The following is a 57,671-nucleotide window of genomic DNA, read 5'->3' on the forward strand; positions in this document are numbered from 1 at the left end:
AAGATGAAGGTACTTATGTTGCCGAAACAATTGCAGGTCAGAAACCACATATCAATTATAATTTAATCCCTGGTGTGGTTTACACCTGGCCAGAGGTTGCTTCTGTTGGTTTAACCGAAGAGCAGTTAAAAGAAAAAGGAGTTAAATATAAAGCAGGTTCATTCCCTTTCAAAGCCAGCGGACGTGCAAAAGCAAGTATGGATACAGATGGTTTCATTAAAGTTTTGGCCGATGCCGCTACTGATGAAGTTTTAGGTGTACATATGATTGGCCCACGCGCTGCAGACATGATTGCCGAAGCCGTTATTGCTATGGAATTCCGTGCATCTGCAGAAGATATTGCACGTACCTGCCATGCACACCCAACTTATACTGAAGCCTTAAAAGAAGCGGCACTTGCTGCAACTGATAACAGAGCGATACATATTTAATTGATCGATGTTACTGTCGATTAATTAAAGTTAAATATTTGGGCATGCCCCAAGCTGCGCAAGGGTCGGGCTATACGTTTCAATCTTTTGTTGTGCTTTCAGCTAACCACAAAAGGATTTACACTGCTATCCCTCATGCAAAAATCTAAAGCCGATAAGAAATTGTCGGCTTTTTTAATTTTAGAGTTGTCAACTTTCTAGCAAACTGGTTATTAAAGTTGACAACTCTTTAACAATGACATTTCTTTTCTTGAAACCTCCAATTGAGTGAAGATCTGCATTGTTTGCCCACAAGACTTTATTTTATTCTCTTTATATTTTCTTAATAAAATGATAACAATTAGCGCCTAAAAAATAGCGTTGTATGCGGCTATTTTTGCGGTTCAGATATTAAAAAACCATGAACTGTAAAAAACTATTTGGCGCAATCCTGATTGCTTCATTGGCATTTACTGCCTGCAAAAAAGATCCAACTGATGATCCGATTGTAGATCCTCCGGTGGAAGCCATCGTTCCTGAAAAAATCGACAGCTTTAAAGAAACCGCTTCTATTGATTTAGGTGGAGAATTTGCTTCAGAAATTTCTGCTTACGATCCCTTAACAAAAAGACTATTTGTAGTAAGCAATGATGGGGCTACCAAAGTTGACGTAGTTGATATGAGCAAATACCCAACCCTTACCAAATTGCAAACTTTAACCTTTGCCGGTAATGCGGGCATTAACAGCGTAGCAGTTAATAATGGTTTACTGGCAATCGCCTTAAATGGTGCAGATCCACAGGGAAATGGCGATGTAGTGGTATTAAAAACATCAACTTTAGCAGAAGTAAAAAAAATCACAGTAGGTGCCATGCCCGATATGGTCACTTTTAGCCCTGATGGAAACTATATTTTATCAGCTAACGAAGGCGAACCGAATGATGCTTATACTGTTGATCCAAAAGGAACCATTTCAATCATCAATATCAAAGACAATTATTCGGTTAAAACATTGGATTTTTCGGCTTTCGAATCACAAAAAGCAACACTGCTTGCAGGTGGTTTCAGAATTTATGGCTTAAATGCAAGTTTTACGCAGGATATCGAACCCGAATACATTGCCGTAAGTGCTGATTCTAAAAAAGCATATGTAACCCTACAGGAAAATAATGGTGTTGCCGAAGTAGACATCGTTGCAGGAAGCATCACCAAAATTAATCCATTGGGTACTAGAGACATCAGTTTGGCCGAAAATGCTTTTGATGTAAGCGATAAAGACAATAAAAAAGTTTTAGGTACCTGGCCCATCAAGGCTTTCTATCTTCCAGATGCCATTTCATATTTCAGCACAGGTGGTAATGCTTATTTAGCCCTGGCTAATGAGGGAGATACCAGAGCCTGGAAAGGTTATGATGAGGAAGTTCGTGTAAAAAGCTTAACGCTTGATGCTGCTAAATTTCCAAATGCAGCTACCCTTAAATTAGACGAAAACCTGGGAAGGTTAACCGTAAGCAAAGCCTTTGGCGATATAGATGGCGACGGCGATTACGATGACTTATATGCAACCGGCGGAAGAAGTTTAAGCATCATCAATGCCAACACAGGTGCCCTGGTGGCCAATATTGGTAAAGATTTAGAGCAAAGGGTAATTGATGCAGGTAAATACGACGACGATCGTTCTGACAATAAAGGTGTAGAAGTAGAGGGCGTTACTGTTGCGCAGGTTAACGGACTAACCTTAGCCTTTATTGGGATGGAACGTGTAGATATGATTGCGGTTTATGATGTATCTACCCCAGCGACACCAAAATTTGTTCAGCTTTTCTCAACAGGTGATGCGCCTGAAGGTTTACTGCTTGTTAAACCAAAAGATAGCCCGAATGGGAGAAGTTTGTTAATTGTGTCAAACGAGGCAGATGGTACTGTTCGGTTCTATCAGCCCGATAAAATATAGTCGCGCTATCCTTTATTAATTATTATGTTTTAACCCCGGTTTTATATCGGGGTTTTTTGTTTTTTCTCTTGTCGTCATTTCGACTGGAGCCGCCGGTTTTCATCGGTGGCGAAATGGAGAAATCTACAAAAGGCGATACACCATCTTCTTTAGAAGATCTCTCTCCCGAAAGTTCGGGACTGCGCTACAGTCGAGATGACGATTAACGCATGAATGTATACTTTTATTTTCTCAAGATTAAGCCCTATATTGCGGTACATAATAAAACTTTAGGGGTGCCTTCAAATAAGTCGGCTGAGAATATACCCATTTTATAGGTGAAAGGTAAAAGGTAAAAGGCGGAAGGTGAAAAACCATATGCCCTAAACCTTACACCCTATGCCGTATAAATGAACCTGATCCGGATAATGCCGGCGTAGGAAATTAGTTTGTCTGCAAAAATTGCGTAAAAATGCATACTGCATTTGAAGACTCCTGAAGTTATACAACAAAATGAAGTCTTTCGCAATGAATTATATCAACGTATTAACCATAGCAGGCTCCGATAGTGGAGGTGGTGCAGGTATTCAGGCCGATTTAAAAACCTTTTCTGCTTTGGGTTGCTTCGGTACTTCAGTAATTACGGCAGTAACCGCACAAAACACAATGGGCGTGCGATCCGTGCATGGCATTCCGGCAGGAATCATCAAAGATCAGTTACAGGCGGTTTTAGAGGATATAGTACCTGTTGCCATTAAAATCGGAATGATTAATCGTGCCGAAGTGGTTCAGGTTATCGAAAAGGAATTAAAAACCTATAATCAGTATGTTCCCGTTATTTTAGATCCGGTTATGGTAGCCACCAGTGGCGATCGGTTGATCGAAGCTGATACGGTTACCCAATTGGTTAAAAAATTGTTCCCCTTGGTCACACTGGTTACCCCGAATATCGATGAGGCCATTATCCTTTCCGGGCAAGAAATCCATAACCTCGAGGACATGATTGCTGCGGGCAGAAAAATTATTGAAAAAGGGGCAAAAGCCGTTTTGATAAAAGGAGGACATTTAATCGGGCCAATCATTTACGATGTTTTTATGGCCGGAAAGGAGGCACCTGTGATATTAGAAAGTGCATTTATTGCTTCTAAAAATCTACATGGAACAGGTTGTACACTTTCTTCGGCCATCGCTGCAGAAATGGCTAAGGGCAGCAGTTTATTAGCCGCGATTAAAAATGCAAAAGGTTATATCAGCCAGGCCTTACAAACAGGTAGCGAAGTAAAAACGGGTAGGGGCAACGGGCCATTAAATCATTTTTTCGAACCTTTAAAACTAATTATCCAATGAAATGGAGCGAACAGGCATGGGAACGCGTAAAACCCGTTTATGCCAGGATTTTAGCAATGTCTTTCAATATAGAATTAAGCAATGGCAGCTTGCCTACAGAAAAGTTTATCTTTTATCTGGCACAGGATGCCTACTACTTGTTGGAGTTTGGCCGAACCTTAAGCACCATTAGTAGCCGTATGCAGGATGCAGATTTGGTGATGGCCTTTGCCAGATTTTCTACAGGTGCAATTTTTGCCGAGCGTAGTTTGCACGAAAGTTATTTTGTAGAATTTGGTTTAGCTAACCAAGTGCAGCCGACTCCATCTACACTGTTGTACACCAGTTATATCCTTAGTCAGGCTGCCTATGCCAATGTAGAAATTGCAGTAGCGGCTGTTTTGCCCTGTTTCTGGATTTATAAGGCAGTGGGCGACCATATTTTTGCACAGCAAAATGGCGATCAGAATCCTTACAAAAGGTGGATCGATATGTATGCAGGTGTCGAATTTGCTGCTGCAGTAGAAAAAGCGATTGATATTGCCGATCAACTGGCAGCGCAGGCTAATGCAGCCACTAAACAAAAAATGCTGGAGGCTTTTGATATGGCAACCCGTTTAGAATGGATGTTTTGGGATAGCGCTTATGGACTGGAAAAATGGAAAATCTAAGATTTTAACCAGGCGAGCTGTAAATATTTTGATAAAATGTTAAAAACCTGTCGGTATTTCCAATAGATTTAAAGAACTTTGTAGTTCATTTTATAATTTAAAACATCACTTTGGAAGAAAGCAGGCAAGAACAGGGCATTTTAAGTAAACAAGAAGATAAACCTGTATTAGCGCAAAGCTCTCCAAAACAAGTACGTTTCGCCATATCTGCCTTTTACTTTATGCAAGGGGTTTGTTTTGCCAGTTGGGCCAGCAGGATACCAACTTTTAAGGCGTCGATGGGCCTGAACGATGCAGAATTAGGTTCCATTCTTTTTGCATTGCCCGCAGGGCAGATTATTACAATGTTTTTTTCGGCAAAACTGACCACTCATTTTGGTAGTAAGAAAATGCTTGTGGCAACTGCACCGCTTTATGCAATTGCATTAACTTTTTTAGCACTTGCCACAACCGGTTGGCAGTTGGCTGCTTTTTTAGTGCTGTTTGGTATAACTGGTAACCTTTGTAACATCGCTTTAAATACGCAGGGTGTTGCAGGTGAGAATTATTACGGCAAACCGATTATGAGTTCTTTCCATGGGGCCTGGAGTATTGGTAATTTAACCGGGGCTTTAATTGCGCTCGGACTGGTTAACCTAAAATTAGGTATGTATAGCCATTTTTGGATTATTGCACTGCTATCCTTAAGCAATGTTGCCTTTAACCGGAAAAAGTTACTGAACTATAAAAAACCAGATGCCGTGGTGGAGAAGACCAAGTTTTTTACCATGCCGCAGGGTATTTTAGTGTTGCTGGGTGTTATTGCCTTTTGTAGCATGGCCACCGAAGGCACCATGTTCGATTGGAGCGCTATTTATTTCGAAGATGTTGTGAAATTACCGCATAATAAGGCCATTATTGGTTATGCATCGTTTATGTTTATGATGGCCAGTGGCAGGTTTTTAGGGGTGTTTTTAATCGGTAAATTCGGGCGGAAAAATCTCCTGCAAATTAGTGGTGCCATTATATCAATAGGGATGGCGCTTGCCGTCATATTTCCAAATATCATCGTCGCCATTTTTGGCTTTATGCTTATTGGTCTGGGTGTTTCGAGTATCGTGCCAATGGTATACAGCATAGCAGGTAACAATAAAAAAGTGCCCGCTGGTAAAGCCATCACCATGGTTTCGAGCATTGGTTATTTTGCATTTTTATTTGGCCCGCCATTAATAGGCTATGTATCGCAACTATCAAGCCTGCGTTATTCTTTCGGGATTATTTCTGTTTTTGGTTTGCTGATTACTTTCCTGATCACAAAAATAAAAGCAATAAATTAGGTGTTAACGAGGATAAGCAATAAGTGAAATATTCTTTCATTTGGTGCACAAACCCTTGTTCGTAAATTCAATTGGCGGGAACACGAAGTGCAGCGGAGTAAAGCATAAAGCGGAACTTTCAGCCTTCAAGAACCACAGGCTAATCATTTCCTAATTTCAAAACACTACTTTTCGTTTGGAGCGCAATACCTGTACATTACAAAAAGTTTCTTCCCGTTTTACACTTTTACGCTTCGCTGCCTCGTTCCTCGTTGCTGCAGGGTAATGTTTCAACCGGGGCTACGTGGCCAGAGCAACATTTCATTTGTAGGGTAAAATGGAGCGCAAACCTTTGTTCGTAAACCCGATTGGAGCGGACACGAAGTGCAACGGAGTAAAGCGTAAAGCGGGACTTCCAGCCTCCAAGAACCACAGGCCAATCATTTCCTAATTTTAAAACACTGCTGTCATTTGAAACGCACTCATTGCTACGGAGTTCGCTTATTACTTGTATTCTACTCTTTCTTCACCAATCCATGTTCTTTCAGGGCTGCAATAGCCAGCTCGATTAACCTTAAGTTTTCGTCCTGATGCCCATGCTGTACCTCTACATTAATATAAGGAATGTTATTTTGCATGGCATAAACCGAAAGCGAACCATCGTTGGAAACAAATTTAGATTGAAGAATTACATTTACATTCGCCTTTTTTAAACTGCTGAATAACCTTGGCTCGGTGACGTAAACAAGATCATCGCCATCCATCTGGAAGTTGATATAAACGGAGTCGGCCGTGCTGGCTAAATCGTAACCGGGCAAATAAGAGGAAATACCGAAGCCACCATCGGCATTGTTATGTAGTGTTAAAAAATAACCGGTCGCTTTTGGATTGTAAAAATCAACGATCTGTTTGCCCGCGTTAAGGATTGCTTTTTCAACTTCGTTTGAGCTGAAAAGATCTTTTTTTAACCTTGTTTTTACGCCTACTTCAGTGTAAATGGCGTTGGGGTCTATACGATATTGATCATCCATATAGGTGAAATAATAGTCTCTAACGCTACCATACTGACTGTCGATGAGCTCGCCGCCGCTCCAGCGGATATAATCAAAACCTGCTTTCACACCAGTATCTTCATTGTCGTGAACGACTAAAAACTTAATGCCATTGGGTTTGTAACTGTACTTTACCAGTGTAATATTCAGATTTGCCACCTTAACGAATACCGAATCGGAAGTCATTGCAGGGAAAACTGGCGGGTGTTGTGCTTTAACCAAAAGGGTGGAACAAATGAGGAACAGGCTAAAAATGAATTTAAACATAATGCCTAATATACAATGTTGCTGCATAATTTGTTTGAAGACAACATTGTATAATTATCTGGGCATGAAACAAATGACAAGAAGTCAAGTTTTTAAAACTTGACTTCTTTGAAAGGCCATAAAAAAGCCCCGATTTGGGGTCGGGGCTAAATTGATTGTTAATCTGGATGTTTATTAATGTCCGTGATCTAAATCGTATTCGTTAACATCTTTGTGATCATATGGTTCCACCATTAACTCATCGATGGTTTTTCCTTTTTTGTTGAAACCAAGGCGCTCTAACATTCTATCGAACATTAAGTACACTACCGGTACCACAATTAAGGTTAAGAATAATGAACTGGTTAATCCACCTACGATAACCCAGGCCAAACCATTTTTCCATTCGGCACCTGCACCACTTGCCAGCGCAATTGGAAGCATACCGAATACCATGGCGATGGTGGTCATTAAGATTGGTCGTAAACGTGCGTGGTTGGCCAAAACAAGCGCTTCCTTGGTTTCTTTACCTTCAGCCTTTAAGTGGTTGGTAAAATCGACCAGGATAATCGCGTTTTTCGCTACCAGACCCATTAACATGATTAAACCTAAAATGGTGAAGATACCGATTGAGTTATTGGTTAAAGCTAAGGCTAACAATGCGCCGATTACCGCTAAAGGCAGCGAGAACATTACCACTAACGGATAGATAAAACTATCGTAAAGCGCAACCATAATCAGATAAACCAATATGATCGAAGCCAGTAAAGCGATACCTAAAGTACCAAAACCTTCACTCTGGTTCTCCTGATCACCCGCCCAGCTATAACTTACGCCAATTGGGGCTTTAAGTTTGCCATTTTTTTGCAGCTCTTCTAGTTTTGCCTGGAACTCAGCAACCACAGTTCCTGTTGGTCTACCAATTGACTGGGCCTTAACGGATACCGAAGTAGATTTATTTAAACGCTCTAACTGACTCGGGCCTGAACCTTCAGTAATGGTTGCAAACTGTGATAACTTAATCTGTTTACCATCGCTATTTACAAAAATCAGGTTTCGAACGTCATCAATGTTCTGGCGGTTAAAGTTTTGATACTGAATATTGATATCATACTCGTACTCCCCTTTACGGTATTTACCATCGGTATTACCCGCAAAGGCCGTTTGCATGGTAGAACCTACGGTTTGTAAAGTTAGGCCAACAGCCGACATCTTATCGCGGTCTACCTGAACGTTGATCTCAGGAGTTCCTTTTTCTACCGATAATTTAATCTCTGTTGCACCCGGGATAGCGGCAAGTACTTTTTGCGCACCTTCGGCATATTTTAGGGCACTATCTAAATCAGAACCCATTACCACCAACTGGATTGGTGCGTTTTCTGCAATACCCAAAATACTGATCGGAACGGTTTTTACTTTTGCCCCAATTAATTCTTTAGCCAAAGCACGGCTCATTTTCGTGGCGAAAATATCAGAAGAAACACCTTCACGCTGATCGCGTTCAACAAGCTTCACGTTGATCTCCGATTTATAAGCAGTAGCCTGTGTTCCACCAAAATCACCGGTCGATTGTCCAACAGTAGTAATTAATTGTGTAATTTCTGGTTGTTTATCTAAGAAAGCTTCTGCTTTTTGCGTTAAGAAGTTGGTTTGCTCTAAAGAAGCATCTTTTGGTAACTCTAACTGCACCAGGAACTCCCCTTTATCTGATTTAGGGAAGAACTCCGATCCGATAAAACCACCTACTAATAATCCACATGAGCTAAAGAACATCACCACAACAATAATTAATGTTAAGGCTTTGTGGTTTAACGACCATGTTAAAATACTGGTAATCCAAAGGGTAAATTTCTTTAACTGTTTTTCGAACCAAAGAATGAAACGGCCGAACAGGTTTTTACCTTCAATACGTTCTAACTTACCGAAACGAGAGAAGATCAATGGTACAATGGTAAATGAAGCCACTAATGAAAGTAGGGTAGCTATAATTACCACGATGCAGAACTGACGTAGAATGTTCGAAACCAAACCTGTACTTACCGCAATCGGGAAGAACACCACCACAATTACGAAGGTAATGGATACAACCGTAAAACCGATCTCTCTTGTCGCATCAGATGCTGCCCTTACCTTGTTTTTACCCATTTCCATGTGACGCTGGATATTTTCCAGTACCACAATCGCATCATCCACCAGGATACCTACCACGAGTGATAGTCCCAATAACGACATTAAGTTTAAGGTAAAACCAAATAAGCTGATTCCGATAAAGGTAGCGATTAATGAAACCGGAATCGATACCATTACAATTAACGCGTTACGTAAACTGTGCAGGAAGAAAAGCATTACGAAAGCCACGAGGATAACCGCCAGGATTAAATCGTGGATTACCGCATCAGCTGATTCTAAGGTAAAGATTGAACTATCGTTAACAATTCTGATGTCTAATTTATTTGCTGCGTATTCAGTTTTTAATTTGGCAATAATGGCATGTACACCTTTACTCACTTCTACCGCATTCGCATCACTTTGTTTAATGATCTGAATAGCAATAGACGCTTTACGATCGATACGTGCCAGTTTTTCGGTTTCTTTTTGCGAATCCTGAACGTCGGCCACATCACCTAAACGGATTTGAGCCCCATCTTTAGTGGTCGTTAAAACCAGGTTTCTCAACTCTTCCATGCTTCTGTATTTACCCGATAAACGGATCAATACATCCTGGTTTTGGGTTTTAACACTTCCTGTAGGGAAATCTAAGTTAGAGCTTAAAATTAATTGCTGTACCTGTGGAACAGAAAGGTTATAACCTTGTAATTTATCAGCATTTAACGAAACCTGAATTTCGCGTTCCGAACCACCAACCAGGTTTACCTGTGCAATACCACTTACCCTCGAAATTACCGGCGCAATACGTTTATCAATTAAATCGTAAAAGGTAATATCATCCATATTGGCCGATGCCGACATGGTAATTACAGGTAAATCATCCAGAGAGAATTTACTCAATGATGGTGTTTTTACATCCTCAGGCAGATCAGAAAGAATGGCATTTACCTTTCTTTGTGCATCATTTAAGGAAATATCGATGTTTGCTGCATCAGTTAAGGTGATGGTAACCGTAGATAAACTCTCAAACGATACAGAGTTTATTTTCTTGATGTTTTCCATCGATGATACCGCATCCTCAATCTTTTTGGTTACGGTATTTTCAACCTCGTTTGGTGAAGCACCAGGGTAGATGGTCGAAATAGATACTACGTTGTTAGAGAATTTTGGAAGTAATTCATAACCCAACGAAAAGTAACTTAGTAGCCCAAGCAGGGTCAGTGCGGTAAACACCACAATAACCAGCGAAGGCCTTTTTATAGATATATCTGTTATCTTCATTTTAATTAGTATTGCGTTTTGCGTAAATATTGGCCCTTCACTTCGACTCGCTCAGTGCAAATAAGCTCAGGGTGACAAACTGTAAACTGAAAACAGCCAACCGGACTATTTTACGATACTAACGGCAGTACCTTCAGTTAAGTTAATCTGTCCGCTGGTGATTACAGTTTCACCTTCTTTTAAGCCATCAAGAATTTCAACATTGTCTCCTAAAATACGGCCAGCTACCACATTGCGGGTTTTAGACGTATTGTTAGCTTTATCCAATACAAAAACCTGGTTGCTGCTTACACTACCTACAAATGATGTACGTGGAATAAGGATGCTTGGCGCCTGTTTAGGGAATTTAAATATGGCAGTTCCGTACATACCGGCTTTTAAAGTGTTTTTTTGACTGTTCTCTACTTCAATTTCGATCGGGAAGTTTAAAGTTGCATCGGCTTTGGCAGCGATGAAAGTTACTTTTCCGGAGAAATTATCCGTTGGGAAAACCGAAGATTTGATGTCGATCTGATCGCCGATTTTAAGATTGGCCACCTGCGATTCGTTCACATTTACTTTTAGTTTTAATTTAGAAACATCAACCAATTCGAATAACTGTGTACCCTGCGTATTTACAAAGGCACCCACTTCGATATATCTTTTGTTTACGATACCGTTAATAGGTGATTTTATATTAGCATCACTTAATCTTCTTTGCGAAGCCTGTAAGCGAAGTTTTGCATTTCTTGTAGCCAGTTTAGCCTGATCTAACTGTTGTTGAGTAACACCACCAGTTGAGAATGAGCTTTGGTATCTGGCCTCATCTCTTACTGCATTCTGGTAGTTAGCCTCAGCAGTTTCTCTGTCGGTATTGATAATTTCGGCATCAACACGGGCTAAAACCTGCCCTTTGCTTACACGGTCACCCTCATCAACATAAATAGCCGTAACACGACCTGCATTTTCTGATAAGAAGTTAAGTTCTTGTTTAGGAATAAAGTTTCCGTTTGCACTGAAATCTAAATTCACAGCTTTTCTCTCTACTTGAGCAACACGAACGGCAACAGCGCCACCACCTTTAGCAATGAAAGCAGTTTTTTCTTCGTTCTTCTTTTTATTGTTGCTTAAAACATAAGCTATTGCACCAAGGGCAACAACAACTACGATAATGATGGTAATTACTCTTTTCATTTCTATTGTACTAGCGATTTAATATTTCCGTTTGATTTTATTAATTGTATTTCGGCTATCTTGTAATTCAATAAAGCCTGTGTATAGCTGTTCTGTGCCGATGTAAGTGCATTTTCTGTATCCAGCAGATCGGTTAAAGAAGCTAAGCCATTGTTATAATTGTTCTGTGTGCTTTTGTAAATTTCCTGCGCTAAATCGGCATTTTTACGCTGCGATTTAATGGTGTTTAAATTGTTTCTTAGCTGGATCTTCGCATTTTCGTAAGCCAGGTTTAAAGCGTTTACAGATTCTCTTCTGTCTTCTTTTGCCTTTTTAATATCAACATCTGCCTGGCGGATTTTTGAGCGGGTTAAAAAGCCATTAAAAATAGGCACTCTTAGGGTTAAACCAACCGCTGATGCACCATATCCAATTGCAGCAGCATTCGATTTTAAGAAATCGAAGCTATCACTCTGACTCGAATAGGTGTAGTTTCCGGTTAAAGCCAGTGAGGGATAATACTCGGCTACATAAGCTTTTCTTTGGAGTGATAACAGTTTATCCTGATTGTTTAAAAGTTTAACCTCTGTTCGGTTTGCCAGATCGATAGAATCGGTAAATACAGGCAAAGTAGTTACTTCGGTTAACTCAGTAGCAGGCAGGTTAATTTGAGTCGCAACCGACATCCCCATCGAAAATTTCAATTGATTTTCCAATTGGGTAATGGCATTGATCACCTGCTCGCGCTGGGTGTTCAGGTTGGTTAGGTTTACCATAATCCTGTCGACATCGATTTTTCTTGCTAAACCATTTTTATATTGGTTCGAAACAATTTTCTCTACAATCTTAACATTTTTGATGTTGGTATCGATTACGTTAAGTTGCTGTCTGTTTACCAAAACCTGATAATAATTATTGGCAACCAGTTCGATAATCTGTTCTTCTGTTAATTGCGAAGTAAGGTTATAATATTCCTCACTTGATCTGGCTGCCTGCAAGCCTGTAAAAACCTGTTGGTTAAACAATTGTTGCGATAGCTGAACACCAGCAGATGAATTCCAGTTCTGGCCTAATTTAATTGCCTGTGTTTGACCACCAAAATTGGCAACCAATTGCCCAATAATTGGGTTATAGGTTAATCCGACAGTACCTGTAATTTGAGGCAAGGCCTGGGCCCTTACTTCCTCAACCTTGTATCTTCCGCCTTCAATATCCAGTTTCGCCTTACGAACCTTGTTATTGTTTTGGAGCGCATAGGTTAGCGCATCTTTTAAGGTAACTTGCTGCTGAGCAACTACCAGCTGCGGTAAAGCCGAGCCGATAATAAGTATGAGCATTAATTTTACCATTTTTACTCTAAGCATAATGTATTGTTTTTTGTTTTTGGGTTCTTATCTATTTAAAATTTGCGGCCCGTTTACCATTGTTTCGGTCGCCGTATTTCAGTCTGAACATCTTAAACCCCTCACAAATATGGTGGTGAGGTTTTTTTGCTTCAGTGTCATTTTATTTAGTGCTTTTTTATCGGGAAAAAGGTCTTTTCCGGTTTCCATAATACACATGGTGCATAGGCCCATCAAACTTTCCAGATAAAGTTCTGCAACATGTGCAGTATCATCGTGCTCAATTTCTCCCTTTCCTTTTGCCTGGCTAAAAATCTCAGCGAAGAAATCTTTTTCTGAGCTTTTTAGGGCTTGTAACTTGCCTTTAATCACATCGTCGTTCAATAAATCAGGTATGCCTTCGGTAATCCTTAACATGTAATACTTTTGAAAGAAAGTGTTTCTCACTTCTATCGTACTGAAAAGGATGTCTTCTAAGGGCTGATCTGGATTATATTTCTTTTTGATCAACTCAAAGAAGTCGTTAAATACCCTTTCTATCACTCCAATAATTAAATGCTTCTTATCCGGGAAATAATAATAAAGCGATGGTTTGGAAACAGAAAGGTCTTCTGCTATATCGTTCATTGTGGTTTTACCAATACCAAAATGGATAAAGCGTTTTATAGCACCATCAATAATTTGCTCTCTCTTTTTATCGGCTACAATCATTTTACTTTTCTACTTTCTGACTTTTTTAATATTTTAGTCAAAAATAGTGCTAAAAAATCATTTGTCAGGAAAGGTTTGTTGAAAAGCGCATTAAGCTTACAATTTTATGACATAATTTTGCTTCTTTGTCTGTTTATATATCTTTACAAACCAATCATTTAGAAATCTTGTCTGTAATAATCAACATCTTTATTGTGCTGCTAACCATTGTTTCCATGGAGTGTTTGTCGTGGTTTATGCACAAGTATTTATTTCATGGCCCGCTATGGTCTATGCATAAAAGCCATCACCAGAAGGCAAAATCATTTTTCGAATGGAACGATTTGTTTGCTGTTCTGTTTGCAGCACTATCCTTATTCTTAATGTATATAGATCGTGATCATTTCGGTAATAGATTTTTTATTGGTTTAGGCATTACTTTATATGGCCTGATTTATTTCGTCGTACACGATTGGTTTGTACACCGAAGGTTTAAAACTTTTAAAAGTAATAACGCCTATTTGCAGGCGGTACGGAAAGCACATAAAATCCATCATAAAAACAGAGGTAAGGAAAAAGGAAAGGCTTTTGGGCTGCTGTTTGTAAAGAGAGGGTTAATAAAAAATGATTAAGATATTTTTAACTAAGTAATTAGTTTTATATTTACTTTTTAAATAGATAAATATGAAAAAGTACTTATTCATTCTTTTGGTTTTTATGGTGTCATCAGCAAGTGCCCAAATCACTAAATTTACCATTAAGGGTGTAGTCGCAAATACAGATAGCATTAAGTATGCTTATTTAACCACGATATCTCAACAGGTCCCAATTTCGAATGAGAAAATATTTATGGTTACACCAGTGGTTGATGGCAAATTTGAATTTTCCGGAACATTCGATCTCGAGGGTAAAGATTATCAGTATGCCAGTGTTTTTGTTGAAGAAAGAGGGAATATTTCTAAAGAAGAAGCGCTGTCAAAGTTCAGGAATTTAATTTGGGTAACGGGACGTAGGAGGAATGCAAGGCTTCTGGTGCTGGAAAATTTAACCTTATCCATTGATGAATATGGTAAAACAAAAGAATCTAAAGTTATTGATGGCGGAATCCTAACAAAACAAGATGATGAATATAAAATGGCCATAAGGGCGGGGGGCAGGCAATTGATCTCGTTTATAAAGAAATATCCAGATTCTCCAATATCATATTATTGTGTTAAAGAAACCACTTCCCTGTTTGATGCTGCTCATAGAGACAGATTTATTAGCCTTTGGGGTTCGCCAAGTGAATTGTTTAATGAACTTTCGCCCAAGCTAAAAAATAGTAAACGAGGAATTGAATTGAAGGAAAGTATTGATGCCAAGGCTAAACTATAATTGAATTGCTAGTCGTATTTTATAAATGATGAAAAAGTATTTATTCATTCTTGCAACATTAATCAGTTTTGTAACCTTTGTAAATGCTCAGCAAGCGGTAAAGGGTATGTTGAGATTAAAATCTGATTTTAATTCACTTGGCTTACAGCCATTGAAAGTTGTAATAAAAAGATATGACCTGGCAAGATTAAATGGAAAAATTGATACTATCATAGTTGGAAATCAGGTTTTTACTTACGAAACTGAACTTGCCGAACCATTAAACTTAACATTGGATTTTTATTGGAAAGATAAGAAGTTTACCACAAATAGTTTTTGGATGACGCCAGGGAGTTATGATATTACATTCGGTAATGATCTGATTCCAAAAATTCCGGAAAAATATACGGAAATAGCATTAGGTATAATTGAACTTGATCAACACGCTAAGGCTTTTTCAAAAAAAGCGGAAACATTGGTTAGTAATGTCAATTATGAAAATCAAAAAATAGCCGATGTTGAGCGGAAGATTTGGCAAATAAGAGATTCAGTAGACATTGCACTTGACCAAAATATTTATTTACCTGCAATAAAATCAAATGCCAATTCTCCGATAGGCTTATACGCACTTTGGAGGTATGCAGACAGGCCTCATGGCAATTCAAGAATCGTAACTAAACCAAAAGAAATTGATTCTTTATTAAATACGCTAAGTTTTGAAATAAAGGCGCTCCCTTCAGCAAAAAAATTAATCAATACAATATTGCTAGAAAAACAACTCAAAGTGGGTAACATGATGAAAAACGTTTCATTACCTGATGTTGCCGGCAAAATCTATAGTATAAATGATTTTAAAGGGAAATATGTATTGGTCGATTTTTGGGCAAGCTGGTGTACGCCTTGCAGGGCAGAAAACCCTAACCTTATTAAAGCTTTTAATAAGTATAAAAAATCGGGATTTCAGATCATTAGCATAACGAGAGACGAATTATCACGGAAAACAGATTGGATTGAAGCTGTTAAAACAGATAAGGTAGCGATATGGCTTCAATTGAGTGATTTTAAAAATATCGCGCAGAAGATTTATAACATCGAAGCCATACCTGTAAATTATCTTGTTGATCCAAAAGGTATGATTGTTGGTCGTGATTTACGCGGCGAAGATTTAGAAACCGCGCTAAAAAAGATTTTCAAATACTAATTTAAAATCGAATCAGGTATTGCAAAAAAAAAGATTTTTTTAGGTCTAATATTTTTTCTTTAATTGTAGGGGTTAGTGGCAGCAAGAAAGGAAAGGCTTTTGGGCTGCTGTTTGTAAAGAGAGGATTAATAAAAAATGATTAAAATATTTTTTAACTAAATAATTAGTTTTATATTTATGTTATAAATACAAAGCTGATGAAAAACCTTATTTTTTGCCTGGTACTACTTTTCGCAGGCTCGCTGCATTCACAAACCATCAAATTCACAGTAGAGGGGGTGGTCCAAAATCCTAAAAGCGCAAAATTTGCTTACCTGGTCAGTATGGCACCAGTAGCCGGAAAAGCAAATTTGTTTTTGGTCAGGCCAATGGAGGGGAATCATTTTCAATTATCGGCTACATCCGATTTAGAAGGACAACTTTTAAGAAACGGGTTTATCTTTATCGATGAACGTGGCGATATTACTTTAGCTGAAGTAAAGGCCAAAATAAAACAAAAGGTTTGGTATGTGGGTGGCAGTGCTAATCTGAAAAGTATTTTTCTGGAAGATGTTAAGTTGGATATTGAAAATCCTTACAATTTGGAACCTGCGAAGATAATTAGTGGAGGGGTTTATCTTCAGCAAACCAAGGATGCCCAGCAGGCACTTAGAGATAGGACATTGTTAGCTTTCATTAAACAACATGCTGATTCGCCAGTGGCACTTACCCAAGTGGTCTGGGCTGTGAGTTATATCAATGTTCCAAGTTCTTTGAAAGGGCCTGATTTTGGTACCCCCGAAGAGTTATATGGGGCACTTTCTACCCGTTTGAAGCAAAGTAAGGAGGGATTAGAGATTAAAGAGAAAATAGATAAGAAAAAAAAATAAAGCTTTCTATCAGGTTATATGCTCTTCGTTTTTTGGCAGGATGCTTGCTCTTTTTTGTTAAACCTATGCCATGAGAAAAATTTACTATGCCTTTGCCCTTTTATCGCTGCTTGCCATTACATCATGCGGAAAAAAGACTGATAGAGACCGTGCGGTTGCACTTGTCGAATCTAAATATGAAAATAGTCCTCAGGAATTGAATTTTGATGGCTCCAAATTGGATAGCCTTTACAATATTTCCCCTCAGGCTTATGCCGATAGCCTAAAAAAAGGAAATGAACTGGATATTACCTTAGCTGCTTTGGAGAGTCAAATCGAACATTTGAGTCAGGTTGAATCGGATAGTGTAGGATTGATTAGTGCGAAACTCACAAAAGAAAGATACCGCCTTTTAGACCTGGCCAAAATCAAACCCACTTTTATAGGCTGGACACTTTCTAATGTAGGTGTTGAAGGAGAGAAACCAGAAGTTTTAAGTTTTAATTTTGATAAGGGGATTACCAAAATCGTTCCTTAACTATTTTTTATTTTACTTTTGCAGCATAACACAAAATCAACATGCTTCAAATCCAGGAAAATATTTCGTTAAAACCCTATAATTCGTTTGGTATCGATGTTAAGGCCAGTTATTTCGCCGAAATAAGCGTTGAAGCAGATTTAATTAAATTGTTTAAGCAAGAGATCGTAAAATCTCAAAAACTTCTGGTTATTGGCGGGGGAAGTAATGTACTGTTTACTCAGGATTATGACGGGTTAGTTGTTAAAATCAGCATTAAGGGTATTCAGTCTAGCGCTATTGACGGTAAGGTTTTGGTAACAGCCGGCGCCGGTGAAGTATGGAACGATTTTGTGAACTATTGTGTTGCCCATCATTTTGCAGGTGTAGAAAACTTAAGCCTCATCCCTGGTACGGTTGGTGCATCACCCATACAGAATATTGGTGCTTATGGGGTAGAGCTTAAAGATGTTTTCGAAAGCTGTACTGCATTTGAGATCAAAACCGGAAAAATCAAAACCTTTAGTTATGCTGATTGCCACTTCGGTTACCGCGAAAGCATTTTCAAGGGTGAGCTAAAAGGTCAGTATATTATTACGGCAGTTACTTTCCGTTTGTCGGCAGAAGCAAAAATTAATACTTCCTATGGTGCAATTGAAACCGAGCTGCTAAACAGGGGAATCGAAAGGCCAAATATTGCCGATGTTTCTGCTGCGGTATCGCATATCCGCGTAAGCAAATTGCCCGATCCATCTACTATTGGTAATGCCGGCAGTTTTTTTAAAAATCCGGTAATCGAAAAATACGAATTTGCCGATATTGTGGCCAAACACCCCGATGTGGTACACTATGCTACAGCTGATGATAAAATTAAACTGGCAGCAGGCTGGTTAATTGAACAATGTGGCTGGAAAGGTAAAGTAGTGGGCCAAACCGGTACCTGGAAAAACCAGGCTTTGGTTTTAGTTAACCACGGACAGGCAACTGGCACAGAAGTGTACAATTTTTCTGAACAGATTATAGACAGTGTAAAGTCTACTTTTGGAGTCACTTTAGAAAGAGAAGTAAATATTCTGTGACGAAAGCTCGTCCTCAGGTAGTTGCGCGCTTTTGGCCCCATGCCAGAAAATTTTGGTACTAAGTTTGTTTAGGTTTAAGCGAATGGACAATAACTCATTTGTTTTTTTAACTACCTAAAGCTAAATATCATGACAAAATTTGAATTCAATCATCTGGTTAATCATCACTCGGTATCGCTTAGATCTTATGCTTTAAATTTTACTAAAGACGCAGAAGACGCAAATGATTTGGTTCAGGATACCATGCTGAAAGCGATCACTTATTACAATAAGTTTAAAGAGGGTACGAATTTAAAAGGTTGGTTGTTTACCATCATGAAAAATACTTTCATTAATAACTATCGCCGACTGGTGAAAACCAATACTTTAATTACGCAGAGTGAGGATATTTCTTCTGCAAACCTTTCATATAGTGCAACTAAAAATCAGGCTGAAAGTAAATTTGTGCTGGGCGATATTGATAAAGCGCTTTCACAATTACCAGAAGAGTATTATGTGCCTTTTATCCGTTATTTTGAAGGGTATAAATATCACGAAATTGCAGATATGTTAGCTATTCCGATTGGAACCGTAAAAACGCGTATCCACGTAGCAAGAGGAATTCTTAAAAAATATCTAAAAACCTATTCTAAAGAAATTGCCACATCAGAAGTGGCTTAAGATACATCCATCGAAAAACTAGAGGCTCAGATTTATCTGGGCCTTTTTTGTTTTTATTCCCACAAGAGACACGTCATCCCGAGAGATCCGTCTTGATAAATTTAGCTTCGCTGAGCACTACGTGGTTCTCGACTGTGTTGCACTCTGCTCGAAATGACGACATAGGAATATTTTATACTTTTAAATCTATCTGTTATTTGTATTGATGGTATACGATAAACCGAAACTAAGGGTGACGGTTGGACTCTAAAAAGGACATTACCAAAATGTTGTTAAAAGCAAAAGGCCTGAAAAATTCAGGCCTTATTTGCTTATCATATATTTGGTTAGTTGATTCTTATTTTTTCTTTCAACAATTCGCCTTCTCTCTTATTTCGAAACAAATGCAAACCCCGAACGATTATGTGTTTTGAAGCTTTTTTGCAGTGTTTTTGTTTTGTGGTTATAAAGATAAGGGAAATTTTAAATTTGTCAAGCTTTTTTTAACTTTTTTTTTATTTCTTTTGCTACCACTTGCCCGGAGATGATTGCAGGTGGTACACCAGGCCCCGGAACGGTTAATTGTCCGGTGTATAAAAAATTCGTTACCTTACTTTTCATTTTAGGTTTTAAAAAAGCAGTTTGTTTCAAAGTGTTTGCTAATCCATACGCATTTCCTTTAAAAGCATGGTAGTCGGCTACAAAATCGTTCATGGCATAACTGCGCTTAAACAAAATGTGGTCACGAATGTCATTCCCGGTTAAATTTTTAAAGCGATCGGTTAACAAATTGAAGTATGCTTCCATTTTGCTTTCGCTATCTTTTAAATCAGGTGCTACCGGAATTAAAAAGAAAAGATTCTCGCAGCCTTCCGGTGCTACGCTTTTATCTGTTACCGAAGGACAGCATACATAAAATAGCGGTTTTGACGGCCATTGCGGATGGGTGTAGATTTCTTCAGCATGTTGATCAAAATCTTCATCAAAAAATAAGTTATGGTGTAATATGTTGTTCAGCTTTTTATTTAATCCCACATAGAACAAAAGGCAGGAAGGCGCCATGGTTCTTTCGTCCCAGTATTTTTCGCTGTAATTGCGGTAAGGTTTATCAAAAAGATGCTGATCGATATGGTGATAATCGGCATTGCCGACCACAAAGTCGCTTTTAAAATTTCCCTTATTCGTAATTACGTACTCTGCCAGGTTGTTTGTTACTTCAATTTTGGTTACTTCGGTATTAAAAATAAATTTTACGCCTTCGCTTTCAGCTATTTGTTGCATGGCGGCTACAATTTTGTGCATACCACCCATGGGGTACCAGGTGCCTAATACAAGGTCGGCGTAGTTCATCAAACTGTATAAAGCCGGTGTATTTTGTGGCGTGGCACCTAAAAACAGAACCGGGAATTCTAACAATTTTCTCAAGCGATCATTTTTGAACAAATGGTGCACATGTTTCCGCATATTGCCCAAAAGTTGAAGTTTAATACCGCTTATGGCTAACCTTGGGTCGAAATATTCCATTACGCTGTGCGAGGGTTTAAAAACGTATTCATTCATGCCCACATCGTATTTGTATTTGGCCTGATCGAGAAAATAGGTTAGGTTTTTGCTGCTTCCTGGCTCCAGCTTTTCAAATAAAGCGTATAAATCAGCTAATGTTGCCGGAACATCAATAGTATCTTTTTTGCCAAAATAAATCCGGTAAGAAGGACTTAACCTTTTTAGTGTATAAAAATCAGAAGCTGTTTTGCCAAAAAGCTTGTAATAGTTTTCAAACACATCGGGCATCCAGTACCAACTTGGGCCCATATCGAAAAGAAAACCGTCTTTTTGCCAGCTCCGGGCCCTGCCGCCAGCCATTTCATTTTTCTCGATAACTGTAACATCGCAACCATCTTTAGCCAATAAAGCTGCCGCAGCCAAACCTGCAAAACCAGCGCCGATAATGGTAACCGTGGGTTTTTTCTCCATGGTGTAAATAAAGGAATTTTATTGCGTTTTGTTTTTGTTATTCTAATATTCTATTATTCTGCACCTGATGCAAAATCTTTAAAGCATGTAGGGTATAGGCGATTAATAAAACATAGGTTTTGCCATTAAGGAGTTAAGCAAGTTAAGCGGGATTATCTTAATGCCCTTAATTTCTTAATGTTTAAGCGTGAATATCTGCAAAGAGAACTCCTGATAGATTTCTTACCTTTGCCTAAACTCATGATTAAACTACGCATTATATTTTTTCTGCTATTGGCAGCAAGCCATGTTACTTACGCTCAGTTAACTGCTCAGGAAATTTCGATATTAAAAACGAATATGGTTAAGGCGGTAGAAAACTCCAGGCTAACCGACTCGTTGTTTACCAGGCTGAACAAACTGCCCAATAAAACCGCACTGATAACCGGCTATACCGGCACATTAGAGGCGCTTAAAGCCAAGCACTCATGGAATCCATACAACAAGATCAGGTATGTGAGCCGATCCCTTAAAACCATGCAAAAAGCAATTGATATGGATAAAGAAAATATGGAAATCCGTTTTATGCGGTTTTCGATTGAATTTTATACCCCTTCCTTCCTCGGCTTCAGCAAAGATTTAGCACTGGATAAAAAAGAGATCGTTAAACATTATCAAAATGAAAATTTTGGTCTTGCCGATCGCGAGCTGGTTAAAAACGTAGCTAAATTTATGATCGACAGTAAAAAATGTACGCCAGCTGAAGTTAAAATTTTAACAAAACACCTTTAGTATGAATTATACCTACCTGCTGATTAATCTTGGCGTAATTTTCTTTCCCCTGGTTTTGTCGTTCGATAAAAAGGTGCATTTTTTTAGCAAATGGAAATTTGTATTCCCTGCAATACTCATTACAGGTCTGGTGTTTTTAATTTGGGATATCCTGTTTACCAAACTCAATGTATGGTCTTTTAATCCCGATTACCTTATTGGGGTAAATCTTTTGGGATTACCCTTAGAAGAGATCCTGTTCTTTTTAACTGTTCCCTATGCCTGTGTATTTATTTACGAATGTTTAAATGCCTACTTTCCTAAAAACAACCTGCAAAAGTACAGTCTGGCCGTCAGTAATTTGTTCCTGGGGCTTTGTGTAGCCATTTTATTTTTTGGTTATAACAGGTGGTATACGCTGATCAATTTTGGCTTTTTATTTATGGTGCTGGCCTATGTTGAATATGTGAATGTGGAGTTCAGGTTTATGTACAAATTCTACAGGGCCTACCTGGTTTCGCTGATTCCCTTTTATATTGTAAACGGCTTTTTAACTTCTATTCCTGTAGTGATGTATAACGATCAGCAAAACCTTGGTTTTAGAGTAGGTACTATTCCTTTTGAGGATCATTTTTATTTAATGGGGCTGTTGTTGATGAATATTTACCTCTACGAAGTTTTTAAAAGCAAGGACGTTAAAAGAACTTAAAGGAGTGTTTAAAAATTAGGAAATGATTGGTCTGTGGTTCTTGGAGGCTGGCAGTCCCGCTTTACGCTTTACTCCGTTGCACTTCGTGTTCGCTCCAATCGTGTTTACGGACAAGGGGTTGTGCCTTGTAAACCAGCAAATGAAATGCTGCTAGGGTCACCTAGCCCCGGTTGAAGTGTTACCCTGCAGCAAAGAGGTATCCCGAAGTTTCGGGAAAGCGTATAAGCGTAAAACGGGAAGTAACTTGGTGCTTTGTAGCGAACTTGCGCTCCAAAAACAATAGCTAATCAAGCATGTAAGGCATCGAAGGTAATATAAGCTTATATGATACTTAAATTTCTTATCTGGTTAAAAACCTTTTTGTTTATCTTCAACCCGAAATTAATTAAATGGATTTACCCAGCTATACCAAGCAGCAACTCGCCTTACGCAACGGCCAAGACAAACCTCAAATATGGGTGGCTTATAAAGGCTTGATCTACGATATGACCGATAGCAGGCTGTGGCGGAACGGTAAACATTATGAACACTGGGCCGGTCAGGATTTAACCGACGAACTACCCGATGCACCCCACACCGAAGCTGTTTTCGAAAATTTCGTACCGATAGCCATATTGGTTTCACCCAATTGATTTTAATAAGCGTAGATTGTTCAGCGAAGATTTTACTCTATAAAAAAACTGCAGATTTAAAAGAAATTCATCTTTAAACCTGCAGCTCAATTTATCTGCAGTACGAAACAGGAAACTGCCTATTGAAAACTGTTAACTGATTACACTTCAATCGTAAAAGCACTTAAGCTTACAAATTCCTGAATTCTTGCAGCAACTTCTTCATCCGTTAAATTTAATAACTTCTCTGTTCCGAATTTTTCTACACAGAAAGAAGCCAATGCTGAGCCATAAATGATGGCGTTTTTCATGTTATTGAAGTTGATTGTGCCCACTTTAGCCAAATAACCGATAAAACCTCCTGCGAAAGTATCGCCGGCGCCAGTTGGATCAAATACTTCTGCCAAAGGCAAAGCCGGAGCAGAGAAAATCTGGTCTTCGTGGAATAACAATGCACCATGTTCGCCTTTTTTAATAATCAGGTATTTAGGCCCCATTGCAAGGATTTTTTTAGCAGCTTTAACCAACGAGTATTCGCCTGATAACTGACGTGCTTCAGCATCGTTAATGGTTAATACATCTACCATTTTAATGGTTTCCAACAAATCATCCATCATAATGTCCATCCAGAAGTTCATGGTATCCATTACGATTAATTTCGGGCGGTTTTTAAGGCGTTTAATTACCGTTTGCTGCACCTGTGGGGTTAGGTTGCCTAACATCAGGTATTCGCAGTCCTGATAGCTCTCCGGGATAATCGGGTCGAAATTTTCCAATACATTCAGTTCTGTAATTAAAGTATCGCGGCTATTCATGTCGTTATGGTATTTTCCCGACCAGAAAAATGATTTTTCACCTGCTTTAATCTGTAGTCCTTCGGTATCAATACCGTGTGCGGTGAAGGTGTCGATGTCTGATTGATGAAAATCATCACCCACTACTGCTACAATTTTTGCTTTATTATAAAAGTAAGAAGCTGCTAAACTGGCGTAAGTTGCCGCTCCACCTACAATTTTATCTGTTTTTCCGAAAGGAGTTTCAATAGCATCAAAAGCTACAGTACCTATGATTATCAGGCTCATATCTATGTATTAATTTTTTTTTAAAATTTTTCACTGCAAATATTGCATAAATAATTTAAAAGCCCTAATATTGCATTCCCAAAACGAACAAGGCTATGTGTGCCACAAAGTACAGAGAACCTCGTTTTAGGAAACGACCAGTACTCCTTCTTAGCTCAGCTGGTTAGAGCATCTGACTGTTAATCAGAGGGTCGCTGGTTCGAGCCCAGCAGAGGGAGCCAAAACCCGCAACGAAAGTTGCGGGTTTTTTGCATTTGGGACTGGCGAGAAGTTTATGGGCGTCCAGCAAAGGAACAGATTTCTTATTTTTAAAGATTTTTATGGAATTCTTTATTTACATCCTATACTCCGAGGGCTCCAATGTTTATTATATTGGCCATACGAACGATTTTATCAGGCGATTGGAAGAACATAATACCTCAAAGCATTTGACCTTTACCGCTAAGCACCGCCCCTGGGTTTTAAAAGTAGTATACGCCTGTGGTAATCTAAAGGCAGAGGCGGTCAAGATCGAACGGTTTATAAAAAGACAGAAAAGCAGAAATTTAATAGAAAGACTTATTGAAGGTAGTGAGTTAACAGGAATCTTATCTCAGCTGGTTAGAGTCCCGCATGTGCGGGATTAATCAGAGGGTCGCTGGTTCGAGCCCAGCAGAGGGAGCCAAAACCCGCAACGAAAGTTGTGGGTTTTTTGCGTTTGGGGTTGGCGAGAAGTTATTCTGAGCGCAGGCGAAGGGAACCCAGCAGAGGGAGCCAATGCCTTTCAGGTTATCGTAAAGGCGTTTTTGTTTTTAACTGATTTTCAAATGGTTAATACAGTAAATAGAGGATTATTTTGGTTCGAGTACAATATCCACACCCATACTGTTTAAAGCATTCAAAAATCTCAAACTTGCTTTACTAAATCTTCCTAGCGAATAAGTTATAATCTACATTCCCGGCTTTTTTTGGTTAGATGCCGTTAAATTCCATAGGATTGCAAGTTTTGCTGGCATTATATAGTTAAATGCCTGTTTTGAAAAGAAATAAATTAAGTCAATGTATTTTTCTGCTTCCTCTTCTGAAAGATTCGTGCCTTTAGCTTTGAAGTATTCGATTACCTTTTTAGTAGAAAGAGATCTTGTGGTTTGATTTTTCATTATGGTTGTTTTGTTTGAAACTTAATAAATGGATGTACTCCAAACAACTGTTAGATAATAAAAGTATATTGTTATATTAATTAATTAAGTCGTATCCTGCCCATTTACTAAAATAGAATCTATGAAAAGAAAATACCCAATGCTGAATTTGTTCGTTTTAATTTTTATTTCATTTACAATGGTAGAAACAGCCAATGCACAGCATAATGATCGAAAATTTCGTATCGCAAAAATACAAGTCTATCCTCAATATCTTGAAGAATATAAGGCCGCACTAGCTGAACATGCAAAAGATGCAGTCTTATTAGAACCGGGTGTATTGGCACTTCAAGCGGTTTATGACAAGTCTAATCCCCGAAATGTTACTGTTTTTGAGGTCTACGCAAATGAAGAGGCCTATCAAATACACTTAAAAACTAAGCATTTCTTGAAATATAAAAATGGCACCTTAAAAATGGTTAAGTCTCTCGATCTTGTTGAAGTTGCCCCAATTGGTATTGAAATTAAGAATGTGCTTTCAAAGCAATGATTTTTCAACTGAAATATAAATCTTAAACTACTCGAAATGAACAACACAGAAATATTCCCTATAGGTGAACCGTTATCCAATGATTGGTTTACCGGCAATGCTTTTTTATACCCATTAGTCAGCAAAGACAAGAACAATGAATTTTCGGCTGGAAGCGTAACCTTTGAACCTGGAGCAAGAACCAATTGGCATATCCACCCGAAGGGTCAGGTGCTGATAGTTATTGAAGGTAATGGTTTTTATCAGGAACAAGGCAGTAGGGCACAACCGATAAAGAAAGGTGACGTGGTAAATATTCCTGAAAATGTAATACATTGGCACGGTGCATCCGCTACAATGAAAATGGTTCACATTGCTATTACAAATTTCAAGGATGAGACACAGGTAACCTGGCTGAGTCCAGTATCCAACGAAGAATACAATGAAGTAGTTAAGTAAGAGACTCTCGGGTATTAAGGTGTCAATAAATAGGCTCTGTTTTGTGATGTTTTAAATTAAGAACAGTATGGTTCCATTATTGTAAAAGATTTTCATCAATTTTTGCGATTAGGGCTGGCGAGAAGTTTATCCAAACTTTATATGGACGTTTGAGTGGACGCGACATGTCTAGTCCTTGAAAAAGTTGACTATTTATTTTACTAAATTATAAAAATAAAAGAACCATTAAAATCTATTTTGATGGTTCTTTTTTCTTCCACCGTTTTACAAATATCTTAGGTTTTGAGTGCGCTTGCCTCGGCGTTAACATATTTACTGAAGAGTGTAATCTCATCTGGTTATATAATTCAATCGCCTGGTGCACTTGTTTATATAATTGGGCTTTCCCCTTAAAGACTGCATCCAATCCAAATTCGTCCTTTAAAATCCCATTGACTCTTTCTGCGACTGCATTTTCATATGGATCACCATTTTCAGATACTGATTGTGATGTTGTTATGCGATAAAAGCCTGATATAATCATAGCTGCAATACTGTAGTCCCCTGTCAGAATGGTGGATGAGCTGATGCTCATACTCCCTCTTGCTTATGGCCATCTCCAATGCCTTTTTCGTAGACACAGCCTTCATATCGCCACAGACTTCATACCCCATTATTAGCTTCGAGCCTGCGTCGGTAACCAGATGCAGATATTCATTTCCTGCAACCGTTTGTAGGTATGTTATATCTGAAACCCATAGCTGTTCAGGCATGGTTAGTTCCAGGTCCTTAGTTAGGTTGGGGTATTTCCTCATCCAGTGCTTCGAATCAGTTGTTCTGGTATACTTGCGTTTCCGTTGGACCAGCAGATGCTGTGATCTTAATATCCCAAAAAGTTTGTCGCGTCCAACCCACATGTTCTTGCGGGACATGCTTTCCCGTAACATCACATGCAGCTTACGGACCCCGGTCCGCGGTAGCTTATGTCGAATGTTCAGGACCATCTCTTTGATCTCCTGCTCTGCAACAGTCTTTTTTGAGCTATTGGATCTTGCCTTATAGAAAGCCTGTTTCGTGTAGCCAAACAGCTTGCACAACTTAGTAATAGTGTTCTTACTGGATAAAAGTGCTATTTCTTGAACTGCTTGGCGCCAGACTTTTTTCGGATCTCGATGTTCAGTTCCCGCTCCGCGATCTCAACAAATTTCTTGTACATGGAAAGCTGATGTTCTGCTTCCCTTAACTTCTTTTCCAATGCCTTGTTCTCTTGCTTTAACTCGAACTCAAGCTCTTTGAGTCGCTGTTGATCGTTGTCCTTCATAGGCCTGCCAATGCTTTTATATCTTGGATAGGCTAATTTACTATATTTTCGTAACCAATTCTGAATACACTGATTTCCGCGGATATCGTATTTACGTTGCAACTGGTCTTTATTCAAATGACCGTTCTCGTACTCCTCTACCACTAATCGCTTGAAACTTTCACTGTAACTCCGGGGTGAACGTTGCAATTTTTTTAAATTATTATTGACCATTTTGTTAAGATTTGGTCAACCTTTTTTAGGACTCCACAACAAAAACAAAAGCCTTACCATTTTAAATGGTAAGGCTTTTGTTTTAGATTTTTTTAAGCGAAAACAAGATGTGCTAAGGAATGATTAATAAAGGCAATTCTGGTCTCCTAAATTTTGCCATGTGCCATCTGACCCTTTAAATTGAAATTCTAGTTTTTCTTTCGTGTTTTTATCTTTTAAATAGTAAATGGTTATCGGATGATAGCCCTTTTCGAGTGTTACGCTTTTCTGGATCATCTCTCCATTTTTATAATCAAAATCGGCATCCAATAAATTAATTTGATGAAGTTTGACAAAGGCCTTACCCTGTGCCGCCAGTTTAAATGAATAAACCCCGTTTTTAGGAATTTTGATAAAAGTTTTAAATACCATCAGACCTGTTTGATTTTTTTTAGCCACAGACAGTGATTTAACTTCTCCCTTTCCATTGGCTTTTGCCAGATCTAGTGATGGTATATATGGGAAATTTCCATCAAAGAAGAACCATTTCAAGCCATATTTTGCATTTTTAGCTAAGGGTATGCCTGGAATAGGAGCGTTATCATATGGTCGCGGGGCATCCGAATCGGGTGTTCTAACCTGAAGTACTTTGGCTTTCATTTGGGCCTGCAGCTTATTAAAGCCAGTTTGTTTGGCCAAATTGTTTATTTCCTTTGGATCTTTAACAACGTTATAAATTTCAAAATTGTCATCTGCTGATTTAATATCATACCGTACCCCAACCAAATCTCCAAATCTGATCATTTGCATCTGGTTTCGTTTCCTGCCCGCATGATCAGGCTCGAACTGCTCAAAATTTGGCGTGTTACCCTGCTCAAAATATTCAACATATACCAGGCCATCGGTCTGTTTTCCCTGATTGGTTAATGCCGGGGCTAATGAAACACCGGTTGTTCGCGCAGGAATTGATGTTTTAGCTATTTCTGCAAAGGTTGGCAGCCAATCAGACAACATGGATGGTGTGTTGACCACTTTCCCGGCAGGGATATGTTTGGGCCAGGTAACCAGGGCTGGCATGCGAACACCACCTTCCCAACAATCGCGTTTTATGCCATCAAACTGGCCGTAGCTTTCGAAAAAAGTTGGTTTATATGCAACAAAAGGTTTTGGTAAATATGATTCTATTGATGGTCCATTATCAGAAGTGAAAACAATTAGGGTATTATCATCAATTTTTAAGTCTGAAAGTAATTTTCTGATATCACCAACGGCATCATCCAATCGTCTTACTGCTGTTGCATATCTTTTGTAGGTATCAGGCCATGGAACATTTGGTGTGCTAGGATTTTTATCATCATCATAAGTTGCATTGGCGTAATCTGGATGTAAGTAACTATCTACTATGCCTGATGCGGTATTAATCATTTTCCCTTGCTGGCCAAGCCATTTTAAGCCTCCGTTAAGGCCACCCCCACTGGGGTAACTTTGCGTTGGCAGCTCCAGTACTGCATGTGGTGCATCGTATGCCAGGAACATAAAAAAAGGAGTTTTCTTTGTATTATCCTTTTCAAAATTAATAATATAGTCTTTGGCTTTTGCCGTCCACAAATCGGTGGTATAACACTTTTCTAATCCATTGGAAACTTCCTGGTAATTTGCCCAAACCTCTTTTTTTCCTCTATAAACTCCTTCCAGTGGATAGTGTTCGTGGCCATCTGAATGTCGCATGTAACCAAAATAATTGTCAAAGCCTCTTTTTAACGGATGAGCAGGCCAGTCTGGTTTTTGCTTTTCGTTGGTTCCCTGTAAGCCCCACTTTCCAATGGCAACGGTGTTGTACCCGGCATTTTTTAGCACGTTGGCGATGTTATGATTATGCTCCAGTGCTTTATCAAATTGATTATCTCTCACATGGGCATTACCTTGATTTACCCCGGTGAGCAATGATGCCCTTGAAGGTGCGCAAACCGGTGCATTTGCATATTGTTGACTGAGCACAGCACCTGAGGCAGCCATGTCATCCAAATGTGGTGAAAATAATGCCGGGAGATCTTTATTTTTTTGTTTTTGGAATAATACACCTAAATCACCATAACCTAAATCGTCTACCAGAATATAAATGATATTGGGTTTTTGCTGGGCATGCAGACTAACTCCGCACGAAAAGAAATAAACGATAAAAAAAAGCAAGCCCAGGATTTTGTTTTCTGTGTTTCTCATATTCACTTTAAAATGCATGACTAAATTGACGTTTCGCTATAAATGGTTAAAATAACCATGGCTTTATCTTTATTCAACCATGGCTATTTTTAAGTGTTAATTAAAATGAACTATTTCCACCCAGGATTCTGTACAATTTTTGGATTTAATACAATCTGATTGGATGGAATTGGGTAAAGATAGTAATATTCAGGAAAAGGGCTTGAGGGTATACCCAGATATGAAATGTAACCAGCTATATCTGCCCGATTTGTATTTAGGGTGATATTTACTTAAAGGAGCGGTGTAATACCAATTAATCGGATATGGATTGATTTTTGGCCTTAAAATTAATACTATTCCAGGATACCCGTGTGATTTAAAACGGCTTTCAATTTATATACAATGTTTAGAATTACTGTTTAATAATTCAGATGAAGACTTTTAACACGGTCCAGCTTGTTAATCCTTGTCAAACAGATAAATAAAGCATATATTTCGCTTACCAAATATCAAACTATTTAAAATCTTAATGGATGCATACATTCAACATATCATTGAAGGTGATCAGATAGCTTTTGAAATAGTATTTAAACTAAGTCACAAAAAAGTCTATGCCTACTTTAATAAGAAAACAGCCTCTAAAGAATTGGCTGATGAGCTTACACAGCTTGCTTTTATTAAAATGTGGCGTTTTAGACATACTTTGACCCCGGATTTTACTTTGGATACTCAATTATTCCGGATTGCAAAAACTACTTTGCTTGATCATTTTAAAAAACTTGCAACGGAAGAAAGGAAATTGAAATCCTTTTATCAGGATAATATTGCCGAATTATATGCCCCATCATCTGATTATGAAACCAACCAGCAACTGGAAGCTGTTTTAAACCAGTTGCCTCCAACACGTAAAAAGGTGTTTATACTGAGTAGGATCGAAGGTTATTCTTATAACGAAATTGCAGAGCAGCTCTCTATTTCTCCCCGAACAGTAGAGAAACACATCTCCTTAGCTTTAAAACAATTAGGCGGTTATGCGGGTGCAGCCATTATTGTTTCATTAGCCTATAATTTGGCCTAAAAAAAAATATTTTTTATTGATTACGGGTAATCCCCACATTCAATCGTATTAGGTATATGAATATAACCGATCAGTTGCTGGATAGACATTTTAAAGGCCAGTGTACCCCGGAAGAAAAATTTGCAGTAAACGCTTTTTTAACACAGATAGATGAATTTCCGGACCATTTACTGATGCAAAATGAGTGGGATAGCATAGGCGAGGCAGCATTATCACCTGAAAAGAGCGATCAGCTTTTCGATAAGATAAAGGCAAAAACCTTTCCAAAACTCAGAGTAAAGCAATGGTTAATCAATGTTGCGGCAGCAGCGGTTATTTTTATGGCGATAGGCTTATGGTACTTTAACCAGGCTCCGCATCAACCTAAACCTAAACTCGTATTAAATGAAAAAAAACAGAACCAGAAAGAACACGTAATCGATTGGAAATCGACTGTTAACTATGCCAATAGCTTTGAAAAAATAGAATTGCCAGATGGCTCAGAAGTTAAGGTTTATCCAGGAGCAGAAGTTCGCTACACCCAACCTTTTGTTAAGGAGAAAAGAGAAGTATACCTAACTGGAAAAGCTTACTTCAAAGTAACAAAGGATAAAAAACATCCTTTTGTGGTGTATGCCAATGGCGTTTCTACTACAGCGCTGGGTACCTCGTTTACCATAACTGCAGCCAAAAACAGTACCACCGTAAAGGTTGAACTGCACACGGGAAAAGTTTCGGTAAAAAATATAGGTTCCGATCTTCAAACACCGGTATTTAGCAGTATCCTTAAACCAGGGGATATATTAAGTATTGATAAACTGAATAACCTGTTAACGGTATCGAACGGTAAAAGTGCTAAACCTGTAGAAAAAACGGTTGCGATAAACCTAAGCCAGGCACCACTTAAAGAAGTTTTTAGCAAACTTGAAAACCACTATAAAGTAAGAATCAGCTTTATAGGCGAGGATGTTGACGACAAGTTTTTTACCGGAACAATTTATCTGCAAAAACCATTGGACAGCATATTGGCAGAAATTACAGAATTAAACAAACTCAAACTAACAAAATCAGGCAAAAGGTATCTGATCAAAAAATAAAACAGCCATTACCGCTCTTTAATTTAACCAGCAATTTTATGCTGGAGAGGAACCTATTGCTCTAAAAAACCAAATAAAGAACCAAACAATGTTGAAAAAAATTACGCAGCGCATGTTGTTGTTTATGTTGCTAACCTGTGCCTGGGGCATAGTAAAAGCACAAAATGCAGAAGTTATTGGTGTTGTAAAAGATGAAAAAGGAGCTCCAATGGTTGGTGCAACGGTAGTAATCTCTTCCAAAAGTACCGACCAGAAGAAAACTGCACAAACCAATAACGAAGGGAAATTTGCGATTGCAAATCTTAATGCAAAAACACCCTACCTCATTACGGTATCGTTTGTGGGGTACAAATCTAAAACGATTGATAATTTTACACTTAAAGAGGCAGAGCAATCTTCATTAATAGTACAGTTAGAAAGTAGTAACGAGCTAAGCGATGTGGTTGTAGTAGGTTATGGGAAAAGTTCAAAAAGAAACCTGTTGCAAAGTGTAAGCGCAATTGATGCCAAACAGGTGGTAGAAGTACCAAATGCTACGCTCTCTCAGAGCCTGGCTGGGCGTATGCCTGGTTTGGTGGTTACCCAAAGTGGGGGTAAGCCAGGAAAGGCATCAAGCATCAGGGTAAGGGCATTTGATGGCTTTGGCCCATCGCAGCCACCGCTTTTCGTAATTGATGGTGTTATTTCAGACCAGTTTGCGTTTGATGGTTTGGATGCCTCTGAGGTCGAAAATATTTCAGTATTGAAAGATGGCGCATCTGCTGCGGCATATGGTGTACGTGGAGCAAATGGTGTGGTTGTAGTTACCACGAGGAAAGGTGTTACTGGCCCGCCAAAAATCAATCTTATTTCCAGTTATGGTATCAGTGAGGCTACGATCCAACCAAAAACCTTAACCGCTTATGATGAAGCCATCTATTCGAACGATTATCTAAGGTATAGCAATCTTGATCCTAATGCCTACCTCACTGATGCAAGATATTACGCACCAGATGAGTTGGAATACTGGAAAAATAATGATGTAAATTTGGTGGAAAAATATTATAAAAGACCAACTGAATACCGTACCACGTTAAACATTTCAGGTGCCAGTGATAAGGTAAATTATTTTGTAAGCGGTTCTTATTACAAGGGAACAGGTTCTTTTGATAATGTGGATTATCAGAAATATAATATCAGGGCAAAGGTGGATGCCAATATTACCAAAGATTTAAATATTGCACTCAACTTAACAACCGACATTAGAAATGATCAAAAACCATTTTGGTTATATGATAACGATAATGATGATATGCCCAACTTATATCAGGGTTTGCTTACCCGTGGTAGAATGGCCCCCGATTATATTAATATAAATGGAAAAGATTATCCTGTTGGTAATTTTATGAAATGGCACCCGGGAGAGGTGATAAATGGCAACACTGGTTATAACCGCAAAAAATGGAGTAATTATCAGGCTTTGGTAGATGTGAACTACAACTTATCATCATTGGTTGATGGTTTAAAATTACGTGCCACCTTCGCTAATTATACACGCCATGATTTTAGAAAATTATTAAATCAGCCTTACAAGCTCTATATTTTTAATAAAGCGGGTTCTAAGAACCATTTAGTAGGCGATCAGATAGACTTTAGCCAAACCCAAACCAGGAATGATGGCAATACCCTACAGGAGGTTTATAATGCATCCAGTTTTTATCAGTTGAATTTTTACATCAACTATGATAAATCTTTTGGAAAGCATAACATATCGGCTACTGCTGTTTATGAGCAGAGCGAAACCAATAACGATAATTTTTATGCCCAAAATCAATTTGTGCTCAATCGCGATCTCGATCAGTTAAACCTGGCCAGTAGCAATCCTTTATATTACAGTTTAGGCGGCAATGAATTTGATGATGGCCGTTTGGGCAGTTTTGTACGTTTAGGCTACAACTATGCGGGTAAATATTTATTGGAGGCGGGCATGCGCTACGAAGGGTCGAGGTATTTTATACCTACTAACCGTTATGCTTTTTTTCCATCAGTTTCTGTGGGCTGGCGTATTAGCGATGAAACCTTCTTTAAAGATAATGTAAAGTTTGTGAACGATCTTAAATTCAGGGCATCATTAGGCTTTACCGGGGCTGAACCCTTAGATGTTAACGGAAACAGAATAACCAACCTGCAATGGGCACAATATTATCGTAAGGCTGCCGCAGGTCCCATTTTTGGTGGTAATGTGAACAATGGAATTGCTTTAGGTACCTACCCAAATGCGGATATAACCTGGGAAAAGAAACGTTCGATAGATTTTGGTTTTGATGCCACTTTATTCAATAACAGTACAACATTATCTGCAGCCCGTTTTATGAACAAGAGAACCGATATTCTAGGTGATGTTGGCGCTAGTGTTCCTACAACCTGGGGCGCATTCTATCCGTTGATCAATTTTGGAGTAATGGAATCAAGTGGTTACGAATTTGCCCTTAACTATAAAAAAGCAGTTAATGATAACCTCAGTCTAAATGCAGGGATTAATTACAGTTATGCGGTAAATAAACAGGTGCGTATTAATCAGGCTCCGGGTACAAGAGCTTATCAAAATCTGATTGGCAGGCCTACAGGCGGTATTACGGGGCTTATCGCTACTGATATTATCCGCACCCAGGCCGATCTTAATGCACTACCGGCCGGTTATACCATTAACGGGGCAACCCCCCGCTTGGGCATGTTGAACTTTAAAGATATAAGAGGAGCGACCAGCGATGCCCCAGATGGGAAAATTGATGGTAACGACCAGGAGTTTATCGGCAAATATTCAACACCACCATCTACCTATGGTTTAACCCTGGGTGCCAACTGGAAATCGTTCAGTATTGATGTGCTGATACAAGGCACTGGTAATTATTATAAAATAAGACCTGCATTAAACAATGCACAATATGTATCCCCAGAGGCAGGGAGTGCCGAATTTTGGAAAGACCACTGGACACCAGATAATCCTAATGCTGCCTATCCGCTGTATTCTGATCAGGGAGGAAGTGGTAGCGCATCAACTTTTTGGTTAGATAATGCTTCATTTATCCGTTTAAAAAATATCAATTTAGGCTATGCCTTGCCAGCTAAAGTCATTAACAAAATAGGCTTTAAAGATATTAGGTTCTTTTTGAATGGATCAAATCTGTTCCTGTTCAAAAACAAAACCAAATATTACGATCCCGAAGCACAATCAATGTTGGCCTATCCGCTTAACCGAAATTATACTTTTGGTGTAAATATTACATTATAAACCTATTATTAAATACGTTATGAATAGAGTATCAATATATAAAATAAATAGGCTAGCGCTTATTACAGGCTTTTTGATGGTGATTGTTGCTTTGCAAAGCTGTAAAAAGGTATTGGATAAACGCGACTTAGGGGCTATACCTGAAGACTTGGTTTGGACTGATGTTACCCTCACCACACAATTTTTAAACAACATTTATTTTAGCACATTACCAGGCTGGCCCGATCCGCTAAATCATAATTCAGATGAGGCTGGCGGCGGCGGAGGTGTAATGTATGGACAGCTAACCATTAACTCTGTTGATTTTTGGACTACTTATAAGGCTTACGATATTATTAGAAGCATTAACCTGCTTTTGCAGAAATTGCCAACCACGCCCTATCAGCAAAATGATAAAAATAAATTAAGAGGCCAGGCATTGTTTTTAAGGGCCTGGGTGTATTTCCAAATGGTAAGCCGTTATGGTGGGGTGCCTTTGGTGCTCACTCCTCAATCGTTAGAAGAGGATTTAAATGTAAAAAGAAATAAAACATCAGAATGTATAGCTCAAATTACAAAAGATTTAGATGAAGCCAGTACGTTATTGCCTGTTTCATGGGCTACTGACGATGAAGGCAGGATCACAAAAGGTGCGGCTTTGGCTTTTAAAGGACGTGTATTGTTACATTATGCTTCAGAGCAATTTACCCCTGTGCAACAGCAAACCAGATGGCAAACTGCCTTTGATGCCAATAAAGCCGCTATGGATGTTTTGACCCAGCAAGGTGCAGCATTAATGCCTAGTTTTGCCGGTCTGTGGTTTATTGAGGGTAATGGAAATAAGGAAGCCATACTGGTTACGCGTTTCAATAATCCTGGTCGTTTTCAAACCCGCGATGCCTCAGTAAGGCCTTTGGAGGAGTCGCAGAACTTTACAGGTGGTGATCAACCAACACTGCAATTGGTCAATGCCTTTCCGATGAAAAACGGTTTGCCGATAACCGATCCTAATTCTGGATACGATCCTAAAGCCTACTGGTTAAACAGAGATCCGCGTTTTGCAACAACGGTAGTGCATAATGGCGATATTTGGGAATTATCTGGTAAGGCTGGCCGAACCCAGTGGACGTTTAAAGGTGCCGAAGCACAAGGTGGAACCGGTACCAGCTTTTATAGTAGAAAAGGAATTTTTGAAGCCTATAAACCTTTTGAGGCTTCTACAAGTGGTACAGATTGGATTGAGATAAGATTTGCCGAGGTAATGCTCAACTATGCTGAAACAGCAAACGAAATTGGTAACATTCAAATTGGTTACGATATGCTTACTGCAATCAGAAAGCGTGCCGGTATAGATGCTGGTGCCAATAATCTGTATGGCTTAAAAGCAGGGATGACCCAGACCGAAATGCGTAAGGCCATTTTAGATGAACGCCTGTTAGAATTTGCCTTTGAAGGTAAAAGAGAGCAGGACCTTAGACGGCGCAGGTTATATGCATCGTTACTGAATGGCAAAAAACGCACCGGTTACGATGCTACCTTGATTAAGTTCGATGGTAAACCTCAAGATTTTTTCACAGCCTATGCCACTGGAACGATTAATCTAAAAACAAACTATTTCGATTATTTTAAGGAAACAGAGCTTCCAATAGATTTAACCAATACCATCAACTTTAAAGATGAGTACTATTTCTATGCCATTCCGCAAAGCCATTTGCAAAAAAATCCTAACCTGCAGCAAACCAAGGGCTGGGATGGAGGTACTTTTGATCCCTTACAATAAATTAGCTGAATAGCGAATAATATTAAAATGCCTTACGATGCGTACACATCGTAAGGCTGCTAAAATATTTAAAATTAAAATAGATCATGTTCATGCTGTTTTAATCTAACCAAATGATAATGAGTAAAATAAGATATAAAATAGTATTACTTTTTTTAATGGTTTACCCTTTTGTAAAAGGTTATGCCCAGAAATATGCTTTAGCCAAAATGAATACTGGTTTAATTAAGCAAGAGGTGTTTTCTCCAATGGTAAATCAATCCATGCTGGGCAAAGTCATGGTTATTGCCGGTAAAAAATACAATGAGGGCATTAGTGTGCAGGCACCCTCTTCCGGTTTTCTTGATGTGGGTAAAAAAGGCTTGAAATTTATAGCCGATGTTGGTGTGGATGATTATGCTAACCGCAACCTGAATGCACCAAATATCGAATCGATTGCCCGTACCGATGGCATCAAGGTTTTTTATCAATCAGCTAACATTACCGGTAAAAAAGTATTGATCGGCATTGGTACTTCCCTGCAGGAAATTGCACCAGGTAGTGTTGTTTTTACCCTTATTGGCGATGGAAAGAAAATATGGTCCAGCGGAGTAATGAAACAGGGGGATCAAGCCAAACACATTGATGTTGATATTTCAGGGATAGCGATCTTAAATTTTACCGTTAGCGATGCCGGCGATGGCATTAGTGGCGATGTAGCCAATTGGGTAAATGCTTACGTTACCACAAGCCCGGGTTTTGTGCCCCAATTGGTTAACAAAAATTATAATGCAAAAAATAATCTTAACGTTTTAACTAAGCCACTGGCATTAGCATTACAAAAATTACCAAACTATGTAGCCGAAGTAGCTAAAACAGATTGGTTGATCCAAAAACCTGCTGAAAAGGCAAAAATACAGCGGATAGGTCATAACGAAATTATACTCAGTAATGGCCTGGCAAGCCGCACCATTACCATGTCGCCAAATGCTGCTACAACAAGTTTAAAAAACCTGGTAACAGGAGAGGAGTTTATTCGTGCTGTACAGCCAGAAGCCGTGGTTACGATAGATGGAGAAACTTACGAAATAGGCGGTCTTGCAGGTCAGGTAAACCGTGGTTATTTACTCCACGACTGGTTAAAGGATATGTACAGCCCGGCTGGGTCTTTTCAATTAAGCGATATCACTATACAGGCCATACAGCCCTTGCTGCAATGGAAAGCCAAAAGATGGCTGCCTGTTACGCAGTGGGAAGCAACCGGTAAAGAATTGATACTCTCTTTCACACATCCTGATAAAAAAGGAGTAGTGGTAAAAGTGCACCATAAAATTTACGACAATCTTCCTTTGGTAACCAAAACCATATCTGTTACCAATAACAGTGGTAAAGAAATTAAGGTGAACCATTTTGTGGGTGAAATCATTGCTTATCCCGAAAAGGAAAATTTTGTGTCGGTACCGAGTCCTGGCGCCGGTTGGAGCAAACCCAATTTTTATATAGAAAATGATTATGCTTTTGGAGGTATGATTTATGATGAAAGCGATCAGTCAATTAGCTGGGAGCGCGACAGTGCCTACACCTCACAGGTGAATTACTTATTACAAACCCCCTGTGTTGTTAAAAGCATCCCCAAAAATGGCCCTTCTCAGGTTTTGCAAAACGGTCAGCGCTGGCAGGGATTTAACACTTATACCATGCTGATGGATGGCACGGACCGGGAGCGCAATACCTTAAGCCGCCGCAAAATGTATCGTGCGCTGGCACCCTGGGTTACCGAAAACCCCATCTTCATGCACCTCACTTCTACCAAACTGGAAGTGGTTAAAGATGCTGTAGATCAATGTGTAGCCACGGGGTATGAAATGATCATTCTTAGTTTTGGCAGTGGCTTAAATATGGAAAATGTATCAAAAGAAAACCTCGATAAATATAAAATGCTTGCAGATTATGCGCACAGCAAAGGCATCCAAATAGGCGGTTACTCATTATTTTCAAGTCGTAGCATCGATCCGCAGAATGATGTCATTAATTTAAAAACAGGTAAACCCGGCGGTACTACTTTTAACAATGCGCCCTGTCTCGGTAGCCAGTGGGGGATCAGCTATCTGAAAAAAATTCAGCAATTTTTTGAATATACAGGTTTTGATTTACTGGAGCATGATGGACCTTATCCCGGTGATTTTTGCGCTTCAAAAGACCACCCGGGCCACAAAGACTATTTCGATTCGCAATGGAACCAGTGGAAACAATCAACAGGTCTGTATCAATGGATGTTGGCGAAGGATATTTACCTGAATACGCCCGATTTTTATATGCTTAACGGCGCTAATAAAACCGGCATCGGTTATAGAGAAGTAAACTGGTCGCTGCCCAGGGCAGAGCAAATTATCCTGGGGCGCCAAAATTTATATGATGGTACCTGGGTACGTACCCCTTCTATGGGCTGGACCTTTGTGCCACTTACCGAATATCAGGGTGGTGGTGCAGCAGCTACGCTCGAGCCCCTTTCCGAACATCTTAAAGAATATGCTGCCCACATGCAGCAAAACTATGGCAGCGGTGTGCAGGCTTGTTACCGTGGCAACCGCTTATACGATACTGAAGCCACTAAAAACCTGGTAAAAGAAAATATTAGCCACTATAAAAAATACAGGGATATTTTAAATGCAGATATCATCCATTTGCGCAGGCCAACCGGTCGCGACTGGGATGGAATATTACATGCAGATCCTTTGGCAAAAAAGGAAAAAGGTTTTGCTATATTGTACAATCCGCTTGATACACCGATTACAACAGCGATTAAACTCCCGCTTTATTATACAGGGATAAGTAACAGCGCAAACATCAGTATAGAAGGCAGGCTGGCAAAACCTGTAGCGGTTGATAAAGATGGTATGGCACTAATTGAAGTTACAATACCTGCAAATGGGAACACCTGGATGGTAGTGGAATAAGAAATTGATTAAAAAAAACAGTTCTAAGTTTAAATTAAAACTTAATTATTATTAGATGAAAAAATATTTAGCAAGCCTCATACTTTTCACCGCTTTTGGAGTATTTAGTCTGTCTTGTAGTGTTGATAACAACGGATTTATACAGCATTTAAAAGATGCACCGGCCAAAGTTATCCTAACCGATGGTACAGCGGCTGATGCACTCGTGGTGGATCGGAAATGGAGTGGCGATTTATGTGCACTTTCCGTTAAAAATACATCAGACAAACCGGTACAGGTAAAAGAAGTAATCTTATTTGATCTCCAGCATCAACTGGCCGATACCACCAAAATATATGGTGAAGGTTTTCAGAAATTACAACAGATAGGCGGTACACTGGGCAAACCCGAAGATTGGGGGACTTATAACGACAGAAGCCACTACAAAATCCCTGAGCCTGAAAATTTACGTACAGCTTATGGTATGTTAACCCTGCAACTACCTGAAAATAACAGGGTCTTACTGGCTACCACATCTTGTAACAGGTTTATATCCAGATTTTCTTTCGATGCCAAACGCCTTCGTATTTCGCTCGATTGCGAAAACCTGTTGTTACAGCCCGGCGAAACCTGGAATTTGGAGGAGTTTTTGGCTACCACCAGTAAGGACAGGGAGAAAAACTATGACCGTTTAACCGAAGCCATTTCTAAACACCATCCACGTTTAAAACACGATCCTGTGCCGATGGGTTGGTGCTCCTGGTATTGCTTCGGACCAGCAGTTACAGCCAAAAACGTATCAGATAATACCAACTGGATTGCCAAAAATCTGCCACAGTTAAAATACATACAGATTGATGATGGTTATCAGCCTTTGATGGGTGATTGGCTGGAAAAAGGAAAAGCTTTTGGTGGAGATGTTGCTCAGGTACTGCATGATATTAAAAATAAAGGTCTGGAACCTGCCATTTGGGTAGCACCATTTGTGGCCAGTCCGCAATCTGAATTGTTTAAAAACCATCCTAGTTGGTTTGTTAAAGATGAGGCTGGCAAACCCTTACGGTCTGATAAAATTGGTTTTGGCGGCTGGCGTTTAGGGCCATGGTATGTATTGGATGGCACACATCCTGAAGTTCAGCAATATTTTACCGAACTTTTTAAAACCATGCGCGAAAAATGGGGTGTTACCTATTTTAAACTCGATGCCAACTATTGGGGCGCTATTCATGGTGGCGTACATTATGATAAAAAGGCAACCAGAATTGAGGCTTATCGCAGGGGCATGGAAGCTATACTTAAGGGCTCTGGTAATGCCTTTATATTGGGCTGTAACCACCCGATATGGGGTTCATTGGGTTTAATTCATGGATCAAGAAGTTCTATGGATACCTGGCGCGATTGGAAATCGTTTAGGAATATTGGAAGAGAAAACCTACTCAGAGGCTGGCAGAACGGAAGGTTATGGTGGAACGATCCTGATTGTATTCTCTTAACGGACAATGGTGCCGAAGACGTAATGGATCAAGGTGGTAATGCTTCCGTAACCAAGAAAGTTGTATTGCCCGAAAATGAATTTCTATATCACGCAACAACCGTGTATGCCTCAGGCGGTATGTTATTAAGTGGCGATGATCTGACTACGATTAAGCCAGAAAGACTGGCAATACTTAAAAAAATGATTCCTCCAACAGGAAAATCGGCTAGATTTGAAAACGAAAAATTTGAAGTAGGCACGATTAATTTTAAAGATCGTATTGAATACGCGGTGTTTAATGCAAGTGATGCCCCGGTTACCCGTAAAATTAAACTACCTGCCGGAAAATACACTTTAAGTAATAAATGGACAGGCAAAGCCATTGGTACTTTTGAAAAAGAGTATGTAATTAATGATTTGCCACCACATAGTGCACAATTAATTGTGGCGAAAAAAAATAACTAAGTATTGCATCTATTTACCGCAAAAGGAAATTTATCCTGTATATTTCCTTTTGCGGTTTTTTAACGAAGTTGGATGGTCAGCCCAAATAATTATTGGGAATATTTTGTGGAGTATAATTTATTCCGTATCGCTTTTCCATCAATTGAGTAATTACTTTTGCAATAACCATTTGGTTTCGGTGCATTTGGGGTAATAGTCCCATCATTGCATAACTGATTGGATTTACGGATGGAATAAGCGTCTCCCAATCATAACCTTCACCCCAAATCAAACCCGTAACGGTCATTTCCAGATCTACAGATTGTTCAAGCAGGTAATTTCGCATATCGGCAGATTGATCACCATTTTGGTTAACCGTATGGAAGATTGGACTTTGTCCGCCAAATCCTTCAGGGTTGGTTCCGGCCGGTACATTAACATCCAGGCCATGTTTTACCAGTACTTTGGCACAGGCAACATGATTAAATTCTGCGCAGATATGCAATAACGTTACTTCAAAAAAGGGCGTGTATGCGCATCGCAATGTATACCGGTTATTCAGTGCATCGGGATTGCTTTTTAGTTGAGCATCCAAAATTTCTGCATCATCCAGCAGCAACGACAATAGTATGGGATCGTCAAATTCCAAACCATAATTAACAAAGCTTTTTACGCAGTTGCTAAATCTGGGGCTGCGGGTGTATTCGCTGGTTAATTCGTAAATCAATGGTTCTCCTTTGAACAGGCTATTGGGATTTACGCCCTTTTTAAAACATGCTTCTATACCTTCTACCGAATGAAGCTCTATTTGTATAGCGAGTTCTTGAAGCATGTCCATAAACACTGATTGATAATTACCCCATACAAGATACGTTATTTGCTGGTTTTTTGCGATTGATAATTATAACCGTGCATGTTTTGCTATTGTCCGGTATAAACAATTTTTTTGCTGAGCTTGTTTCTATCAGTGGTTACGCTAATGATGTTTACGCCTAACTCTAAATTTGCTGGGATAACTACGGTATTGTAACCTTTTTCCAGTTCTTTAGAAACTGTTCCCAACCGGCGGCCAGTTAAACCGACTACATCTATTTTGGTTTTGGTGTTATTGGCTACAAAAATGCTTAAGGTTGTTTCTTGTTTCGATACCTGTTTAATATTGAAATTGAGGCTGTTTTCTGCATTGCTGGCGATGGCTAAATTCGAATTTTGCTTTTTGCCATCAACCTCTTGTTTTATTACCTGATAATAATTGTTGTCAGCCAAAGGCGCTAAATCGACAAAGCTATAATTTAGGTTAACATCCGAATTTCCTTTCGCATTTACTTTTCCAATAACCTGAAATTTCTTTTGCTCATCTGCCCTTAGTACATCAAAATGGGAGGTATTTTGCTCGCTGGTGGTATTCCACGAAAGTTTTACCGAATTACTTAACATTTTTGTACTCAACTTGCCAAGGGCTTGTGGTGATGTATTGGCTACCACCGTAATGTTATAGGTATCGGTGAGGTAGGTGGTGCCGCCAATATTGTCGGTTACCGTATAAGTATGTTGCCCTACAGTTGGGTTTACAATTAACGATTTTGTTGTTTCGCCGGTATTCCATTTGTAATTACCTATCCATGATGCAGTTAGTGTTGCCGGCTGACCTTGCTCAATAGTGATGTTTGTTGTTTTATTTACATCTTTCATGATGGTGAACTGATCTGCAACGGTATTGTTGGCCATGATAAATTTAGCATCAAGCCTGTTTCCTTCAACCTCAAACTCGAAACTGCCTCCAACGGTATTGTTCGAATACTGCATAAAAGAAAGTGGATAACCATTGGCCTGACCTCCAACCTTACCTGAAGAGCCAGATACGACATAAATGGTACCATGTTGATTTTTGGCCGATGTGGTAATATAAGGGCCAGAATTAGTTGTACCATCATATCTGCCCGAAGAGGTGCTTACCGCATGGTTGGTAGCAGAGTAGGTGCTGGATAATCCATAATTGTTTTTCAATAGCAATGATCTTTCGTATACATGGCTATGACCATTAATAACCAGGTCTACGCCTTTGTTTTCCAGTATTTGAATTAGATTTTGTCTAATTGCAACCAAATCACTCTCTGTATCAGAATTATGGCTGCCTTTGGTATACGGAGGGTGGTGAAAAAAGGCGATGGTCCATTTTTTCTGGTTGGCCGCAAGGTCGCTGGTTAACCATGCAGCCTGGGTACTTCCTGCATCGTAAAAACGTTTGTTATCTTCTTGTCCATAAGCATCGAGTGCCACAAAGTGAATATCGCCATAATCAAAAGAATAATATTCTTTCTTGCCTGAAGCCACTCCGCCCAATTCTCCGTTTTTAGGCATGGTAAAATTGCTCAGGTAAGGAATGTTATGATCGTCCTGTCTGCTACCACTGTTGGCATAATCGTGATTGCCTGGCGATGGGTACAGGTATACATTCTTTAACAGATCATCCTTGTAGATATCAAAAAAACCGGTCTGGTATTCCGAATCCTGGCCACTTTCATAAGCATTATCGCCTAACAGTAACCATACATCTGTCGGATTGCTACCTAAATAGTTTAACAATGCATTTTTTGTATTCTTTTGGTTGGTCGAATTGTTCCCGCAATCTCCAAAGGCGGCAACCCTGATTTTTCTGGTAGTATTGGCTAATGGCGCTGTACGCAGGTAATTATTAGCGCCTGTTTCTAAAACCGTAGTTCCGGTGCCCACACTATAAAAATATTTGGTATCGGCAGTGAGGTTGGTAACACTAATTTCGTGCTCTTTGGTTAAAGTTCCGTTGCTGGCACTACTGGTTAAGCTATTCTGTGCGGTACCATATGCAACCTTTGTGTCGGTAGCAATGTTTGTTCTCCATCTTAAGGTGGCACTATTCTGCCCACCCATTTGTAAATACGGTCCCCGTGTTATAGCGGGTGCCGGTGGTAGGGTAGAACCCTTAAGTTCCATGTCGAAAAAAATATCGCTGCTACTGATGCTTTGCTGATGAATTTCTACCGCAATTGTATTTAACCCATCTTTTAACAAAACAGGATCAATCAGAAACTCGTTAATGGTGGTATTATTTCCTAAAGCAGAAGCCAGTGTAGTATAAGAAACCGTGCCAGTGGGTAAACTGCCTCGGTATACTTCTGTTCCATTAACATAAACAATTGCTCCATCATCCTTTTTAATTCTTCCGGTAATTTGCAGGTATTGCGAAGGATTGTGAATAGAAAATGTTTTTCTAAAATAGGTTGTTGCATACTTACTGGATGCATTACCGCCGTAACCAACTGTTGTTAATACGCCACTACTGGCATAACCTAAAGGTGCCGGGCCTCCAGACCAGCTCAGGTCATTGTAATTTATCGAGGTCCATAGGTTCGACTGGTTAGAGCCATTATCGAGGTATTTCCATGATGTACCAAAAGGGAAAAAGGTAAGCGGTTCTGTTTGTTGTGAGACAACGCCAAAATTATAAGTTTTCGAATCTATAATGGCATCTGTTGGTTTGCTGCCCGAAGTAGCCAGAAAAACACCTTTTGGCATCTCCAGGTTAATTGCCGCATTAAATGGGAAATCTGCCGGATTAATGGTTACGACACTGCCCGAAATACTAACAGCCGTCGAATTTACATCGATGGTTTGCAATACAATTCCACCATTTTTAAGGATAATATTACCTGTTCCTTTAAGCACATTCTGATCAAAAGTTAAGGATATATTACTGCTGGTTGCAACATTTGTTAGATCATCAGCCGGAGAAGAAGCAATTAACAATGGCGGTATCCCGCTAGGTTTATACTCACCTTTTATCTCCATATCAAAAAAGATATCGCTGCTACTGGCACTTTGCTGGTGAACCTCTACTGCAATGTAGTTATCGCCGGTAACAAAGGCCGAAGCCGGGATCGTAAAGGATTGCGGGCTTGCACCATCGTCTCCAAGACTAGCCAGGGTGGTGTAATTAACTGTTCCGGCAGCGATATTATTTCTATATACTTCAGTGCCATTTACATACACAATGGCGCCGTCGTCTCTTTTTATGCTGGCATTAAATTTAGCATAGTTGTTAATGTCTGATACGTTTATTTTCTTACGGAAATAGGTAGTGATGTATTTTGCACTTGAATTACCACCATAACTTACGGTGGTGGTTAAGTTACTTGCCGAGTAACCAAAAGCTGCCGTATTGGTGGTCCAGCTGGTATCGTCAAAACTGTTACTTCTCCAGGCAGCCGCCTGATCCGTGCCATTATCCAGGTATTTCCATGCAGAACCATAGGGTAAAATATTGCTTTCAGGAATGTTTTTAAGTTCGAGGTCAAAATAAATATCGCTGCTGCTCACACTTTGCTGATGGATCTCAACCGCTATATAATTGTCGCCATTATTCAGAAGGCTTTTAGGTACTTTAAATGTGAGCAGATCTGTATATTCTAAATATACCGGAGCAAGTGTAGTATAGGTAACGGTGCCGGTACCCACGTTATTTCTATATACTTCAGTACCATTAACATAAACAACCACGCCATCATCGCGTTTCACCGTGCCAACAATGTTGTTATAAAGCGAAACATTGGCAATATTTATTTTCTTGCGGAAATAAGTGGTAACAGGTTTATTGCTGGCGTTGGAGCCATAACTCACCGTTGTGGTAACAGGTTTATTGGTTGGATAGCCCAGCGGCGCACTGCCACTACTCCAGGTTTCGGTATAGGCACTGCGCCAGGCCGTGCCTTGATCAGTTCCATTGTCTAAATAATTCCAGTTAGCACCAAATGGGATGAAAGTGGTAATTTGTGCCTGCAGTTTTGCGCTAAAGATTAACGACAATATTGCTAATACCAGGTAACTAAAGTAGATTTTTTTCATAGAGCGGAAACAGCTGTTTGTTTAATGACATTACAAACCTACTAAGCCCTAAGGGAATTAGGTAAGTTTTGATCATTTTAATTATGTTTAGTTTTTGTTAGGATTAGGTGAAGAATAAAATTACATCAGTATTTGTCTAATAATAAACCGCATATTAACTTTTTTGTATTGATTATTAACTGTTTTTAGTATTTATAAACTTATAAAATTAAATTTATAACCTTTATATGAGTAATGAAAATTAGAATACTCCTGGTTGTGGCGGCTTTTGTATGCCTGTGTAATATCTATGCCGTAAAAAAGGATGATGTGCACACGGCGCATGCTCAAACCGAATATTTTTTTAAAACGGGTTTAAAGGATGTTATTCTATCGTTAGACAATTTAACGTTGGCCGTAAAAACAGGGGATGCTAAAAATATTAAAAGCTCATTCAGAAATAGCAGGCTTCAGTTTAAAAAAATTGAGTTTTTAACCGAGTATTATTATCCTTATCTGGCCAGGCAGATGAATGGACCGGCTTTACCTTTTAGCGACGGCGAAAATTCTTTAAAAACCCTGGATCCCGAGGGTTATCAGGTGATTGAGGAAATGATATTTCCAGGTTTCAAGCCTGAAGAAGCGGCAGCAATCATTAAGAATATTGAGTTGTTGAAAGAAAATTTCCTGAAGATCCTTAATCAGCAATATCCATTAGGCTTTCAGGATCAATATATTTTCGAAGCCATGCGTTATGAAATTTACCGCATCATTGCACAAGGTATAAGTGGTTTTGATTCGCCGGTTGCCTATCATTCTTTGCCAGAGGCCGGCGCAGCTTTAAGTGGTTTGTCAGCATGTGTATCGTTTTTTGACAGCAGCAACTCCGAAAACCAGGCAAAAAATAATTTACTTTCAAAACTTCAGCTATCCAGGGATTATTTAAAGCAGAATGATAATTTCAATAAATTCGACAGGCTGTTATTTATTAAAAACTACGCCAACCCATTATCAGGTTCTTTTCTGGCATTTCAAAAACAATTGGGCATTGTATTACAGCAAAGATCTGAGCGCATTAATACCAACGCAACTTCACTGTTTGCCATGGATAGTTTCGATCCCGCTATTTTCGGACTGAATGTAGCATCTGCGCCTTCGCCTAAAAAAATAGAACTCGGCAAAAAACTCTTTTTTGATCCAATCCTTTCAGGAAATAACCGGGTTTCCTGTGCTTCATGTCATAACCCCGCCATGGCTTTTACAGATGCTTTGCCTAAAAGTATTGCGTTTGATCAGAAATCAACCACGGCCCGTAATGCCCCAACGTTGCTTAATGCGGCTTTCCAGCCCAAACAATTTTACGACTCGAGAGCGGTATTTTTAGAAGAACAGGTTTTCGATGTAGTGCATAATGCTACCGAAATGGGTGGCTCTTTGGATAAAGCTGCGCTGTTATTGAATAAGGACAGCGAATATGCCAGGTTGTTCAATAACGCTTACCCTGATGCTAAATCTATTTTGGTCGATAATATAACCAATGCCCTGGCTTCTTATATCCGCTCTTTGGTGAGCTTAAATAGCAGGTTCGACCAATATATGAAAGGCAATGAAAAGGCACTTTCTGAATCAGAAAAGGCGGGATTTAACATTTATATGGGTAAAGCAAAATGTGGCACCTGCCATTACGTACCTTTATTTAATGGCGTAGCGCCGCCTTATTTTGCTGAATCAGAATCTGAAGTACTCGGTGTTCCGGATCGTGCAGATAAAAAGACGGCTAAACTAGATGCTGATCTGGGCAAATACAACCGGTATAAAATTGATATCCTGAAACACTCTTTTAAAACACCAAGCCTTAGGAATATTGCAGTAACAGCACCGTATATGCATAATGGTGTTTTTAAAACCTTAGAAGAGGTTGTCGATTTTTATAATGACGGCGGTGGTGCAGGCTGGAAAATAGGTCCGGATAACCAAACGCTGGGAACTGACCCATTGGGATTAAGCAAATCTGAAAAAACAAAACTTATTGCTTTTCTGAAAACGTTAACCGATACCCGGCCGAGGTAAACCAGGTACTCAGGCCTTTGGTGGCTTTTATACGCACTTTCGTTTATAAACCCGTTATGCTGCTATAGGCGCTCCTCCTGCTTTCCGTTTTATCCCCATGAAGGACCTGTCGTGTGAACTCATCTTTTGATTTGGGTTTTTATGCATTTTGCTAACCAACATTAATAAAGCTTAGGCTTTGCCGAAGAACTTCGTCAATCCCAAGTGGCAGAAAAATCAAAAAAACAGTTACAGAATAGAACAAATAGCACTACCAAACCTTAAACGCAGTGGTTTTGTGTTCAATAGTCATGATTCCCAGCTTTTAAAAGGTATTGAACACAAAACGAAGTGCCGCTGTTTTTTTGATGAGCCAGGGGCAGTGAGAAGCCACCTTGCCGGATTGACAAAGCGCTTTGGATACTTTGGCGCTCCAAAGTACCATGCCCCCGCGGCAGAGAGCGGAAAAAAAATAATATTTGTGGCCACAAGATAGTTTTTTAAAGGACAATTGGCTCTTAATAGCAGGACGATCGCCTTTGGAATATTTCCAAAAAATACAGGCTAACAAAGATGTGCCACATCATACGATGAAGGACGCGATGCACACTCCAATCAGGTCTAAATGGCATCAATAATAGTATGAGGTGCAGTTGCATGAGTTTTAATATCAAGTTTTATTTATAAACCAAGTGATAACTGCTGCTCCCTAAGTGCTATCAAATGCCGATTTCAAAAAAAAAAATGCTAAAAAATTTGCGTAGTCACATAGCTACACTTATATTTGTAGTCAAATAACTACATAATGAATTTAAGAAGAGATGTATTTCAGGCCATTGCCGATCCTACCCGAAGGGCGATATTGTTGCTGGTGGCCTCGCAATCGATGACCGCTGGCGCAATAGCCACTAATTTCGACACGGCAAGGCCAACTGTTTCAAAACACCTGCAAATTCTTACCGAGTGCGAATTGTTAGAACAAAAACAAAATGGAAGAGAAATTCATTACCATACCAACGCGAAAAAAATGAAAGAAATTGCCGATTTTATTGAGCCATTCCGCAAAATGTGGGACGACAGATTTAATAAACTGGAAGATATCATGAAAAACTATAAACCAGGCAAATAGCATAACATGGAGCAGAAAACAAAAATTGATGCCGAAAGTGGCAAGCAGGAAATGATCATTACAAGAGAATTCGAGTTACCTGTAGCATTGCTTTTTAAGGCTTACGTTGAACCCGAAATTATCACACAATGGATGGGAACCAAGGTATTGAAGCTTGAAAACAAAAAGTATGGCAGTTACGAGTTCGAAACATCTGATGCCAAGGGAAACCTGGCATTTGTGGCCACTGGTGTAATACATGAGTTTGTGCCTGAGGAAAAAATTACGCGCACATTCGAAATGGAGCAGACGCCTTTTGGGGTTCAGCTCGAGTTTTTAACCTTCGAAAAACTGACCGATGATCGGAGTAAACTCACCATGCACGTAATTTACAAATCAGTAGGGGTAAGGGATCAAATACTATCGCTGCCTTTTGCTAAGGGTATTAACATGGCGCATAGCCGTTTAGAAGACATTGTAAAACAAATAAAATAATCCATCATGACAAAGACAAACAAAATTATCTATTGGATTGCCACCGTGTGGCTGTCGCTAGGCATGTTATCAACGGGAACCGTACAGTTGATCAAAATGAAGGAAGAAGTAGCATTATTTACCCACCTGGGTTACCCAATCTATTTCCTGACTATATTAGGGATTTGGAAAATTTTGGGTGTGGTTGCGGTGTTAATTCCTAAATTTACTTTACTGAAAGAATGGGCGTATGCAGGCTTTTTCTTTGCCATGTCTGGTGCTGTTTTTTCGCACATGGCTATTGGCGATACCAGTGTTTCAGCCTACTTCGGCCCATTATTACTACTTGTGTTAACGGTATTGTCGTGGTATTTCAGGCCTGCAGATCGAAAAATCATTTCAGTTAACTGAAATAATTGAAAGTAAGGAACAAGCAAAGGAACAAACAAATTCGACTGACATGAAAACGAATCCAAAAGTTGATTTTTATTTTAACAAAGCCAAAAAGTGGCAGGAAGAACTGCTGTTATTGAGAACAATTGCATTAGATTGTGGGCTTAGCGAAGAATTAAAATGGGGAGTGCCCTGTTATACTTTGCAGAACAGCAATATTGTTTTAATCCATGATTTTAAGGAATACTGTGCGTTTTTGTTTTTTAAAGGCGTTTTATTGACTGATACCGCTGGGATTTTGATCCAGCAAACCGAAAATGTACAGTCGGCCAGACAGGCGCGTTTTACCAATGCCCTTGAAATAGTAGAGCTGAAAAGCATTTTGAAAACTTATATTGAGGAAGCTATTGAGGTGGAAAGAGCTGGTTTGAAAGTAGATTTGAAAAAAACTGCTGAGTATGCCATTCCAGCTGAGTTTCAATATAAATTAGATCACATTCCGGATTTGAAAACTGCATTCGAAGCCTTAACACCTGGTCGTCAGAGAGCTTATCTGCTTCATTTTACTGCGCCCAAGCAAGCTAAAACCCGTGAGGCCAGGGTTGAAAAATTTATGCCCCACATTCTGAACGGTAAAGGATTGAATGATTAGTCAATCTTCGTTCATGATGTTTGAAAGTTACCATAGGTATCATGAACCACTGCTTTCTCGCTCTAAGCAGCGATCCGCATTAGTAGTTTGTATGTGGGGATTAATCCCAATAGGCCGAGGCATGTTTTTGTATTAAAATTTAGAAATGATTGTGCAGTAATTCTTGGAGGCTTTCCGTCCCGCCATTCGCTTTATCCAGATGAAAAATCTGGATGCCTGCTGCTGTCGGGTTTAGGAACAGGGGTTGTACGCCCGCAACCATAAAAAATGAAATGCTGTTTAGGCCCTTTCGCCCCCGTTTGAAGCAGAAAATGAGAAGAAACCTGGTGTTTTGCACTGGTGTGGTGCTTCAAATGGATCTGGTATTTCCTGAAATCAGAAAGGGATTGTTGATTGAAGATGTAAAAGAATTTTTAACCGAAATATAAAACTTATGAGTAAAATAAATAGCAATAAAAAAGAGTTATCGCCCGGGCAGGCCAAAGAACTACTCCATACTTTAAGCGTCCGTTTTGAAAAAAACATGAACCGCCACAAAGATTTTGAATGGGCCAAAGTACAGGCAAAACTTGAGGCTAAACCCGAAAAACTATGGGTGCTCGATGAAATGGAAGTAACCGGTGGCGAGCCCGATGTTGTTGATTTCGATAAAAAAACAGGCGAATACATATTTTACGATTGCTCGGCAGAAAGTCCTAAAGGACGCAGAAGTGTATGTTATGATTTGGAAGGTTTAACATCAAGAAAAGAGCATCAGCCGGAAAATAATGCCATAGATATGGCTGCAGAGATGGGTGTAGAGATTTTAACGGAAGAACAATATCGTTTTTTGCAACAACTCGGAAAATTCGACACCAAAACATCGAGCTGGATTGTTACGCCTCCTGCAATCAGGAAATTAGGTGGTGCCCTTTTTGGCGATCGCCGCTATGATCATGTATTTGTGTATCACAATGGCGCACAATCGTACTATGCCGCAAGGGCATTTCGTGCTTTGTTAAAAGTTTAAGCCGATGCTTACAATAATTTTTGATAACAAAAGAAACGGAGCCCAGGCCGTTTCGCCAGGCTAATTTCACCACTAAACTGATAGCCGAGCTTCGGGAAAAGTGCCTGGGTGGCCATATTTTTGCTGTTGGTGTCCACCCTTAAGATGGAAATACCCGAAGCTTTTGCTACCGCCTCGGCCTGGTTCATTAAAGCCCTGGCAATACCCATGCCCTGGCAATCAGGGTCTACTGCTAAACGGTGTGTAACAATGGCTTTTTCGTTAATGTCCCAGCCTGCATCAGCATACTCGGGATCTTGATCTGTAGTAATTGCAGAAACGCCAACAACCTGCCCTTCCAGCTCAGCTACCCATAACTGACCGATGGTAATATCGCTGGCAAATACTTCCGGGTTCGGATAATCGTCTCCCCACTGGAAATTTCCTGCAGCACGCATTAAGGGTACAACTTTATTTACCAGGTGCATTATTTTCGGAATATCGGCTGTTACGGCTAATCTAATTGTCATGCCCGCAAAGATAATGAATGGGTTTGTTAGTTCATTTGTCATTCGTTTATTGGTTGGCATAGTGTAGAAACCTGCGTAATGGTTAACTGGTTAATTATTTAAATTGGTTAATCGATTCCAAACGCCTGGCCGTTTAATCGACTTTGGACTTCAGACTAATGACTTTGGACTATTCCCAACTTCATCAAATCTTCATCTTTCCTTTTCACCTTTGCGCTTTCTATTCTTCATTATATTCCGGCCTGAAATAGGGATTGTTAAGGAATTGTTTTCTTATTGTATTCAATTGATTTTCATATTGTTAACGTAGTGTTAAACTTAATTTAGTGTTAATATTTAATTAACATTAAGGCTGTTGTTTTGTACCAAAATAAAATAACAGAAAATGAAATCACGCATACTATTCCTGGTGAGTACCCTGATGCTCCTGTTCGCATTTGCTCAGGCACAGGTTACAACTTCTAGTATTAATGGAAAGATAAAAGATGAGAAGGGAACCATCCCAGGTGCAACCATCGTTATGGTGCATGTTCCGACAGGTACCGTATCTAAAGGTTTATCAAATGAGAATGGACTTTACCGTATCGGCAATTTAAACCCGGGCGGACCATACAAAATTACCGTAACCTTTGTTGGTTATAGTCCGGTAGTAAAAGAGAATATTTATTTAACCTTAGGTTCGGATGTAAGGTTCGATCTTGATCTTCATGAACAAGGTAATCAATTGGCCGAAGTAAGTGTGAAGGGACAAAAAGGTGGGACGAAAGCGGGTGCAGGCACCAGCATTGGTGAAGGGCAGATTAAAACCCTGCCAACCATGAACCGCAGTTTGCAGGATGTAACCCGGGTTACACCACAGGGAAGTAAGGATAACACTTTCGGTGGAACCAATTTTAGGTACAACAACGTAACCATCGATGGTGCAATTAATAACGATGCCATTGGTTTTAGTCCTTCCTTAGGTGGGCAAAGTGGTAGCTCGGGTATGCCTGGAAGCAGTACACGTACCAATCCGGTTTCATTGGATGCCATTCAGGATGTTACCGTTTTACTTTCTCCGTATGATGTTAAAGTGGGTAACTTTTTAGGGGGAAGCATTAACGCTGTTACGCGTGGTGGTACCAACGAGGTGGTAGGCTCGGTTTATGGCTATGGCCGTAACGCTTCCTTAATCGGTAGAAATAAAATCGGCGATAACAGTAAAGAGCCTTCTGCTTTTCACGATTACCAAACTGGTTTCCGTGTTGGTTTTCCGATTATAAAAGATAAATTGTTCTTCTTTACCAATGAAGAAATTACACGCCGCCAGGATCCGGTAATTTTAGGTGCAGGATCGTCTGATATGAAATTGCTTACCTTATCTGAGGCACAGCAAATCTCAGACCGTATGAAAAATGCTTATGGTATAGATGCTGGTTCGTTTGGTGATTACAATATCTATTCGCAATCGAATAAATTTTTCAACCGTTTAGACTGGAATATCAATGAAAACAACCAGTTAACCATCAGAAACAATACCATTATTTCGAAAGCCACAAATCTGGAAAGAGACCAGTCTAACTTCAGGTTTGGGGGGATCGATTTCAGACAGAATAATAATCAGACATCAACTGTTGCCGATCTGAAAACACGTTTTGGAAATTCGGCTACCAACAACTTAATTATCGGTTATTCTACGGTTCACGATTTCCGCGATCCGCTTTCTAATCCGGCTTTACCGCAGATCGAAATTGCTTCGAACGGTGGAACATTGTTTTTAGGTACCGATCGCGAGGCGAGTATTTTTAACATGAAACAGAATACTTTCGAATTTACCGATAACTATACCTTTAGCAAAGGCAACCATACTTTCACTTTCGGTACGCACAATGAGTTTTACAACATTAATTATGGTTTTGTTAACTCATGGAATGGCCGTGTAGCTTACAGCAGTATTGCCGATTTCCTGGCTAACCAGCCAAATAGGGTTCGTGCCAGTTATAACTATGATGATAATAGCCGGGATAACATTCTTGCTAATCCAACGGCGCAGTTTAATGTGAATATGTACAGTGTTTACGGTCAGGATGAAATTCGTGTGGGCGACCGTTTAAAATTAACACCGGGATTACGTTTCGATATGGCAAACCTGCCGGATATGCCCTCATTAAGCACAAAAACAACCAATTCTCCTGTTGATAAAAATTACGGAACTACTTATACCTATACTCAGCCATCATCAATTACCGGAAAGTTTTTGAACAAGATTCAGATCTCGCCACGTTTAGGCTTTAATTTTGACGCATTAGGCAACCAGCGTTTGATTGTTCGCGGTGGTACAGGTTTGTTTACCAGTCGCGTTCCTTTTGCATGGATTGGTTATGCCTACTACAATAATGGTGTAAACTACGGTGCTTTTGATAAGTCCTATGTTTATGTAAATACAGATCCTACAAAAATCGTAACGCCGGCTCCTGGTTCAGATCCGGTTAAAGATGCTTTAACGGGTAATGGCGAAGCAGGTTATGTAACCAAACAAGGTGTTAATGTTAAAGATGCAAACGGCGCTACCCAGGTAGATTTAGTTGACAACAACTTTAAAATGCCAAAAGCATGGAGGAGTAATTTAGCTTTCGATTATAAAACAGACGATCAGTGGAAATTTACCATTGAGGGAATTTTTAGCCAGGTAATTAAAGATGTACAGTTTCAGCAGATCAACTATGTTGATAATCCTACGTACATGGCTTATGATACCCAAAAACAACAGCCTATATATTCAGGTACCAAAATCAATCCGCTATACACCAATGCTTACCTGTTATCCAACACAGATAAAGGTTATAAATATAGCTTAACCGCTCAGGTGAGTAAATCGCTTCCTATAGGTTTAGATATGATGGTGGCTTATACCTATGGCAGATCGAAAGATATTGCCAATGGTATCCGTAATTCAATGGAATCTAACTGGCAATTGAATCAGGCCCTTAATCCGAACATGCCTGCATTAGCATATTCTAACTTCGATATTCGCAACAGGATTATCTCGACCATCAATTACAGGTTAGACTGGGCTAAAAATGGCAAATATGTGTCTAACTTCTCGTTATTTTTCAGTGGTCAGTCAGGTTCGCCATATTCACTGGGTTTAGTGAATACCCGCATTAACGGAACCGGCCAAACTGTAAGTTTATTGTATATCCCGGCGGTAGGCGAAACACAGAAATTCTTTGCCAATAACGCAACAGGAATTGCACAGGCTGCAGCATTTGATGATTATATCAATAACGATAAATACCTAAGTACCCGTCGTGGCGATTTTACCGAACGTAACGGTGCACGTACACCCTGGAATGTTCAGGCCGATTTTCGCTTCGCTCAGGATATCCAGGTGGCAAAAGGGAAACACCCGCATGTACTGACTTTAACTTATGATATTATTAACCTGACCAATTTGGTAAATAAAGACTGGGGTATTCAGTATTTTTCTCCCAATACCTATAACTCAATGGCCAGTGTAGGTATTAAGGTGTCTACTGCAGGTACACCAAGCACATATCCGGTGTATACCTTTGCACAGAAAGATGTCACTTCTTATTCAAAAGATTTCTTTGCCTCACGTTACCAGATGCAATTGGGATTGAGATATAGTTTCTAATCTTTTTTTAATACATAAAACGAAGCGGTCTGGCCAGTATGGTCAGGCCGTTTTTTTTGTGCGGCGTCACCCTGAATTTATTTCAGGGTCTTATTTGAAATAAAAAGATGCTGAACAAGTTCAGCATGATGTTAACTTTATAAGTAAAAAAAATGCCCATTAAACTTTTCTTTTACCCAAGCGTCAAAATAAAACACACAGTATAAAGCTTGATTTATTTTTTAATTTAAAAGGTTAGGTTATGAAAAGGATTGTAAATGCATTGCTCTTATTGGTTATGGCGGTTAATTTTAGTGCATGCGTGGTAAGCGCACGTGCACCAAGGGCACACTGGGTGCGCGGGCATTATAATGTTGGCCCTCATGGCGGTCGCTATTGGGTGCCAGGTCATTACCGTTAAATTTTTGCTATCGCCGCCACAAAAAAAGGCGGCGATTTGTTTTGATAACCGGTTTAAAAAAAATGTTAATACGTAACTTATGCGATTGTTGATTTAGATTGTAGGAATAAAATAATACATTAGCGTTATTAACACGATTTTAGCATATGCAAGAAGAAATTCTTTTACAGATTAGCCTTAAAATTAAAGAAAGACGTAAAGAGCTGGGTATTACCGTTCAGGAGCTTGCAGATAAAGCTGAGGTAAGCAAAGGCCTGATCTCTCAAATCGAAAATAGCCGGACTATTCCATCTTTAATGGTATTAATGGATATTATTAAAAGTTTGCAGATCGATCTGAACAGCTTTTTTAAGGACATTAATTTTCATAAAAAAGACGCCCCTGTTCTGGTGAAACGAAAAGATCAGTACCAGAAATTCGAAAAGGAGCAGGCCTTAGGTTTTAACTATTCGCGTATTTTAACCAAGAATATCAAATTTTCTACTGCCGATT

49 protein-coding genes and 1 tRNA gene (2 of these 50 running past the window's edge) are annotated in these 57,671 nt (G+C 39.4%); 35 read left to right on the forward strand and 15 right to left on the reverse strand.

Features of this window, described 5'->3' with window-relative positions:
• The 5 genes from CA265_24150 to CA265_24170 all read left to right on the forward strand — a co-directional run.
• On the forward strand, positions 1-431 hold the end of the coding sequence (locus tag CA265_24150; protein ARS42586.1) for a dihydrolipoyl dehydrogenase. 976 nt of this gene lie to the left of the window's left edge; the window shows 431 of its 1,407 coding nt (coding positions 977-1,407); the start codon falls outside the window, past its left edge; it ends in the stop codon at positions 429-431.
• Positions 432-831: 400 nt separating this feature from the next.
• Positions 832-2,364 (forward strand): alkaline phosphatase, encoded by a 1,533-nt coding sequence (locus tag CA265_24155; protein ARS42587.1) that lies wholly within the window; start codon positions 832-834, stop codon positions 2,362-2,364.
• Between the two features lie 492 nt (positions 2,365-2,856).
• Complete coding sequence (locus tag CA265_24160; GenBank protein ARS42588.1) at positions 2,857-3,690, forward strand: bifunctional hydroxymethylpyrimidine kinase/phosphomethylpyrimidine kinase; 834 nt, start codon at positions 2,857-2,859, stop codon at positions 3,688-3,690.
• Positions 3,687-4,340 carry a thiaminase II gene (locus CA265_24165; protein ARS42589.1) on the forward strand — a complete coding sequence of 218 codons (654 nt, stop codon included), beginning with the start codon at positions 3,687-3,689 and terminating at the stop codon, positions 4,338-4,340. Before CA265_24160 ends, CA265_24165 begins: the two co-directional genes overlap by 4 nt.
• A gap of 110 nt (positions 4,341-4,450) precedes the next feature.
• A complete protein-coding gene (locus tag CA265_24170; GenBank protein ARS42590.1) occupies positions 4,451-5,656 on the forward strand; it encodes an MFS transporter in 1,206 nt (401 codons plus the stop codon).
• A 494-nt stretch (positions 5,657-6,150) separates the two neighbouring features.
• On the opposite strand, the gene CA265_24175 is transcribed toward CA265_24170, so the two are convergent.
• The 5 genes from CA265_24175 to CA265_24195 all read right to left on the reverse strand — a co-directional run bounded on the left by CA265_24175 (position 6,151) and on the right by CA265_24195 (position 13,529).
• Positions 6,151-6,954, reverse strand: a complete 804-nt coding sequence (locus CA265_24175) for a hypothetical protein (GenBank protein ID ARS42591.1) — start codon at positions 6,952-6,954, stop codon at positions 6,151-6,153.
• Positions 6,955-7,128: 174 nt separating this feature from the next.
• Entirely contained in the window at positions 7,129-10,323 is a 3,195-nt protein-coding gene (locus tag CA265_24180) for an acriflavin resistance protein (protein ID ARS42592.1), read from the reverse strand.
• Positions 10,324-10,428: 105 nt separating this feature from the next.
• Complete coding sequence (locus CA265_24185; protein ARS42593.1) at positions 10,429-11,496, reverse strand: efflux transporter periplasmic adaptor subunit; 1,068 nt, start codon at positions 11,494-11,496, stop codon at positions 10,429-10,431.
• Positions 11,497-11,498: 2 nt separating this feature from the next.
• A complete protein-coding gene (locus CA265_24190; GenBank protein ID ARS42594.1) occupies positions 11,499-12,839 on the reverse strand; it encodes a transporter in 1,341 nt (446 codons plus the stop codon).
• Between the two features lie 78 nt (positions 12,840-12,917).
• Complete coding sequence (locus CA265_24195) at positions 12,918-13,529, reverse strand: TetR family transcriptional regulator (GenBank protein ARS42595.1); 612 nt, start codon at positions 13,527-13,529, stop codon at positions 12,918-12,920.
• Positions 13,530-13,705: 176 nt separating this feature from the next.
• Here CA265_24195 and CA265_24200 point away from each other — a divergent pair, with 176 nt between their 5' ends.
• From CA265_24200 to CA265_24230, 7 genes are all read left to right on the forward strand, one after another.
• Positions 13,706-14,140 carry a fatty acid hydroxylase gene (locus CA265_24200; GenBank protein ARS43112.1) on the forward strand — a complete coding sequence of 145 codons (435 nt, stop codon included), beginning with the start codon at positions 13,706-13,708 and terminating at the stop codon, positions 14,138-14,140.
• Positions 14,141-14,192: 52 nt separating this feature from the next.
• Positions 14,193-14,882, forward strand: coding sequence for a hypothetical protein (locus tag CA265_24205; GenBank protein ID ARS42596.1), 690 nt, complete (start codon positions 14,193-14,195; stop codon positions 14,880-14,882).
• A gap of 25 nt (positions 14,883-14,907) precedes the next feature.
• The gene (locus CA265_24210; GenBank protein ARS42597.1) at positions 14,908-16,062 is read left to right on the forward strand and encodes a hypothetical protein; all 1,155 of its coding nucleotides are present in this window, start codon (positions 14,908-14,910) and stop codon (positions 16,060-16,062) included.
• Between the two features lie 197 nt (positions 16,063-16,259).
• Positions 16,260-16,931: a hypothetical protein gene (locus tag CA265_24215; protein ARS42598.1), complete on the forward strand. Its 672-nt coding sequence runs from the start codon at positions 16,260-16,262 to the stop codon at positions 16,929-16,931.
• Positions 16,932-17,001: 70 nt separating this feature from the next.
• Positions 17,002-17,448 (forward strand): hypothetical protein, encoded by a 447-nt coding sequence (locus tag CA265_24220; protein ID ARS42599.1) that lies wholly within the window; start codon positions 17,002-17,004, stop codon positions 17,446-17,448.
• Between the two features lie 41 nt (positions 17,449-17,489).
• Positions 17,490-18,506: a UDP-N-acetylenolpyruvoylglucosamine reductase gene (locus CA265_24225; GenBank protein ARS42600.1), complete on the forward strand. Its 1,017-nt coding sequence runs from the start codon at positions 17,490-17,492 to the stop codon at positions 18,504-18,506.
• Positions 18,507-18,635: 129 nt separating this feature from the next.
• Positions 18,636-19,166 carry an RNA polymerase subunit sigma gene (locus CA265_24230; protein ARS42601.1) on the forward strand — a complete coding sequence of 177 codons (531 nt, stop codon included), beginning with the start codon at positions 18,636-18,638 and terminating at the stop codon, positions 19,164-19,166.
• 471 nt (positions 19,167-19,637) lie between these two features.
• Here the strand turns inward: CA265_24230 and CA265_24235 are convergent, their stop codons facing one another.
• Positions 19,638-21,119 (reverse strand): phytoene dehydrogenase, encoded by a 1,482-nt coding sequence (locus tag CA265_24235; GenBank protein ARS42602.1) that lies wholly within the window; start codon positions 21,117-21,119, stop codon positions 19,638-19,640.
• A 240-nt stretch (positions 21,120-21,359) separates the two neighbouring features.
• Here CA265_24235 and CA265_24240 point away from each other — a divergent pair, with 240 nt between their 5' ends.
• The 3 genes from CA265_24240 (at position 21,360) to CA265_24250 (ending at position 23,210) form a co-directional block, all read left to right on the forward strand.
• Positions 21,360-21,890: a hypothetical protein gene (locus CA265_24240; protein ARS42603.1), complete on the forward strand. Its 531-nt coding sequence runs from the start codon at positions 21,360-21,362 to the stop codon at positions 21,888-21,890.
• Position 21,891: 1 nt separating this feature from the next.
• Positions 21,892-22,578 (forward strand): hypothetical protein, encoded by a 687-nt coding sequence (locus CA265_24245; protein ID ARS42604.1) that lies wholly within the window; start codon positions 21,892-21,894, stop codon positions 22,576-22,578.
• Between the two features lie 389 nt (positions 22,579-22,967).
• On the forward strand, positions 22,968-23,210 hold the full coding sequence (locus tag CA265_24250; protein ARS42605.1) for a cytochrome b5: 243 nt from the start codon (positions 22,968-22,970) through the stop codon (positions 23,208-23,210).
• A gap of 140 nt (positions 23,211-23,350) precedes the next feature.
• Here the strand turns inward: CA265_24250 and CA265_24255 are convergent, their stop codons facing one another.
• A complete protein-coding gene (locus tag CA265_24255; GenBank protein ARS42606.1) occupies positions 23,351-24,271 on the reverse strand; it encodes a sugar kinase in 921 nt (306 codons plus the stop codon).
• 144 nt (positions 24,272-24,415) lie between these two features.
• Here CA265_24255 and CA265_24260 point away from each other — a divergent pair.
• Positions 24,416-24,492: transfer RNA gene (locus CA265_24260), tRNA-Asn, on the forward strand.
• Positions 24,493-24,525: 33 nt separating this feature from the next.
• Complete coding sequence (locus tag CA265_24265) at positions 24,526-24,897, forward strand: hypothetical protein (GenBank protein ARS42607.1); 372 nt, start codon at positions 24,526-24,528, stop codon at positions 24,895-24,897.
• A gap of 303 nt (positions 24,898-25,200) precedes the next feature.
• Here CA265_24265 and CA265_24270 read toward each other — a convergent pair whose 3' ends face one another.
• Entirely contained in the window at positions 25,201-25,410 is a 210-nt protein-coding gene (locus CA265_24270; GenBank protein ARS42608.1) for a hypothetical protein, read from the reverse strand.
• A 121-nt stretch (positions 25,411-25,531) separates the two neighbouring features.
• On the opposite strand from CA265_24270, the gene CA265_24275 reads away from it, so the two are divergent.
• On the forward strand, positions 25,532-25,939 hold the full coding sequence (locus CA265_24275; GenBank protein ID ARS42609.1) for a hypothetical protein: 408 nt from the start codon (positions 25,532-25,534) through the stop codon (positions 25,937-25,939).
• 36 nt (positions 25,940-25,975) lie between these two features.
• Positions 25,976-26,377: a cupin gene (locus CA265_24280; protein ID ARS42610.1), complete on the forward strand. Its 402-nt coding sequence runs from the start codon at positions 25,976-25,978 to the stop codon at positions 26,375-26,377.
• A 232-nt stretch (positions 26,378-26,609) separates the two neighbouring features.
• On the opposite strand, the gene CA265_24285 is transcribed toward CA265_24280, so the two are convergent.
• From CA265_24285 to CA265_24300, 4 genes are all read right to left on the reverse strand, one after another.
• A complete protein-coding gene (locus tag CA265_24285; protein ID ARS42611.1) occupies positions 26,610-26,951 on the reverse strand; it encodes a hypothetical protein in 342 nt (113 codons plus the stop codon).
• Entirely contained in the window at positions 26,851-27,453 is a 603-nt protein-coding gene (locus CA265_24290; protein ARS42612.1) for a hypothetical protein, read from the reverse strand. The genes CA265_24285 and CA265_24290 overlap by 101 nt, the downstream gene beginning before the upstream one ends.
• Positions 27,454-27,485: 32 nt before the next feature.
• Positions 27,486-27,890: a hypothetical protein gene (locus CA265_24295; protein ID ARS42613.1), complete on the reverse strand. Its 405-nt coding sequence runs from the start codon at positions 27,888-27,890 to the stop codon at positions 27,486-27,488.
• Between the two features lie 123 nt (positions 27,891-28,013).
• Positions 28,014-30,089: a sulfatase gene (locus CA265_24300; GenBank protein ID ARS43113.1), complete on the reverse strand. Its 2,076-nt coding sequence runs from the start codon at positions 30,087-30,089 to the stop codon at positions 28,014-28,016.
• 511 nt (positions 30,090-30,600) lie between these two features.
• Between CA265_24300 and CA265_24305 the strand changes: the two genes are divergently transcribed.
• The 6 genes from CA265_24305 to CA265_24330 all read left to right on the forward strand — a co-directional run bounded on the left by CA265_24305 (position 30,601) and on the right by CA265_24330 (position 42,109).
• A complete protein-coding gene (locus CA265_24305) occupies positions 30,601-31,149 on the forward strand; it encodes a hypothetical protein (protein ARS42614.1) in 549 nt (182 codons plus the stop codon).
• A 56-nt stretch (positions 31,150-31,205) separates the two neighbouring features.
• Entirely contained in the window at positions 31,206-32,225 is a 1,020-nt protein-coding gene (locus tag CA265_24310; protein ID ARS42615.1) for a hypothetical protein, read from the forward strand.
• 88 nt (positions 32,226-32,313) lie between these two features.
• Positions 32,314-35,496 carry a hypothetical protein gene (locus tag CA265_24315; protein ID ARS42616.1) on the forward strand — a complete coding sequence of 1,061 codons (3,183 nt, stop codon included), beginning with the start codon at positions 32,314-32,316 and terminating at the stop codon, positions 35,494-35,496.
• A 19-nt stretch (positions 35,497-35,515) separates the two neighbouring features.
• Entirely contained in the window at positions 35,516-37,255 is a 1,740-nt protein-coding gene (locus CA265_24320; protein ID ARS42617.1) for a hypothetical protein, read from the forward strand.
• Between the two features lie 113 nt (positions 37,256-37,368).
• Positions 37,369-40,191: a hypothetical protein gene (locus CA265_24325; protein ID ARS42618.1), complete on the forward strand. Its 2,823-nt coding sequence runs from the start codon at positions 37,369-37,371 to the stop codon at positions 40,189-40,191.
• 55 nt (positions 40,192-40,246) lie between these two features.
• Positions 40,247-42,109 carry a hypothetical protein gene (locus CA265_24330; protein ID ARS42619.1) on the forward strand — a complete coding sequence of 621 codons (1,863 nt, stop codon included), beginning with the start codon at positions 40,247-40,249 and terminating at the stop codon, positions 42,107-42,109.
• A 76-nt stretch (positions 42,110-42,185) separates the two neighbouring features.
• Here the strand turns inward: CA265_24330 and CA265_24335 are convergent, their stop codons facing one another.
• Positions 42,186-42,926, reverse strand: a complete 741-nt coding sequence (locus CA265_24335; GenBank protein ARS42620.1) for a hypothetical protein — start codon at positions 42,924-42,926, stop codon at positions 42,186-42,188.
• An 83-nt stretch (positions 42,927-43,009) separates the two neighbouring features.
• Positions 43,010-46,969 (reverse strand): hypothetical protein, encoded by a 3,960-nt coding sequence (locus CA265_24340; protein ARS42621.1) that lies wholly within the window; start codon positions 46,967-46,969, stop codon positions 43,010-43,012.
• A gap of 234 nt (positions 46,970-47,203) precedes the next feature.
• Here CA265_24340 and CA265_24345 point away from each other — a divergent pair, with 234 nt between their 5' ends.
• The 8 genes from CA265_24345 (at position 47,204) to CA265_24380 (ending at position 52,633) form a co-directional block, all read left to right on the forward strand.
• Positions 47,204-49,018, forward strand: a complete 1,815-nt coding sequence (locus CA265_24345; protein ARS42622.1) for a hypothetical protein — start codon at positions 47,204-47,206, stop codon at positions 49,016-49,018.
• A 178-nt stretch (positions 49,019-49,196) separates the two neighbouring features.
• The gene (locus CA265_24350) at positions 49,197-49,493 is read left to right on the forward strand and encodes a hypothetical protein (protein ID ARS42623.1); all 297 of its coding nucleotides are present in this window, start codon (positions 49,197-49,199) and stop codon (positions 49,491-49,493) included.
• Between the two features lie 309 nt (positions 49,494-49,802).
• Positions 49,803-50,126 carry a transcriptional regulator gene (locus CA265_24355; GenBank protein ID ARS42624.1) on the forward strand — a complete coding sequence of 108 codons (324 nt, stop codon included), beginning with the start codon at positions 49,803-49,805 and terminating at the stop codon, positions 50,124-50,126.
• A gap of 6 nt (positions 50,127-50,132) precedes the next feature.
• Positions 50,133-50,600 (forward strand): ATPase, encoded by a 468-nt coding sequence (locus CA265_24360; GenBank protein ARS42625.1) that lies wholly within the window; start codon positions 50,133-50,135, stop codon positions 50,598-50,600.
• Positions 50,601-50,606: 6 nt separating this feature from the next.
• A complete protein-coding gene (locus CA265_24365) occupies positions 50,607-50,990 on the forward strand; it encodes a DoxX-like family protein (GenBank protein ID ARS42626.1) in 384 nt (127 codons plus the stop codon).
• A gap of 49 nt (positions 50,991-51,039) precedes the next feature.
• Positions 51,040-51,624: a hypothetical protein gene (locus tag CA265_24370; GenBank protein ARS42627.1), complete on the forward strand. Its 585-nt coding sequence runs from the start codon at positions 51,040-51,042 to the stop codon at positions 51,622-51,624.
• 212 nt (positions 51,625-51,836) lie between these two features.
• Positions 51,837-52,052 (forward strand): hypothetical protein, encoded by a 216-nt coding sequence (locus tag CA265_24375; GenBank protein ID ARS42628.1) that lies wholly within the window; start codon positions 51,837-51,839, stop codon positions 52,050-52,052.
• A gap of 5 nt (positions 52,053-52,057) precedes the next feature.
• Positions 52,058-52,633: a hypothetical protein gene (locus tag CA265_24380; protein ID ARS42629.1), complete on the forward strand. Its 576-nt coding sequence runs from the start codon at positions 52,058-52,060 to the stop codon at positions 52,631-52,633.
• Positions 52,634-52,641: 8 nt separating this feature from the next.
• Here the strand turns inward: CA265_24380 and CA265_24385 are convergent, their stop codons facing one another.
• Positions 52,642-53,142 carry a GNAT family N-acetyltransferase gene (locus CA265_24385; protein ID ARS42630.1) on the reverse strand — a complete coding sequence of 167 codons (501 nt, stop codon included), beginning with the start codon at positions 53,140-53,142 and terminating at the stop codon, positions 52,642-52,644.
• Between the two features lie 385 nt (positions 53,143-53,527).
• Between CA265_24385 and CA265_24390 the strand changes: the two genes are divergently transcribed.
• Both CA265_24390 and CA265_24395 read left to right on the forward strand, forming a co-directional pair.
• Entirely contained in the window at positions 53,528-56,779 is a 3,252-nt protein-coding gene (locus CA265_24390; protein ARS42631.1) for a TonB-dependent receptor, read from the forward strand.
• Between the two features lie 546 nt (positions 56,780-57,325).
• A protein-coding gene (locus CA265_24395) for an XRE family transcriptional regulator (GenBank protein ARS42632.1) crosses the window boundary here: on the forward strand, positions 57,326-57,671 show its 5' portion. The gene runs 224 nt beyond the window's last position; 346 of the gene's 570 nt are visible here — the first part of the coding sequence; its start codon is at positions 57,326-57,328; its stop codon lies beyond the right edge, outside the window.

Source organism: Sphingobacteriaceae bacterium GW460-11-11-14-LB5 (assembly GCA_002151545.1).
In the GTDB taxonomy this organism is placed as follows: Bacteria; Bacteroidota; Bacteroidia; order Sphingobacteriales; family Sphingobacteriaceae; genus Pedobacter.

Coding starts and splice junctions, on each gene's coding strand:
- CA265_24240 (ARS42603.1), top strand. CDS start 21,360: ATGATTAAACTACGCATTATATTTTTTCTGCTATTGGCAGCAAGCCAT.
- CA265_24215 (ARS42598.1), top strand. CDS start 16,260: ATGAAAAACCTTATTTTTTGCCTGGTACTACTTTTCGCAGGCTCGCTG.
- CA265_24330 (ARS42619.1), top strand. CDS start 40,247: ATGAAAAAATATTTAGCAAGCCTCATACTTTTCACCGCTTTTGGAGTA.
- CA265_24275 (ARS42609.1), top strand. CDS start 25,532: ATGAAAAGAAAATACCCAATGCTGAATTTGTTCGTTTTAATTTTTATT.
- CA265_24270 (ARS42608.1), bottom strand. CDS start 25,410: ATGAAAAATCAAACCACAAGATCTCTTTCTACTAAAAAGGTAATCGAA.
- CA265_24295 (ARS42613.1), bottom strand. CDS start 27,890: ATGGTCAATAATAATTTAAAAAAATTGCAACGTTCACCCCGGAGTTAC.
- CA265_24220 (ARS42599.1), top strand. CDS start 17,002: ATGAGAAAAATTTACTATGCCTTTGCCCTTTTATCGCTGCTTGCCATT.
- CA265_24365 (ARS42626.1), top strand. CDS start 50,607: ATGACAAAGACAAACAAAATTATCTATTGGATTGCCACCGTGTGGCTG.
- CA265_24175 (ARS42591.1), bottom strand. CDS start 6,954: ATGTTTAAATTCATTTTTAGCCTGTTCCTCATTTGTTCCACCCTTTTG.
- CA265_24205 (ARS42596.1), top strand. CDS start 14,193: ATGAAAAAGTACTTATTCATTCTTTTGGTTTTTATGGTGTCATCAGCA.
- CA265_24230 (ARS42601.1), top strand. CDS start 18,636: ATGACAAAATTTGAATTCAATCATCTGGTTAATCATCACTCGGTATCG.
- CA265_24385 (ARS42630.1), bottom strand. CDS start 53,142: ATGACAATTAGATTAGCCGTAACAGCCGATATTCCGAAAATAATGCAC.
- CA265_24380 (ARS42629.1), top strand. CDS start 52,058: ATGAGTAAAATAAATAGCAATAAAAAAGAGTTATCGCCCGGGCAGGCC.
- CA265_24185 (ARS42593.1), bottom strand. CDS start 11,496: ATGAAAAGAGTAATTACCATCATTATCGTAGTTGTTGTTGCCCTTGGT.
- CA265_24340 (ARS42621.1), bottom strand. CDS start 46,969: ATGAAAAAAATCTACTTTAGTTACCTGGTATTAGCAATATTGTCGTTA.
- CA265_24390 (ARS42631.1), top strand. CDS start 53,528: ATGAAATCACGCATACTATTCCTGGTGAGTACCCTGATGCTCCTGTTC.
- CA265_24300 (ARS43113.1), bottom strand. CDS start 30,089: ATGAGAAACACAGAAAACAAAATCCTGGGCTTGCTTTTTTTTATCGTT.
- CA265_24195 (ARS42595.1), bottom strand. CDS start 13,529: ATGATTGTAGCCGATAAAAAGAGAGAGCAAATTATTGATGGTGCTATA.
- CA265_24345 (ARS42622.1), top strand. CDS start 47,204: ATGAAAATTAGAATACTCCTGGTTGTGGCGGCTTTTGTATGCCTGTGT.
- CA265_24225 (ARS42600.1), top strand. CDS start 17,490: ATGCTTCAAATCCAGGAAAATATTTCGTTAAAACCCTATAATTCGTTT.
- CA265_24190 (ARS42594.1), bottom strand. CDS start 12,839: ATGCTTAGAGTAAAAATGGTAAAATTAATGCTCATACTTATTATCGGC.
- CA265_24165 (ARS42589.1), top strand. CDS start 3,687: ATGAAATGGAGCGAACAGGCATGGGAACGCGTAAAACCCGTTTATGCC.
- CA265_24375 (ARS42628.1), top strand. CDS start 51,837: ATGCCTGCTGCTGTCGGGTTTAGGAACAGGGGTTGTACGCCCGCAACC.
- CA265_24255 (ARS42606.1), bottom strand. CDS start 24,271: ATGAGCCTGATAATCATAGGTACTGTAGCTTTTGATGCTATTGAAACT.
- CA265_24320 (ARS42617.1), top strand. CDS start 35,516: ATGAATAGAGTATCAATATATAAAATAAATAGGCTAGCGCTTATTACA.
- CA265_24250 (ARS42605.1), top strand. CDS start 22,968: ATGGATTTACCCAGCTATACCAAGCAGCAACTCGCCTTACGCAACGGC.
- CA265_24180 (ARS42592.1), bottom strand. CDS start 10,323: ATGAAGATAACAGATATATCTATAAAAAGGCCTTCGCTGGTTATTGTG.
- CA265_24160 (ARS42588.1), top strand. CDS start 2,857: ATGAAGTCTTTCGCAATGAATTATATCAACGTATTAACCATAGCAGGC.
- CA265_24245 (ARS42604.1), top strand. CDS start 21,892: ATGAATTATACCTACCTGCTGATTAATCTTGGCGTAATTTTCTTTCCC.
- CA265_24315 (ARS42616.1), top strand. CDS start 32,314: ATGTTGAAAAAAATTACGCAGCGCATGTTGTTGTTTATGTTGCTAACC.
- CA265_24335 (ARS42620.1), bottom strand. CDS start 42,926: ATGGACATGCTTCAAGAACTCGCTATACAAATAGAGCTTCATTCGGTA.
- CA265_24280 (ARS42610.1), top strand. CDS start 25,976: ATGAACAACACAGAAATATTCCCTATAGGTGAACCGTTATCCAATGAT.
- CA265_24325 (ARS42618.1), top strand. CDS start 37,369: ATGATAATGAGTAAAATAAGATATAAAATAGTATTACTTTTTTTAATG.
- CA265_24155 (ARS42587.1), top strand. CDS start 832: ATGAACTGTAAAAAACTATTTGGCGCAATCCTGATTGCTTCATTGGCA.
- CA265_24210 (ARS42597.1), top strand. CDS start 14,908: ATGATGAAAAAGTATTTATTCATTCTTGCAACATTAATCAGTTTTGTA.
- CA265_24310 (ARS42615.1), top strand. CDS start 31,206: ATGAATATAACCGATCAGTTGCTGGATAGACATTTTAAAGGCCAGTGT.
- CA265_24305 (ARS42614.1), top strand. CDS start 30,601: ATGGATGCATACATTCAACATATCATTGAAGGTGATCAGATAGCTTTT.
- CA265_24360 (ARS42625.1), top strand. CDS start 50,133: ATGGAGCAGAAAACAAAAATTGATGCCGAAAGTGGCAAGCAGGAAATG.
- CA265_24355 (ARS42624.1), top strand. CDS start 49,803: ATGAATTTAAGAAGAGATGTATTTCAGGCCATTGCCGATCCTACCCGA.
- CA265_24370 (ARS42627.1), top strand. CDS start 51,040: ATGAAAACGAATCCAAAAGTTGATTTTTATTTTAACAAAGCCAAAAAG.
- CA265_24235 (ARS42602.1), bottom strand. CDS start 21,119: ATGGAGAAAAAACCCACGGTTACCATTATCGGCGCTGGTTTTGCAGGT.
- CA265_24285 (ARS42611.1), bottom strand. CDS start 26,951: ATGAGCATCAGCTCATCCACCATTCTGACAGGGGACTACAGTATTGCA.